Here is a 57671-nt window from a genome sequence, read left to right as displayed (position 1 = left end):
ATTGGTCTTTAACTATAGACTTTTGACTTTTGACTGAATGAACCACGAAGTCTATTCAGCAGCAGTTTCAGTGCTACTATCAGCTTCAGTCGCGGTTTCGGTGCTGCTATCTTGTACAGCAGCAGTTTCGGTGCTACCACCACTTTGCTCTTGGTCAGCCACAGCTTGCAAAGCACGAGCCAGTGAACCAGGAACTTCGTTGATACCCACAGCAATCTTGGTAGCCAAAGCGTTGATAGCCCCAGCAATTTGTGCAATGAGTTGTTCCTTAGATGGCAAGTCTCCCAGAGCTTTGACATCTGGTTCTTTGAGTAGGCGACCTTCCATAACACCGCCACGAAGTTCTGTCTTCTTGGTGGCTTTTTGGAAGTCTTGGTAAGCCTTAATTGCAGATGAAAAATCTTCTTTGACCAGCAAAAAGGCTGAAGAACCTTTGAGTAGTTCTGACAATGGCTGCCATTTTTCTTCACCTTCAATAGCAATGCCCATCAAAGTATTTTTAGTTACTTTGCAGACAGCACCACTCGGACGTAGCCGCCGCCGTAAATCGGTAATCTCAGCAACTGTTAATCCTTGATACTCTATTACCAGTGCCAGAGTTGACTCACTCAAAGTTTCTTTGAGGTCAGCTACTATCTCTTTTTTATTTTCTAGTGTTCTACCCATTCCAATCTCACCTCCTTAAAATAATCGGTGATTGCCCTACTTGTACGTTTTTTCTCAACCTGAACCAAACAAAACAACAAACCCCAGCTAACATAGCCGGGGTTGAGAGTAAGACTCGTGATGCCATAGTTATCACACCTTCGTGGGTGGTAATTCTGACAATTAGAGTTTTAACCTCGGCAGGATATTTAAGCTATTAGCACCTGCTGTCTCCGGCTTTGCCTATTTAATTTTGTCGTTTGTCCTTTGTCTTTTGTCTTTTGTCTTTTGTCTTTACAAATGACTAATGACTAAAAATTAACTTGCTCCGCTCAGTTTCAAATCTCGTAGGGCGCTGATATCAACTTTAATTGATGGCCCCATTGTGGCTGACACATAAAATGTGCGCCAATAACGACCTTTAGCTCCTGAAGGACGGTTACGGTCAATCGTCTCCTGCAATGCCTTCAGGTTGACTAACAAATCTTCAGGCGAGAAAGTTGTCTTACCAAACATAACATGGACAATACCAGTTCGATCAGCTCGGAATTCTAATTTACCAGCTTTGAATTCTGCGATCGCACCTGCTAAATCAAATGTCACGGTTCCACCCTTGGGCGATGGCATCAAACCACGCGGCCCAAGCAATTTACCCAGTTTCGCTACCTGTGGCATCACATCGGGTGTGGCAATCAGCTTGTCAAAATCCATTCTACCTTTCTGGATTTCGTCAATCAGTTCTTCTGATCCCACTAAATCAGCACCAGCGTTGCTTGCTTCATTTACCTTTTCGCCTCTGGCTATCACCGCCACTCGGACGATTTGTCCTGTACCTTTGGGCAGTGCTACCGTTGTCCGCAACTGTTGGTCTGTATACTTGGGGTCAATTCCCAGCCGGATATGAGCTTCAGCAGCTTCGGTAAATTTAGCTGTTGCTGTGTCTTTAAGAAGGGCTAAAGCCTCTAAAGGATGATAGTCCTTCTCTTCTACTTTTGCTTGCAATCCCTGCAAACGACGCGATATTTTTGGCATTTTGTTCTCCTGGGGTAATTCCGAAGCTTCGCCTCTCCCCCGATAATTTTTAGTTATTTGTCTTTTGTCCTTTGTCCTTCGTCAGTTACCAATGACTAATGACTAATGACCAATGACTAATCCGTGACTGTTATACCCATATTTTTAGCCGTTCCTGCCACAATCTTCATTGCCGCGTCGATGTCGTTGGCATTGAGGTCGGGAAGTTTGGTTTGGGCTATTTCTTGCAATTGTGCTTTGCTAATTGACCCAACCTTCTTTTTGTTGGGTTCATTCGAGCCTTTTTCTACTTTCGCCGCCTTCCGAATCAGTACTGATGCGGGTGGCGTTTTGAGTACGAATGTAAAACTCCGGTCTTCAAAAACCGAAATTTCTACAGGTATTACCATTCCAGCTTGGTCTGCTGTTTTGGCGTTGTACTCTTTACAAAACATCATGATGTTGACACCATGTTGACCCAAGGCGGGCCCCACTGGCGGTGCTGGGTTGGCTTTTCCAGCATTCAAGGCCAGTTTAATGACCGCCACTACTTTCTTCGCCATTTGTATTTAGCTCTGTTTCTCTACCTGATTAAATTCCAATTCAACTGGTGTATCTCTACCAAAAATTGAGAGCAAGGCTTTAAGCTTACTCCGCTCTGGAGAGACTTCAATCACCTCGCCTTCAAAGTCTTTAAATGGACCAGAAAGCACCATTATCTTATCACCAGTAGCCATGTCAATTTTGACAACAGCTTCTTGTTCGCTGGTTTGTTTGAATATACGTTCTACTTCTGAAGAACTCAGTGGTATGGGATGCACGTGACCGCGACCCTTACTACTACCACGTTTTTGTTCTGAACCGACAAAATTAATTACATGGGAGGTGTTTCGTACCACCTGCCAGGTATCATCATCCATCATCATCCGCACCAACACATAGCCAGGGAAAACTTTTTCCTCTGTATGCTGGCGACTGCCGTCTTTGCGGATTTTCACCGCTGGCGTCTGCGGAATTTCTACTTGGATAATTTTGTCAGCTACATCAAAAGTTTGAATGCGTTGTTCTAAGTTCGTCTTTACACGTTTTTCACAACCTGAGGCAACTTGCACTGCATACCAGCGTGCTTCTTTTGACGCTGTTTCTGCTGCTTCTGCTGTGTCCTCAGACTGGAAGGTTGAGTTGCGAGGTTCGTCTGTTGCAAAAGTCATCAGAATACCTGTTTGGCTGCCCAAGCAAACAATCCATCGACCAAGTATATCAAAGATGCGGAGAGTGCCACCATCAACAACACAGCGGCGGACTCGCTCACTATCTGTTTCCGACTGGGCCAAACTACTTTTTCAAGTTCTTCTTTGGTTCCCTGTATGAAGTTGCCAAAGCTAAACCCATTTGTGGTTTCTGGCAATTCTGCTTCATTTTTTTTGGCCACGACCGATTATCCCCCGTTTCTTACTCAATTTTGGATTTAAGATTTTAGATTTACCCCATGCTTTAAGGCAAAGGTACTCAACTTCAGATTTTGGGTTGTCCATTTATTTAAATTTTTTGTCAATCCCAAATCTAAAATTTAAAATCTAAAATTTGTTTGTCCAGTTTTGCAGTTTCGACTCTATTTCACTTGCTGAAAGCAAAACAACTACAAACACAATAAGTTTACCCGAAATTATTATCGCTAACTGCTATATTAACAGTTGCGTAATTATTTCGGGCTTAGTTTTTGCTCTTGAGCGCGCCCTGGAGGACTTGAACCCCCGACATCAGGTTTTGGAGACCTGCGTTCTACCAACTGAACTAAGAGCGCACAAGCTGTTTTTGATTCAGTGATTGCGCTGAACTAAATTCCAGTTTAACGCAATATGAGATTTATATCATACCTTAATTTTGTTGGGAAAACAAGTCAGCGGCAGATGCCGCTTGAGGCTTGAGATTTCTCCCATAATAATTGAGGGACGAATCACAATAATTGAGGGACGAATCACAAAGGGCGGTCAAACCGTTGCTTGATTCGGGTTGCCTTACCTACGCGATCGCGGAGATAATAAAGTTTAGCACGGCGTACCTTACCGCGACGTAATACTTTAATGCTGTCAATGCGGGGAGAATGCAGCAAAAATACCCGCTCAACGCCCACGCCTTGAAAAACCTTACGGACTGTAATCGTTTCGTTGATGCCACCATTACGCTTGGCAATTACTACTCCCTCGTAGGGTTGTACGCGATATTTTTCGCCTTCCTTGATTTTCACTCCCACTTTTACAGTGTCGCCCACGTAAATGTCGGGCAGATTCGATTTTATCTGTTCCGCTTCAATGGAGCGGATAATCTCTTGAGCATTCATAGTCTTTCTGTCTGCTTAAAAAAATCTCACGATCATCAATGATAAATCGATAATCCTATTTCAGTCTACTTGTTGGGATTGATAATTTTACTGATACAACGGTCTAAAGATCAAAGCTATATTGCAGAATGCTGTACCACAGGGGTAAAAATTATGAAATTTAGCGTCGTCATCAGTACCTATAATCGCTTGAATCTGCTGCAAAGAGCAATTGACTCGGCTCGGAACCAAACAATCGAGTGCGAGGTGGTTGTTGCCGATGATTGTTCATCTGATGACACCCAAACCTATCTCAAAAGCTTAGGGGACAAGATTGTTTACCATCGTAACGAAGTTAACCTTGGTCATGCGGCAACGGTAAATGCTGGAGTTGCCAAAGCTAGCGGCGACTGGATTAAGTTTTTAGATGATGACGACTATTTAGCGCCTAACTGCATAGAAGAAATGGCAAAGGCGATCGCACTTCGTCCCGATGCTGTAATCTGCTCTTGTGTGGCGGCTCAGGTGGATGGTAATGAAGTTGAACTCTCTCGCACTCCCCAAGTTGGCCCCGGTTTAGCTTTTTATATCCCACAAGCTGATATTCACTACGGTATGCTTTTAGAGCTTGTACCCTTTGGTACACCTGTACAAGTAGCTTGCCGACGTGATGCTTTCCTGCAAACTGGTGGTTGGGATTCTACACTCGATGCTAACTGTGATGACATCGATTCTTGGATTCGGATTGCTCAGTTTGGCGATGCTATTTTCTTCAACCATTGTCTTGCTTACCGCACTATCTGGCCCGGTGCGTATAATCAAAAGTTTTCTTTGTCTCGGCGGTTGGCGACAAATATTTTGATGAAAGAGAAAATTTACGCCTTAGTAAATGACCAACATCGCTCAAAGATTCCCGTCTTTCAGGATATAAAAAATTACCTGAAACTTCATTGGATTTTAGTAGCGCTGAAACAAAAAAATATCAAGAGTTTTCTTTCAATGATCGATCCGTCTATACTTTCTCCTCAGTCTTGGAAGTTTTTGCTAACTGCTGCCTCATCACGCCGCTCTCAGGGAAACAATTCTCAGGTTCGCAAACTTGTATTAATTGAATCCTAGCTTTTTAAGCGTTGGTAGTACTTTTTATTATTGCCTATACCAATTTTCTAAGAATCTGCACAGAATCAGCCTTGGTGAGACAAGTTGCTCAGAACAGCTGCTTCTATAGCAACCTCACAGGTAATTGGTATTAGCAACTATGCATTAGTCACACCTTTCTTAAAAAGGTCAAAACCCTTGTTGCAAATCTGTTTTATGACTTTACAAAAGAGGCATTATATCAATAATCAATTCATAGTTATTGATATAATGCCTATATTATTGACATTGAATCACAAATTCATTTCCTGTAAGCGATCGCACTGGCAAAAAGTAATGGATAGCCTTAACAAAGGGAAGGTGATCTTGTGAATGCTAGACAAAGACGTTTGTACCAACTACCAGATTTGTAGCAGTGAAATTATTCAAAGTCACAAAGGTGCTAAAACTTTCAATACCACCAAAACCATCGGGGTCAATCTGAACTTGCGTAGAAGTACCCGATTGTACAAACTGCAAGTATTGGTTGATGCCAGGAATTCTACTGTCGTCTAGACTTCTGAATAGATCACTTAAATCTAACTGATCTTCGCTCTGATTAAAATCAGTGATCGTATCACCGATGTCACTCAAGGCTTGGTAAACGAACTGGTCATTACCGCTACCGCCAGTGAGGATGTCATTACCAGCACCACCAATGAGGATATCATTGCCACTACCACCAATGAGGGTATCATCCCCCGCACCGCCACGTAGCAGATCGTTTCCACTCTTGCCATCAATGCGGTCATTACCCCCCTGACCGTTGATCACATCGTTGGAGTTGTCAAGACCGTTGACATTATTGTTCAGGTCGTTAACAAAGGTGACTCTATTTTTACCAAAGACGGTGCTTTGGGTAGAGTTTGCATCGAAGACATCAAAGCTGTCTTCAATGCTGGTTTGCCCATCAAAGAGGATATTACCCAAATCTACGCTGGCTCCAGTAGATTTGCGGAGATTATCGAGTTTTTCTAGATCAAAGTTTTGCAGGATGACGTTTGGACTGTTCGCCAAGTTTTCAAAGGAGACTACCAGATTGCTACTATTCTGGGTGAGCAGCAGATTTCGGGCAGTTAAGCCAGTACCCTCAAATTTGAGGTTATCAGCTTCGGCAATCACCGCATTTGTTGGGTTTGTTCCTTTACCCACACCACCAAAATTTGTGATAATCTGCGTTCCCTCGTTGAGGCCAATCACAAATTTGTTTTGACCGCCGTCGCCTGCAAAGGTTTGGACTTCATAGGCACCAATGTCAACTTTACTGCCAGATATCCGATCAAATCCAGCGCCACGTTGGTCAGTGGTGACACTAACAGGAATTAGGGCATTATTGCCAGCATTAATAGCAGGACTACCCACAAGTGGGGCATTAGTTAAGGTGACACCACCATTATTTTCTAGTGACCCTAGCTTGGGGTCGATGGGGTTGACGCTGTTACCGACAATGCTGTTGGTGGTAAAGCCAGTGCTACCCGTGTTGTCACCAATCAGGTTATTGCCGACATCAGTGAAGTTGCCAGAAACGTCGGGCTTGAGGATAGGGAATTCAGAAGAGTCATATAAATTTTTGTTGAAGTTGCCTGCAATGATGGTATTGCCAGCGATAACAGTACCATCTGAGTCATTAAAAATGCCTCCACCATCGGCATTACGAACGTAAAAGTCTTGTGCACTGTTATTGGTAATGGTGCTGTTGGCGAGGGTGAGAGTGCCTGAGTTAGAAATGCCACCGCCGTCGATGTACCCCCTATTGCCAGAGATAGTACTATTGCTCAGGTTGAAGATGCCTGAGTTATAGATGCCGCCACCGCTTTCGGCTGTACTATCAGAGATGGTGCTATAGTTCAGGTTTACGGTGCCTGAGTTATAGATGCTGCCACCGTAAGATGGCAAAGGGTTAGGACGGTTGCGCTCAAAACCACTGGCGAACACAATATTATTAGAGAAAGTACTTCCCGTTATGCTGAGGTTGCCTGTATTGAAGATGCCGCCGCCGTAAGCAAGGTCGTATTGGATCGAGGCAATGTTATTAGAGATGCTGCTGTTAATTAGGCTGAGATTGCCTGTGTTAAATATGCCGCCTCCTAGTGACGACCCCCTATTATCCGAAACAGTAGTGTTAGTCAGGCTAAGGCTACCTCTGTTAAAGATGCCACCTACAGACCCAGTACTGCCAGATACAGTGCTATTGGTCAAGTTTAGGCTGGCATTGCTATTGAGAAAAATACTACCAAAGTTATTACTAGCATTAGCAATTTTCAAGCCATTAATGCTAGTATCTGTCCCTATTCCTGATATCTCAAATACCCCTGATGAATTATTGCCGCTGATGCTGAGGTTTGATGCCCCAGTACCTAAGATTGTCAGATCATCGGTAATTGTTAATTTCCCAGATGTGAGGGTGATGATATCTGGGGTGTCATCGGTGAACACGCCCGCAAAAGTAATCGTATCCGCCCCAGCAGTAGCATTGGCATTGAGAATAGCCTGTCGCAACGATCCTGCCCCAGAATCATTGGTGTTAGTTACTACTGTGTCAGTATTAATAGGTGGTTGGCTAGTGAATTGGACTTCATAAGCACCAATATCAACCACACCGTTGGATATTCGGTCAAATCCAGGGCCTCTTTGGTCTGTGCTGGCACTAACTAGGGAATTATTGCCTGCATCAATGGCGGGACTACCCGCAAGTAAAGCTTGAGTTAATGTTGCACCACCATTATTTTGTAGAGGGCTGAGTTGGGGATTAATGGGGCTGGCGTTGGTGCCCACTAAGGTGCTGGTAGTCAAACCAGTACTACCAGTATTATTACCAACTAGGTTATTGCCAGAGTCGCTAAAACTACCAGCCACATCGGGCGTGATGTTGCTGGAGGTGGAGTTGTCGAAGTTACCGGCAATGATGCTGTTCCCAACGGTTATAGTCCCACCATCGTTGAAAACGCCGCCACCGTCGCCAGTCCCATCGGCGTTAGAGTCAGCTGTGTTATTAGTAATTGTGGTGTTGATGAGGGTGAGGGCGTCGTTGTTATAGATGCCGCCGCCCTCAGTAGTGTTTGTATTCCCAAATACAGTACTGTTTGTCAGGGTAACTGAACTGGAAAAAAAGATATACTCATCTTTGATAGATAAGTTAGAAATACCGCTTCCTGTATTGTTTGAGACAGTACTATTGTTAAGCCAGAGAATGCTGTCTCGGTTATAGATCCCAGTTTTCGTATTACCTGAGACAGTGCTATTTATAACCCTGATGTTACCAGCATTAAGTCTGTACGTAGGAATACCAGTGATGGTGTTGAAGATGCCGCTTTCAGTATTGCTAGAGACAATGCTATTAGTTAGACTGACTGTGCCTCCTTCGTTAAAGATGCCGCTTCCCGTATTTCCAGAAACATTGCTGTTAGATATACTTAGGCTACTATAGCCTCCGTTAAAGATGCCGCTTCCTGTATTGTCAGAAACGGTGCTGTTAGTTAGACTGACGTTGGTATAGGTTTCGTTAAAAATGCCGCTTCCTGTATTGTCAGAAACGGTGCTGTTAGTTAGGCTGAGAATGGTATTGTTGTTAGTTTTAATACCGCTATCATTACCATTAGCGATCGCCAAACCATCAATGCTAACATCTGTTACTAATCCTGATATCTCGAACACTCTGGAAGCATTATTTCCACTCACGGTAAGCAAAGATGACCCAGTGCCCAAGATGGTAAGATCATCAGTAATCGTCAGTTGCCCAGAGGTCAGGGTAATTACATCTGGGGTGTTATCCGTGAATACACCCCCAAAAGTGATCACATCATCCCCTGGAGTAGCATTCGCTAAGTTAATTGCTTCCCGAAGTGTGGTAATGCCATTGTTCGCATCACCATCATCTGCATCTCCGGTATCATTTACTGTGAACTTCGCCAGTATTCCTGCGTAAGCTTCTCGCGTCGTTTCTGCAAAAGCTAGAGTCACTTCCATCTCATCGGTGCGTACTTCTAGTTCCCAATTACCTCCTAATGCTGCATTGCCTATCTGCTGACGCGAAGCAGCAATATTTGCTCCTGTAAGTTGGTGCAGTTTAGCAATAAATTCTGCCCCCACATCACCGGAAGCTACGTTGCAACCATAGATGAGTAAGTTGGCTACAGATGTTGTAGCGGATGTAACTAATGGTTTATCGATTTTGGAAGAATCGGAAAATATCTTCTGCCATTGTTGCAGTTGCGGGCTATGGTGCTTGAGGGTATCGAGTCCCAAGTGAGTGTTGCCCAGTTGCAAACTACCGGGGGCACCGTGGCAAACAATATGAATGCTGCTAATATTTTGGTCAGCGCGAGTCGCCAAAATCTCCGTAATTTGCCCAACACCGTTCTGTGTCGAGTCAAGAACAAATACTTCGGTGTGGGGGATAACACCGTTAACCAAAGTCTGATAGTCTTCAACCGCCATATCGATGAAGACCAGGCTATGCGTATATGAGAGGGGAATTATGGAATTTAATTGAAAGTGGGGAGTATGTGGAGTTACCATTTTGTTACTTCAAGATAAGGTTATGAGGTCAACTCAAACTGACTGAAGCTTTATATTTACTAGGTTTTCACACAAATACTAACAGTAGTAACGAATTATTTATTACTATTTATTTCTTTTTTATCATCAGGCAAATTGCTGTTTTTGTAAAGTCAGAAAAGTATTTCAGTAGTGACCAAGAGAGGGAAATGGGGAATTCTAACAAGGACGATTTTGGAGTTTTACCCCGATTTATCGAGCCGTTACTGAATAAGTCTTTAAGCTAAGTAACTAGTTAGAAACGCTTTTAGTCAGTAGTAAGTGGTCATTTTTACGCACTACTGACTAATTTTGAGTTGTCACTGAAGAACTCAATAATTATGCAGATTCACACTCAGTTACTTATCTTTATTTTTTATACACATCTTAAAGATTATGCGAATCATACATATTTTGAACCACGTTCAAGAAATAGGTAACGGTATTGTGAATGTGGCTGTGGATCTAGCTTGTCTACAGGCAAAATCTGGTTATGAAGTAGCGGTTGTTTCTGCTGGTGGTGAGTACGAGACTTTACTAGATATTTTTGGTGTCAAACACTACCAACTAGACCAAAGCCGGAAACCGATAAGTATGATCAAAGCAGTTATGCGTTACCGAGCGATCGCAGCTGAATTTCAGCCGGATATTGTTCACGCCCACATGATGACGGGAGTGATATTAGCACGTATTTTTAAAGGAAACAAATATGCTTTAATTTCGACAGTACACAACGAATTTCAACGTGCAAGTCTGCTGATGGGTTTGGCTGACAGGGTAATTGCTGTCAGTAAGGCTGTGCAAGATTCTATGTTTAGGCGCGGTATTCCAGAAAACAAGTTGCGGGTGGTATGTAACGGAACTTTGGGCAGTCCCCGCACTCGACAAATACAAGATTATCAACCTCTACCATTACAGCATCCAGCGATCGCGACTGTAGCTGGGATGTATCAACGTAAGGGAATTGCTGAGTTAATCGCCGCCTTTGAACAAATTGCCTCAGATTTTCCCCAAGCGCATCTTTATCTGGTAGGAAATGGCCCTGATAAACAGCTATTTGAGGCACAGGCACAAGCAACTTCTGTAAAAGAACGCATTCATTTTGAAGGTTTCCAACCAGAACCTCAACGCTATCTGATATCTTGTGACATATTTGTGCTGGCTTCCCATCGTGACCCTTGCCCTCTGGTACTTTCAGAAGCGAGAGAAACTGGAATTGCGATCGTTGGTACTCAGGTAGATGGGATTCCTGAAGCTTTGGATAATGGGCAAGCAGGTCTTTTAGTGCCAGTAAAAGATAGTAATGCTTTGGCTGGGGTCTTAGTGCAATTACTGAGTAATGCCGAGATGCTGGACGAGTGGAAACAACGGGCAAATAAAAACCTAGAGCGTCTTAGTGTTGCCCGCGTCCATCAGGAAACACTAGCGGTGTATGGTGAGTTAATTACAAAATGAGGGCATGGGGAATGGGGCATTGCTGATTGTCAGTTATCACTAGTTCCCAGTCCCTAATCCCCAGTCCCCAGTAACAGCTTTAACAGTGTAGCGATCGCTTTAGTTTGAAAGCTAGTCCTAAAGCGCCAAAGACGAGTACACCCAAAACATTAGTTGATTCAGGAATGGCAGTGTAAGAAGCACCCACCCGGATCGGCCCATCTCTATCCTCTTGATCTTCTGGTATTGCTGGAATGATTCCACCACCTGGGGTTAAATCGGGCTTGGTAGAAAATAGATTGTAAAATATGCCTCCGTCTGGGATTACGCCACCACTATAAGTAAGAATGTTGCCTTCGACGGTAACGTTTGTAAAGATATCCTCTAGACCAGGAATACTAGAGAAACCAATCTTTCCATCTCCATCAACATCTCCCCACTCTACCGGCTCATTATCAAATGATGGATTAGAATCGGCATTAGTATAGAACAGCGTTTGTAAGTCAAAAATGAAGCTTCCTATATTATTGCCAGTGCCATTTATTAAGTTGTTAGCTCTATCTGGGACACCATATTCTATTCTTTGTCCTGGTAGAATATTTGGCCCAAGGGTTCTTGGTTCTCTCGTTTTGAATATGTCTTCATTCACAGTCGTCACGATGGGTTCTACAAAAATGACGGCTCTTGCTGGTGTCCAAGACAAAAGACTAATTCCTGCTGCTCCTAGAACAGATAAGGCTATTTTGGTTGCAATTGTAGTCATATTTGTGTCCTTTTCATATTGGTTAAGAGAATGCTATACCGCATGGGTTAAATCAAACAGCAAAAACTCACTTTTCAACTGCTATCTATCTGCTAGATAAATAGTGGTTAATGTGTGCTTGCTCACTGAGTTGATATCTACTCATAGGTTGATTTATAAAGCAATTCTTGTAATGCTTTATCACGATAACTAGTAATTTCACGCAATCTTTATAAAAAATCTAAATTAGAACTGATACGTTGACAGATTAGACAATATGTGAATCATAAAATTATCCTGACTTCTAATAAACCGTTGTTCATTGCTGTCTTAACGCGGCACTAAGTACCAGGCTTGATATGAAATGGTTATAAGATTTCGAGACTATAGCAAACGGCTTTCTGATTTTGAGCAAGAAATTTTAGTTCGTTGTCCCCAATGCGATCGCATTGCCAAGATATTGACTGTGAATTCTGAGCAATCAAGTCTTAGTTCCATCAAAAGAATTATCTGTCAGCACTGTAGCTATACAAAACAACAGTCAAATGTTGCCAAAGGAAAACTTGCACTGCGATTGTGGCAGAACAATTACATGGCTCCAAGAAATTCTAGCTATGGAATATTAGACCATTTTTTTGGCTTGCCCTTGTGGCTACAAACCTCTTGTTGCGGTCACGTGCTATGGGCGTATAATGAAGCACATTTGAACTTCCTGGAAAGTTATGTGCAATCAAAGTTGCGAGAACGTTTGCCAGATGAGACATTAGGCTGGCACAATGGCAGTCTTGCCAGTCGCCTACCCCGATGGATCAAACTGACGCAGCATCGGGAAAAAGTTTTACAGAAAATCCAACAGTTAAAGCACAGCTTGTAATGGGGGCTTTAACGAATTACGAATTATTCTAATCCTGTTGGTGAGCGAATTTATAACCACCCCACAAAGAAAGAGCGATCGCAATTACCAGCAAAATCGGTATGCTGTACCAAGGAAACTGGGACAAGGGTAAATGAGCTGCTGCACGCAGTCCGATGCTGGCGTAGGTCAACGGTAACAGGTAAACTACAACCTTAAGGGCAGCTGGTAATGTCGCAGGGTCAAAGAAAGTCGCTCCTAAGAATGACATAGGGATAATTATAAAATTGTTGTAGAGTCCAACTGATTCGAGCGATCGCACACTCAACCCCACAATCACACCTAAACCAGCAAATACCGAACAATTCAGCACTACCAACAGTAGAAATAGTGGGTTGAGAAAATTCCAGTTTCCAGTCAACAGCAGCGCTACCAAAATCACTGAACCGGAAGTCATCAACCCCCGCACGACTCCCGCCAGCATTTTACCTATGTGCAGCGCTAAGGGGTGTATAGGAGTTAACAACAATTCCTCGAAGGTTTTGCTAAATAGTCTGTCTCCACAAATTGAAAATGTCGTTCCCCCAAAGCTAATCGTCATGGATGATAGCGCCACCATTCCCGGTAATATGAATTCCAAATAGTTGTCATAATTACCACTAATCCCTGAGCCGGGTTTGATAGAACTACCCAAACCCAAGCCAAAAGCTAAAATATATATCAGTGGAGATATTAATCCTGATGCAGCAACTTGTACAATTCTCACACGTAAATCTAACCAATCTCCCCAAAAAATAGTCAGAGTATCAGCTAGGAAGATTTGAAGTTGCGAAGTTTTGAACCTCTTGCCCGAAAGTAGCGCTCTTTGAGATGTCACGTGCTTTCAATTACTTATCAAAATTTCATTAAGTGTTAATTTACATTGTTTTACACATCAATTACTAGGGGTAACAAAAATATCTCATCCTAAAAATTGAAAAGTAACAACAAAAGCTAGATAATCTCAGCATTCTGACTGTTTTAATAGTGAAAATTGAATTAAGCTCATCTGACAATCATCAAAAATGTGCTATAATAACCCATCAATACAAGAAGTAAAAAATTAACTAACAAGTCAAACAAAACAAAGGTCATAACTAACAACAATTGGTTAACGATCAGATCAAATAAATAAAAATACTCACCAATTATTCCAGATAGAAGCAATAAGACATAAAGTTGAACTTCTGTCCAGATATTATGTGAAGTCGGCAAGAATAAATTTAGCTATTTTAAACTAATGTAAAATTAATAATATTGGGAGGAAGCCCAAAGAGTGATATTTGGAATCTCCCACTGATTTAAAGTATTGAATACAGTGCTGGGAGGATATCAAGGCCACTAAGTTATCTAGATAAACTCATATTTTTCTCAGTTACCGTGAACGTAGCACAGAAAATCACAGACAATTGCATTAAAGACTAGGCATACTGAAAAGAGGGAGCAAACTTTAGACCACTCCCTGCCAAATAGGCGTGAAGGTGATTAAGCAACAATGAGACGTAAAACCACTGGTAGATCGGCTACTACTTCTAAACCCTCTATTTTCCAATCCCCTATGTTTAACCTCTTCACCATCGCCATTATGGGAGGGGTATTGATTTTGGGAATTGGGATTGGCATTGCTTTTAGCTCTACAACCACGTTGGCGCCATCAAATGTGGCTTCTCGTGAATTCATTGACACCAAAGCACCAAACCCTGAGATTTGTGTGCAGTACGGAGCTAGCGCGATGGTGATGGACGCTAGACTGTTCGTCACTCTCAACCCCTTCAACGTCTATGTTGCCCAACCCAGTATGCGTCCTGGATGCGTAATCCGGCAAAATAACTGGGCGCTTTTAGAGCAACGTAAGCTGGTGACTAACGATCAGGTAAGAGATTGCAAAAATCGCTTGAATACCTTTGGTTTCACAGGTAACTTGGACAGTGACAAACCTGATATTAGGTGTATATATCAGAATGAAGCTGCTCAGAACTTCTTCACGGCTCAACCAGGAGCAGTTGGAACACCTCAAGAAACGGACAGATTTTAGATTTGGCATTGGGCATGGGGCATTGGGCATTGAAAAGAGGCAGAGGGGCAGAGAGCAGAGGAGAAAGAGGTAATTTTTTATTCTCCCCCTTGCACCCTGCTCCCCTGCTCCCCTGGTTCTTCCTTGTCCCCCTCATCTCCCACTGCTTCCTATCTATTTTTAGGAAGGGGTTGACCAAACTCGATCACCTGGACATCGGGAACATTCGGGACTGTTGGAACTGGAAATTCCGACATACCAAAAGGAGGAATGCTATTCAAATTACCGGGTTGATTTGGGAAAGAAGGAGGGGGAAGAATCAAACCAGGTTGTTGAGAGGATGTATTCGGAGTTAGGGGAGGTACAGTTACAAAAGGCTGTCCTAAGTTATTAGTAATTGTTGAAGGCAGTTCATTGGATGGAGGTGGTACTGTCAGTAAGGGTGGTTGTGCGTTAGTAGTAGTTACGGGTAGGTTAGTAGGCGGTTGAGGTAGTTTCTTGGGTGAAGGTGGGGAGTTTGCTGGTTTGACTACAGCAGTTTTACCAGAAATAACTGGACGTAATACCCAGCGAGTGGAGTTTTTTGGGGAAACGGGTTGTAGTTTTACTTGTTTGGGATTAAAAGCTGTGCCTGGTGCTAAATCTAAGACAATGCGCGTGTCGTTCTCATTCAATTGAGAAACGCGAATGCTTTTGATTGATCCAGAATAATTTTGTTGTGTGGTAACGTTGCCCAACTTAGTATTTGGTAAATCTACAACAAGGCGAGGAGGCTGGGCTAAGTAGAAATAACGGGGAGTTGTGCCTGCTGAGAGGGTGATTTCGAGTTGCTGTGTTTTGGTAGAAAAACGCCATTTATTTAGCTTTGCCAGTGGTGTAGCAGCAGTAGTGAAAGTTTCAAGGGCGATCGCTGCACAAAAGCCTAATAGACTGATGCTAAATAGCTGCTTGCGCCATTGGCAAAATTGCCTAGTCTTTAGTCCCTGATCCATTCTTTTTATTTGCTCCATAAAACCCATACAATGCGCTCACATTGCTGTTTACTTCGCGCTTACGATTACTATCCCCAGCCCCCATTCTCCAGTTCAATGGCTGTTTAACTTATCAGATTTTTCCTCAGCTTTTTGGGGCATAGCGGTAAATGTTAGAGTTTGTGGGATGCCATCTATGGTTAATTGACCTGTTATGCTACCTTTTTCCACAAGTTGCATTTGAATTGTGACTGAGTTTAGAGGATCATTTTGGGGGCGAGGAATATTACAAAGGATTGATTTGCCAACTTTCCCAGATAAATTTAACTGTTGATTTCTAAAGATGCCTGCCAGAGAGTGCTTTTCGTCAGTATCGGCGTTAGCGTTTGCCGGTAATACAGAGGCATTTAAGTAAATACCCGACTGTTGAATGTTTAACGTCAGGGTATCCGATTTTTCACAGTTCGGCAAATTTTCAGCCAGCGTTAGACGATATCTGCCGTTAACTGGAGGAGGAGCCTTGAGATTTTTTTCCCCATAAACGCTGACAGTTTTAAACAACAGTAGCACCGAACTTATTGCTACTCCGTAAAAAGCTAAAGATTTGAAGTTGAAATGATTCATGTGTTGAACTGGGGAATGGGGAAGAAGCAGGAGAGCAGGGGAGCAAGGGAGAAGAGTTTATCCCCTCTGCCTCTTTTCAAGCCCTCTCTTGTGCCGACTGGGTTACCACAGCGCTGGCTCCTCTTGATTACTAATTTCAGGAAGCATGGAAGTTAGATGAGCGGTGACTTGACTGTAGCGGCGGGTAATTAGCAGAGAGGAACGGCATTGGATAGCTAGTTGATCTGTATATCTTCCCAAGGTTTGACGCTCAATACCCCAAGTGCGGCTGGTGCCAGCAATTGTCAGGTCTACACTTTTTGAGGCTTCGATTAAGGCTTGGATTGGCTCTGGGGACTGGACAATTTTGATTTCAATGCGATCGCGTACACTGCTCGGTAATTGCTCAATCATCATGTCTAGCTCGTAACTCAATTCATCCTTGAGACGATTTTCGGGTAAAACGTGTAAAACCTGCAACATACAAGTTTCATGATTGATGAGCAGTCTGAGCGCAAGTATCAGTGCCAAATCATCATGGATATTTGCAGAATAAGGCACTAACAAACTTTCTAAGCGATCGCTTCCCCGGTCTACAAATACTGCCACATCAACTGGTGCAGTGGTGAGAATTTGACCGACTTTTCCACCTAAGCGATTGCTACTAAAAGCTGGACGATGCCATCCCACTAGAATTAAATCAACTTGGTCTAGTGCGGCAATCTGTGATGTTTCCCGTGCGACATTGCTAGATGTGCGAACGATGGGGTGCACATAAGAGCGTGTCTCTAGCGGTTCGAGAGTATTAATCAATTCTTCTAGCTGGTGGCGGCGTTGGGCGATTAATCGGTCTACTTCAAGTGGGGTACTTTCAAAGGCATAATCTTCTTCAAATTCAATCAGACTAAGAGGGTTAACAATGGCGGGATGTCGGTAGTTGAGAGCGATACTTACTGCCAACTGTACCAACCCTTTTTGGGTACTCGGATTAGCTACTGGCACTAAAATTCGGTAGGGGCGAAGGTAAGTCACACTTTCAGCAGTGTCATCTGTATCTGTATCGTCTGTTTCTGCTTCCAACTCCGGTTCCATGACATCTAACCTGATCAGCTTCTTCGGGTATGTCCATTCCAGCAGTGGCGAAGTCATGAATGTAGTTACCAATGCCATAATTACCAGCATGGTAAATATTAAGGGGGAAATTACCCCTAACTCTAGACCAATGTTTAGCACTATTAGTTCGGTTAAGCCGCGAGTATTCATTAACCAACCAAGTGCCGAGGCTTCGCGTTTACTAATACCACTGACACGAGCCGCTACATAAGTGCCAAAATATTTGCCTGCGATCGCCACTCCTAAAACCAACGCACACAAAAACCACAATTCTGGACGGTTGAGCAAGCCAATCTGCGTCCGTAAGCCACTGTAGGCAAAAAATATTGGCAGCAAGAATATCAGGACAAAATCTTCGGTTTTTACTGCCAATTCCCGCACTAAATCTTCATTTTTGGGCATGGCTGCTCCCAGTAAAAATGCCCCAAAAATTAAGTGAATACCAATTAGTTCGGTGATGAGTGCCGACGCAACCACGCCCATATAAATCCCAGCTAGCAGCAATTGGCTGAGGCGTCCTGCACGAAGGTAGTGTTTGACAAGACCCTGGAGAAACCAACGTCCCAGCGTCAACATCAAGCCGATGTAAATTATGCTGGCGATAATTGTGGGTATGGCACCAGCAAAGTCACCAGTTCGAGCAACTGCGATCGCTACTGCCAAAAGACACCAAGCTGTCACATCATCCACCGCTGCACAAGTTAACGCCAAGGTTCCTAAACGCGTTCCTTGTAAATTGTTTTCAGTAATGATTCGCGCCAACACTGGAAAGGCAGTAATTGACATCGCCGCCCCCAAAAACAAGGCGAAGGCGGTAAAGGATACGCTTGCATTGGAAACTAGAGGATAAAGTACTACCGCTAGCAATGTTCCTAGAGAAAACGGCACCAAAATACTCACATGAGAAGTCAAAACAGCTACTTCTAGCTGACTATTGAGGTATTTAGGATTTAGTTCTAGCCCAATCAGAAACATGAAAAATATTAGTCCCACCTGAGACAAAACATTTAGAAAAGGAAAAGTTTCTGGTGGAAACAAGGTAACTGCTAGATGGGGAGCAATTAAACCAAATAAAGATGGGCCGAGCATAATTCCGGCGACAATCTCACCAATTACCAGCGGTTGCTTAATAGAACGGAATGCTAATCCTACTAGCCTTGAAAGTCCAATAACAATCAGCACCTCAACCAGAACGAGAATAACTATGTGCATGGTTTCCTCACAATTAATTATCTGGTTTCTATCAGATGATTCTTTAAAAGACAGAAAAATGTCAAGTTTGTTAGATCAAACCAAGAGTAATTTGTGCTTTGTTGTTATGTCAATTGCTGTTACGATGCATTAGCAGGCATGAAACATGAATTTTGATGATTTTAAGAGCTAAATCTCGAAGAAATTACGAATTACCGATATCAAAAAAATAGGTAATATAGGATTCATATTTGATTGCGGAGAAAAATTCAGCACACAGCTATTCCCTGTTAAGAGTTAAGATTTCTCTACCTATGCAAATAAGTTATCCGAATCAGATTTGATTCCTATAGGTATTCGGTTTGTAGGAGTGCTTAAACGCAGCTATAAACAAGTTAGCGCTTATAACCAGACTCAAAGTGGATATTATTACCCAATTGCTAGGTAATTAATTTTATATTTGAATTTGCTTAGGCGGAAGAATTATCATAAATTGTATTATGCAACAAAAAGGCAACCAGTGGTGATGCCATCAGGGTAGTAATGACTGCCATAATAACCATAATTGTGAATAAAGTTGGAGTAATTATACCTTGCTCCAGACCAATATTGAGGATGATTAACTCCATCAAACCACGAGCATTCATCAGAGCGCCGATAGTTGCTGATTCCCGCCAATTTTCGCCAGCCAATTTTGCAGCCAACATGCAAGCAATACCTTTACCGAGAATTGCGATCGCAATAATTAAGAACGTAATTCCCCACAAAGTCGGTGTATTTACCAGTCCAATTTGAGTGTTTAATCCAGAGAAGACAAAAAATATCGGTAACAGAAAAGAAGTAGTTATAAACTCTGTATATTGGCGAATTTGTTGGGCAAATTCTCCGCGTGGTGTCACTGCTCCGAGGACAAAAGCACCAAATATTGCATAGATGCCTGTGACATCGGTAAACCATGCACAAAACATTAAAATTATCAACATCAAGGTCAAGGTTTGTCTGTTCACACCTGCATCACGTTTTGTCATGCGTGTGAATGCTCTCAGTAGAGGTTGTCCGATAAAAATCGCAAATAGCACGTAGCAAATACCACCACCAATTGCTAATATGGCAATGCTCAGAGAATTTTTCACGCTAGCAAGGACGATCGCTAGTAAACACCAAGCAACTGCATCATCTACTGATGCTGCACCTAAAGCCAAAGTCCCAAAGCGGGTTTGTGCAAGACCGCGTTCGTAAAGAATACGAGCTAACATCGGAAAAGCCGTAATTGTCATCGACGCACCTAGATACAATGCGGCTGACCAAGGCGTGACTTTTGGTTGAAAGAAATTACCATTGTGATAAAACCAAAAAGATGCGATCGCTCCTAAAATAAAAGGAGTAATAATTCCGGCAGCAGATAGCAAGCTTGCACTTTTGATATGATGTTTTAAGAGTTTGGTGTTAAACTCTAAACCAATCAAAAACATATAAATTGCCAACCCAATTTGGCTGATAGCATATAAAATCGACATTGATGGATTGGGTATTTTGTCTCCTAAAGCTGTGATGATTGGAAGCTTAGGAAATAGCCATTGCTGAAAATCTGGTGCAATCAATCCTAAAAGAGATGGTCCTAGCATTACACCCGCAATCATTTCGCAAACAACATCGGTTTGACCAAGATAGCGGCGTCCTAAAATCGTAACAATGCGACAAGTGACTAAAATAACTGTGAGTTGCAGAAATAGCTGAATAACCAGATCAAAATTTGACATTGCATCTCCTTAATTTGCGTCTCTGCATTGAAGAATTGCTCCAGACTCCAAAACTTGTCCTGTTTTTCTCATTAATACATCAACACAAGTCCCAATTTTGAGAACAGAAGATAGCTGTTTTTAATTTGATGAGATACAAGAGGCAATGCGTTGCTTTGGTTTCCAAAGTTGTAGTAATCTGTTATGTTCTTCTTAAGAACGCACACAACTGTACGTCAATACAACATATTGCATCCAAAATCAAACCGCCATATATGATTTTTTATGATTTGTTAAATTGCGATTTATAAACTTTTTCATCTATTTGAACCACAATCTGCTGTAGAGAGATATATCTGCGTCCCTACACTATGGTTTAATTACCTGAAATTGCTGTAATTTATCGAACATAATTCAGGAGTCAGGAGTCAGAATTCAGTTGGGTATTCTGTATGACTGGCGGATAGCGCAGCGTTAGCGAGTCATCGATAGCGCAGCGGTAGCGAGTATTCGAGCGTCGCGTCTGAATAACCGGGTTTAAGAGGTTGTTTGAAAAGTCGCAAAGTATACTAGAAACCCCTCTCCAAACCTCTCTCCGTTTCGGAGAGAGGCTTTGAAACCCCCATTCCCTTGTAGGGAAGGGGGGCTAGAGGGGTTAGGTTTCCGAGACTTAGATGTTACCAAAAATACTTTTCGAACATCCTCTAAGACCCCGACCAAATCGTAGATTTGGTGTCAACAAGAAAGTCGCGGGTCTGAATCCCCGACTGATTTATTCTGACTCCTGAATTCTGACTTCTGAATTCTTCTTCAAGATTAAATTAGTTTCGAGTATCTAATGTATTACAACCATTCTCCACCCCGGAAACGCCAACGGGGGAAGATAATTCGCATTAAGCTTTGGGAAGTAATAAAAACTGCTAACCACACGATGCTATAGTGCAGTAAAAAAGCTCCTGGCGACAGTTCCTCTTTCCGTAAAGGTATTGGTAAAAAGCCAAACAGTTTAACTCCACAAAACACAAACACCAATTCCCATATACCAGCTAAGAGTTGATAAACTGCGGGCCAATCTCTATCCCAGCGTGATTTTTGCAGATAGTCATAAAGCACATCCCAACCTATGCCAAAGATGGCGACATAAGCAAGTATCCAAAAAGAAACTGAGTTAGCACCAGGACCAATCCAACCCATTACAAAAGGCAAAGATACGAGTACACCTACAGTTGCAAGTAATAATAATCGAGTTTGCCAGCGACCAAATAAAGTTGGTGTCATAGGAGTGCTGAGTTGGGAGTGCTGAGTGCTGAGTTAGGAGTTGGGAGTTAGGAGTTGGGAGTTAGGAGTTGGGAGTAATAAAGAAGAGAGAAGTTGGAGTTTTTATAAATGGATGTTAGATTCGCTTTCATTAAAAATTTAGGAAAATTGTGGTGCTTTTTACCACGATGGCAAATATGAGAATCTTGGCTAGCCTCAAAGCACCAACACATCTATATTAATTATTAGGATGGTTTAAGCCGATAATCAAATTGAGAATGGTGAACTGCGTTGGCAAAACCCACTTTTCGCGTAGCATCTCGTAGAGAAGGCGGCATAGCATCCCAATTGATTACATCCTCTAACAAAGCTTGATAACCTATTGTATTAGGATGAAGTCCATCTTCACTCAAGCGTTTGAGCCGCCAAGTTTCACCGCGTTCCATCCATTGCTCAAAAATATCTAAATAGGGAATCTGCCGTTTTGTGCAAGCAATTCGAGTTGCTTCTTTGTAGCGGTACTGGTCGGCATGATTATAGTAAAAACAATCTAAAAATGGCATCTTGGCTTCATTTACTGGCACCATGCCCACAAATAACACAGGACAGAGTTGCTGTGCTAAATCTAGCAGAGAAGCAATTTCCTTTTCAAACAATGTAAAGTCTGTGTAACTTCGACCATCGGGACGCGCCAACCGCGCTGAGTCATTCACGCCTACTGATAAAATAATCAAGTCGGGAACACGATTTCGCAGTTCACCCCGGTGGCGAAATTCAACTTCTAGCCTTTGTGCTACTTGTTGCGTGCGATCGCCTCTTACCCCTAAATTATAAAGAATATGACCATCACTATCCGGCAACATCCACCACCGCCTTAGTTGCTCAATCCAGCCTCCTTTTTCCGGATCACCGAATCCATAAATTAAGCTGTCCCCCAGTGCGACAATCTTCATAGGCTGCAAGTGATTTGGTGGTGCGGACAGCTGCATTGAGGAAGAAGCTAGAAATGTGTGCATTTAACAACTATATTTTATATTTTTACAAGTTTCTATACATTTCTATACCATAAATGGCTATCCTATAGGTTTTATCCCCTTTGCCAAAACTGCCGTAAAATCTCCCCTGGTTTTCTATCCCAAGTGTCTATATGCTCGTATATCAAATTGTCTTGGTTGAATTTATACGTTGAGTACCCATTAAAAAGCAAACCAGCTTTCCAAGGAACCCGCAACACTCCCCGCACTGTCCACTTTGCTAAAATCGTGTCTTCGGCTGACTGATAAACCTCATGGACATCAAAGTAAATTTGGGTAAAAAATAGCCGAGCGTGAAATCGCAAAGTCCAAAATATAATCCGATAGTTAAATTTGTATTTGAATGTATTCACCGGATCTTTAAAATAGATATCCTGTGTATAAATTTGATATGAAATATCTTTTTCAAAAAGTGTCGGTAAATCCTCTTTTAAAGTCTTAATTATCCGCTCCACTGGCAATTGAGATTCCACGCGCCTTTTCCCTTAAAAAATCTTTTTTAACACCCTTTTCACCCCTGACCAAATAGAAGATGTCCTCTTGTGACTCACACCACCCGCACTCAAATCTGACAGAGTGGGAAATGATGCAGATTTAGCATAAGGCCCATTTCGCAAAACTTTAGCTAGGGTATTATTATTTTCGCGCAAACCCTCGTAAAAAAAGAATACTTCTCCTTGAATGCCCAGTTGGCGATTGTATTCGATTGCCTGCACAAGATATTCTGGACTAATGCAGTAAGAGCCAAGTTTCATCAATATTCCCGGTGCTAACTTCGGCAGTGTTGCATCTGTGAACTGCTGGTTTACCAGTTTATCAGCGATCGCAGAATAACTCCCAAAGTCACGACGATAAATCTGCGGCTGAATCATATCAACTATTCCCCGCTTCAGCCATGCAGGCGAGTCTTGCAGATATTCCTGAAATGCCCAATCATAGATATTAGGTGCGATCGCTACTAGCAAGTTAGGATTCACCGCTTTCACCTCCCGGTAGAGACGCGCCAAGAAGTTAGTCAGAATATCTGCACGCCACTGTAACCATTGCCTATCCTTGGAATTTTGTGGCGGATTGCAATTAAATTGTTGACGATAGCGGGTGACAGTACCCTCATCATAGCCACCTTCAGAGGGAAATGCAGGAAAGCGATCGTCACCTTGAACACCATCCACATCATAATTCTTTACAACTTCCAGCACCAAGTTCAACAAAAATTCCTGCACCTGTGAGTCGAGTGCATTCAACCACTCAAAGCCATTTTTCTTCAGTAAGTTACCATTACAATCACGCGCAGACCATTCCGGTTTTTTCTGTAAAAGTAAACCACCATTCAAATTGTAAGAACTAGCAAAGCCGTATTCAAACCAAGGAATAACTTTCAACCCAACTAGCCGCGCCTCAACCACCACCTCTTCTAAAGGGTCACGACCTACAGATAGCGGGTCAATTTCGACTCCAAAAGTCTGCCGCATTGTTTGACTAGGATACAAAGTTACTGCCTTGTTCCAAACAACTGGAAACACCACATTAAATCCCGTCTCAGCCAGGAAATCCATCGCCTTGGCAATGCGTTCCTTTGACCTGAGAACTTTACTATCAGTAGTGGTCAGCCAGATACCACGAGTTTCGATTATTGCCATTTCTATAAATTAAAATTCTCGCTACTGCACCATCTAAACATTGACTACCCGACGATACCGCGCTTGTATTATTGTGTAAATTCCATAGGCAACCAAACCTAACGCCACAATACCCAAAAGCCATGCTCCATTCGGCTGTTGCGCTAACGTCTGTAATACTTCATCCAAACCTTCTGCTGTAGCGGCGTTCGACTGTCTTGCTGCTTCGATTAAAAACCAACCGATAATACAAAATACTATACCCCGTGCCGCTAAACCAAATCTGGAAATCCTCATTACCCATTGGGCTTCTTTGTTGCTTAACTCAGTTAAATTCAGTTCTTTACGAAATTTAGCGCTAAAAGCTTGATAAAACTGATAAAAACCTAGAGCAATTATCAATACCCCCACAGTTCCAACTAACCATTGACCAAAGGGTTGAGAAAGCAAACGTGCTGTCCAGTTTTCAGTAGAATCACTACTATTTTTAGCGCTGCCTGTACCCATAACGATTTGCACAGCACTTAAGGCTAAACTTGCATAAATCAAGCCATTAACTGCGTAACCAATTCGCACTGCCAAACCTTTGGCATCATTACCTTTATTTTCTGGGTCTTTAATTGCCTGTACAAAACGCCAGATTACGTATCCAATCAAGCCAATTGCAACTAAAGCCAGCAAAAATTTACCAAATGGCTGGTTGACGATTGTTTGGAGAGCGCCTTGGGTATCAGTTGTTTTACCACCCGTGCCAAAAGCCACCTGTGCCGCCAGTAGTCCAACTATACCGTAAACGACTCCCTTGGAAACATAGCCAAATCGTCCCAGTCGCTCAACCCACAATGAAGCATGGTTTGTCAACTGTTGTGTCATGGTAGTTGGGGAGAATTATAATGTCTACCTTTTACCAAAATTTACTCACGATTCACATCTATCTCAGGGCAAATTGTCTAACTTTTTGCAAAAAATCACTATCGTAATACTGTCTTTTAATAGATGTGAGTCTGCTTAAAATCATATTACACTTATTAAGTACAGTATTCTTATTTAGTATTTTTTAATGCTTAATTTGGATTAATTATGTCTCTAATAGAAAGTTCTTGTAAACACGAATATATAACTAGCAATGGGGTAAAACTACACTACGTTACCCAAGGTGAAGGCCCTTTAATGTTGATGCTGCACGGGTTTCCTGAATTTTGGTACTCTTGGCGGCATCAAATACCAGAGTTTGCCCAAGATTTTAAAGTCGTCGCCATTGATTTGCGTGGCTACAACGATAGTGATAAACCAAATGAGCAATCAGCTTATGTAATGGATGAATTTATCAAAGATGTTGAGGGAGTAATTAAAGGATTAGGATACCAAAAATGTGTTTTAGTTGGACATGATTGGGGTGGTGCGATCGCTTGGAATTTTGCATACACTCACCCCGAAATGGTAGAGCGATTAATTATTCTTAACCTTCCTCATCCTGCCAAATTTAGTCAAGGCTTACGCACTCTTCAACAGTTGCAGCGTAGTTACTATATCTTCCTCTTCCAACTACCGTGGATACCAGAAGTATTCTTACAATCTTCAGACTACCAAGCAATTGAAACAATTTTTAAAGGTACAGCAGTTAACAAGAGTGCTTTCACTAAAGCGGATATTGACGCATATAAAGATGCTGCTGCCAAACGCGGTGCCCTTACAGCAATGTTGAACTACTACCGCAATGTTTTTCAACAGAGAATTCTAAATCCAAACTGGGGTATTTTGGAAGTGCCAACACTGATGATTTGGGGAGAAGATGACACTGCACTTGGCAAGGAACTAACCTACGACACCGCAGCCTATGTCAGAGATTTTCAACTTAAGTATATTCCTAATTGTGGCCATTGGGTACAGCAAGAACAGCCTGAATTGGTTAATCAGTATATGCGAGAATTTCTTTATGAAGACTTAAGCTAAATTAGATAATTTAAGAAGTATAAATACTTATAAAATCAGCATTATGACGAATTGTACAAGCTTTCAAAAAGATTTAATAGTGATTTAATATTGGCAATTTTTGCCGAATTATCGTCTAAAAATCGCCAAAATCAGAATCAATAGCATTTGTGACATTATTTTTATTCTTGTTTCATATCACAACTAAGTTATCAGGAGATAGATTGACCTTACGAAATTTAGTGAGATAATAGAATCGTGAGGGACAGAACGGACGCAACTTGATTATTTAAGGGGGAAAATTATGAAACTCCAGCTATTAGCGGCCATGGCCTTAGCAACTCCCCTATTTTTCACTAGCTCGGTTAGAGCCGAGAATCCGCAGGACTTACAAAAGCTGCTTTCAACTGGGGAATGTATCCAGTGTGATCTGTCAGGAGCTAACCTCAGTGGCGCTCATCTAATTGGTGCTGACTTGAGAGGCTCGAAGCTCCAAGGAGCCAACCTTGTAGGAGCTAACCTCGAAGGTGCTGATTTAACTGGTGCAAACTTGGCAGGTGCTAATCTAACATCCGCTTATGTAACCAATGTGAATTTGAAGCAAACAAATCTTAACGGAGTAAATTTTACTCGCGCTACGATTCACGATTCTAATGTGTATAAAGCATCAATGAATGATCTCAATCTCACTGATGCCGAAATATTTAACACTGGAATCGGTATTGGTGGAGAAGATGCCGAAATTCCCGATTGGGACTAGGCTGAACTAAGTTGGCAGGTTAAAATAAACACAACATAGGTTTTTGCGGGTTTTAAATCAGAGAAACTGGTTTTTTTGCCAGCATTATCCCTAATATCTGCCTCTAAAAAAATATTAAGATCAATGAAACCCCTCTGCCTTGTAATTATTTTGCTATAACGAAGGCGGAGGGGGTTTCTTATTGGGATTTGGGATTGAGCCGATATCCACTTAATAAAAGTACAATATATTCTGAAAAGCTCTCTTAAAACTCAATACGGTTTATTTAAGGCTAAAAACTAAACCTGGCGTAGGTTGGGTTGAGGAACGTAGACCCTTTCGCAGAGCGTCTCGTAGAGAAAGGGCTTCTCGTTCGCGTAGCGTCTTCGACAGGAAAAGAGTAACCCAACATTATCAAGGCTTTGTTGGGTTTCGCTATTGCTTAACCCAAGCGTATTGTCCTAAAACTAGCTTTCAGGATTCTTGTTGGAAGAATTGGCTTTGTGAAAGACCCGAAACGCAGATGAATATTCAGACGAATTGCAAAAATGAGGATATTGGTAACTTATCAAGTTGCCTATACCCTCACGTAGATAAATTAAGTTTTTGTAGTAGCGTATAAGTCTAGGTTAGTGCCTGAGCAACTGCTGCCGAAAGTGATTCATTTGCTGCTTGCTTCAACAATTCGGCTTTATCGGTCTGTTCCCAAGGCAAGTCTAAATCAGCCCGCCCAAAATGACCGTAAGCCGCGACGTCCTGATAAAAACGTCCGCCTCGTTCACTTGGTAAGTTGCGTAAGTTGAAGGTATGGATAATCCCCGCCGGACGCAGTTCAAAGTGCTGATTGATTAATTCTAGTAAGGTTTCTTCATCCACTTTGCCGGTGCCAAAGGTATCGACTAGGATACTTGTTGGTCGCGCTACGCCAATCGCATAAGATAGCTGGATTTCAACTTTTTCTGCCAACCCGGCAGCGACAATATTTTTCGCGACATAACGAGCCGCGTATGCAGCAGAACGGTCTACCTTTGTGGGGTCTTTGCCGGAAAAAGCGCCGCCACCATGTCGTGAATAACCACCGTAGGTATCAACGATTATTTTCCGTCCTGTCAGACCAGAATCTCCCTGAGGGCCACCAACGACAAATTTGCCAGTGGGGTTGACTAAAAAACGTGTTTCCTGATTAGGCTTAACGTCAATATCGCCAAAAACAGGTTCGACCACTGCTGACCAGAGGTCTTGTTTTATTTTGGCTTGTACAGCTGCCTCATCTGTTATTTCCCCAATACTAGCTGTATGCTGGGTGGAAATTAGAATAGTATCAATACCTACAGGGCGTCCATCTTCGTAAGCCACAGTCACTTGGGTTTTGCCGTCAGGACGCAGGTATGACAATTCACCTGTTTTGCGGACTGCTGCCAATCGGCGAGCAATGCGGTGAGCGAGACTGATGGGTAAGGGCATCAGTTCTGGTGTTTCGTTGCTGGCAAAACCAAACATTATACCTTGATCGCCCGCACCAATTTTGTCGAATAGTTCATCACTATCTTGCTGGCGGGTTTCTTGAGCGGTGTTAACGCCCTGGGCAATATCGGGTGATTGTTCGTCTAAAGCCAGTAGAACACTGGTGCTGTTAGCAGAAAAGCCATTGTCAGCATTGGTATAACCAATTTCGGCAATTTTTTTGCGGGCGAGATTGACGAAATTTACGTTGGCTTTGGTGGTTATTTCACCAGTGATTAGCACTAAACCAGTATTAACTACTACTTCAGCGGCAACACGGCTGCTGGGGTCTTGTGTCAGTAGGGCATCCAGAATGGTATCAGAAATCTGATCGCAGATTTTATCTGGATGACCTTCGGTGACTGACTCGGAGGTAAATAAATATCGACGAGACAAAGGAAATTCCTCCTGACTTGAGTTTTTTAGCTGACTAAATGTGGTATTTAGATCAACTAGCTAATTTATGAAATGATAACAATATTTATACTTCACTAGTTAGTATCTGATTGATATTGATAAAAACCGCTAATTATAAGGTAAGTATCTGTAAATAAGATAAATGTATGCTAATTATTTTGTGGAGAAAATGTATTTAATAACACAAAAAAATGGGGACACCCGGAAGCGCCCCCACAAGCTTTGACACAAACACTGCTGCTTTAAACCTGAACCGCTAACTTTGCTTCTGTAGCTGTCAACCGCTCATAGGCAGCACGCATCTTCAAACCTGTAAGCACTTGGAAGAAACCAGTACCATTGTTGGAACCTGGATACTCGCGGTGCTGGAGTAACAAGTGAGTCAATTCACCCTGATATTTGGTGGATGTATTGCTGAGATGGGTTTCGATATAAATGACTTCTTCCAAGTTGTCAAATTGACCATCCACCTCTAGTACTGAGACATAGCGTCCGTAGTAAACATCGGAACCATAGTATAGTTGCATACCAGGATAAGAACAGGTCAATTTGCGTCCACAGGGAGTCCAATTAATTGTTGACCCTTCATCAAATAGGTAGGTTGGATCAAAGCCTTCCTTACCTTCCCGCTGAAGCATACGTACCCTTAAGACTCTACGCTCCGTATCGTTTTTGATCAAGTTCGTGGGTAATACCTGAAGAACCACATCGGCAAATTCTCTTTGTGGTTCGATAAACTTTTCAAAGTCAGGTTTGCGGGAATTGATTTGCGCTAAAACATCTTCGTAGCGATGACCGCGTTCAGCCATATCTCGCTGGATTTTCCAGGCAATTTTGACCTCATCGCTAATGTCAAAATAAACACTGAAGTCGATTAGCGATCGCACCCGCTCATCATATAAAGGATGCAGCCCTTCAACAACTATAATGTGATTCGGCTCTACCCGCTCTGGCGGGTCAATCAAGCCAGTTTCATGGTTGTAAATCGGCTTATCAATCGCTTGACCACTTTTGAGCGCTTTAATTTGCTCATACATCAGATCAAAATTGTTCGCCCTGGGGTCTAATGCCGTTATCCCAGTTTCTTTACGTTGTTTGCGATCCAGGGAATGATAGTCATCCAAACAGATAACTGTCATTAAATCTTCACCAAACAAATCTATCAAACGACGCAAAAACGTAGATTTCCCGCACCCAGAGTCTCCGGCTACTCCAATCAGTACCACGCGTTCCGGCTTACTTGTCATAAATCTCCTCTAAAATACTAAAATTGTGTCAATATTTTTTCACACAGCAGATTCTGAAGCCAGGAGTTTACCCCTTTGGTTTATCCTGCGTTCTTGCTACCTAGCACAGCTATAAGACACCAAGCGAGCGTGTAGGCAACAAAGTAATTAAGTTGCTACTCGTCGGACTAGGCTGAATGTTGGTGCCGGTAAGTATTTAATCCTAGTGGTATATTTGATTTTAACAGAAGGGGGTATCCCATACAAGATTGCTGTCAAGAAGAATTAGCATGGTTCATCAATCATTTTTTTGTTAATTTAGTTGTTAATTTAAAAATGGGGATCAACACCGCTCATGAGTGTTGCGCTTCTCTGATTCTGCTACTTGTGACTCTATATAATCAAGTCTATAAGGTATAATTTGTTGTTGTAGCGAATTTTTTGACCTTCCTAAATTGTAATTCCGGTTCGACAATGCTTATATATATTCAAAGCAAAAATCTATCCAAGGAATGAGCCAACAACTTGCATTGGTCAAATTATTCGCTGTAAATTTATGAATATGCTCAAATAGAAGCGTTGGCGTTATGGCAAAGCACTGAATAGAGGTTGACAGATTTTTCACATCAAGTGAAACTAATTACAGTTGCTTAAATCACGGTTCTCTCTGTCGTTATGTTTGTAGCTGAATTTGTCAGAGTCATGTAATTCCCATAGACAGGTCATAAATATAGCTAACAAAATTTCGGGAGGGCAGTAAATTTTGAGAAGTAAAACCAATCGGAAGAAAACTTTCCGAGATTGGCATTCTCTGATTTAAGTCCTTGGAGTAGACAAGCACAACGGCAACTTTTGGAGGTAAACTAAGCGGTAGCTTCTACCAATCAAGTTAGTATTCCTATCAATATCTGCTATTGTTCATTTGCTTGTTGAGTAGTAAGGTAAAAAGCTATCTCTCTAATCCAGGTGGTAGTTAACAAAAAAAAGATTAAATTGACTCATTATTAACATTCTCCCAAGAACTTATCCTTTACCTTAGAAGGTGAACAGGTGTGTTTTTTGCTATGCCTGCATGTCTTTGGTGAGTGTACTTAGCAAGGCATTAATTTAATGATGCCTTTTTCTCAGAGAGCCAGTTTTGTGAAACGAAAATCCGGTAAACTAAAGCTGGCATGGGATGGGAATAGTTTTTTTTTGAAAAACGGTTAAGTAAATTATCGGAGTGGTAGAACGAATGTACAATCAAGGTGCTGTTGAGGGTGCTGCCAACACAGAATTAGGTAGCCGCATCTTCCTTTATGAAGTGGTGGGTTTGCGTCAGAGCGAAGAAACTGATCAAACTAACTACCCAATTCGGAAAAGTGGCAGTGTGTTCATCAGAGTGCCTTACAACCGCATGAATCAAGAAATGCGACGTATCACTCGTCTAGGCGGCACAATTGTTAGCATCCAGCCAGTAACTGGTCTAGAGCCAGTTAATGGTAAAGCCTCACTTGAGAATGCTACAAGCGTTGTCAGCGAGTTAGCGACATCTGAGGAAACTGCTGACAGTGAAGGGAATGGTAAAGCCACACCTGTAAAAGCTGATAGTGAAACCAAAGGTTTCGCTAAAACACCTGCTGAAGAACAGCTCAAGAACAAGGACAAGAAAGGCAACACCATGACTCAAGCGAAAGCCAAAAAAGACCACGGTGACGTTCCTGTTAACACTTACCGGCCCAATGCTCCGTTTATTGGTAAGGTAGTATCTAATGAACCACTAGTCAAAAAAGGTGGTATTGGTATTGTTCAACACCTCAAATTTGACATTTCCGCAGGTGATTTGAAGTATATAGAAGGTCAAAGTATTGGGATTATTCCCCCAGGATTAGACAAGAACGGCAAGCCGGAAAAACTTAGACTCTATTCCATCGCTTCAACTCGTCATGGCGATGATGTGGATGATAAGACAGTATCACTGTGCGTCCGCCAGTTGGAATACAAGCACCCAGAAACTGGTGAAACAGTCTACGGTGTTTGCTCTACCCACCTGTGTTTCTTAGAACCAGGGGCAGAGGTAAAAATTACCGGGCCTGTGGGTAAGGAAATGCTGTTACCCAATGATCCTGATGCTAATGTGATCATGATGGCAACCGGAACAGGTATTGCCCCTATGCGAGCTTACCTCTGGCGTCAGTTTAAAGATGCAGAAAGAGCAGCAAACCCAGATTACCAATTTAAAGGATTCTCTTGGCTAATATTTGGTGTGCCCACAACTCCAAACCTTTTATATAAGGAAGAACTGGAAGAAATTCAACAAAAATATCCTGAGAACTTCCGCCTCACTCCTGCCATCAGCCGCGAACAAAAAAATCCTCAAGGCGGTAGAATGTATATCCAAGACCGCGTAGCAGAACATGCTGATGAATTGTGGCAATTGATTAAAAATGAAAAAACCCACACCTACATCTGCGGTTTGCGAGGTATGGAAGAAGGTATTGATGCAGCCTTAACAACTGCTGCTGCGAAAGAAGGCGTAACCTGGAGTGTTTACCAGAAGGAACTCAAGAAAGCCCATCGCTGGCACGTAGAAACCTATTAAGTGCTGAGTGCTGAGTGCTGAGTGCTGAGTTTTGAGTTCTAAGTTATGAAGTAGAAACTTATTAAGTGCTGAGTGCTGAGTTCTAAGTTATCAATGAGTAGGGTGGGCAATGCTCACCCTACAATTGTTTTGTTATGAATATTGTAAATAGCTGAGGAAAGAGTTCTCAGTTCTGAAGGGTAAAGTACTAAATAATACTTGTTACTACTCAGCACTCAGCACTCAGCACTCAGCACTAAAAAATAAATTGGGTGCAAAATTTGTGGGTGTGAAACTAGGAATACTGGGATTAGGCACCGTGGGAACGGGAACAGTGCAGTTGTTGCAAGATAGCGCTGGGCGTCACCCATTGTTGCAAGAGATAGAAATCTATCGGGTGGGAGTGCGATCGCTCGATAAACCCCGTGCAGTAGAATTGTCTACGGAAATGTTAACCACAGATTTAGATTCTATTGTCAACGATCCAGCAGTAGATATAGTTGTCGAGGTGATGGGCGGACTAGAGCCGGCGCGATCGCTAATTCTCAAAGCTTTAAGTAATGGCAAGCATGTAGTCACCGCCAATAAAGCAGCGATCGCCCGCTTTGGGGCGGAAATTTTCACAACTGCCAATCAAGCAGGCGTCTACGTCATGCTAGAAGCGGCTGTGGGTGGTGGGATTCCGGTGATTCAACCCTTGAAGCAGTCTTTAAGTGTTAACCGCATTCATACTGTAACGGGCATCGTGAACGGTACAACAAACTACATTCTGACGCGGATGCAAACAGAAGGTAGTAACTTCAATGATGTCTTAGCTGATGCCCAGCGTTTAGGTTATGCTGAGGCTGACCCCACAGCTGATGTCGATGGCTTAGACGCAGGCGATAAAATTGCTATCCTCGCATCATTAGGCTTTGGTGGACGGATCAACCTAGAAGATGTTTATACCGAGGGGATTCGGCAAGTCAGCAAGACAGATATTGCCTACGCCGAAAAATTGGGATTTGTGATTAAATTGTTAGCGATCGCTAAACGTGATACTCCCTCATCTCCCCTTTCCGTCAGAGTTCATCCTACCTTAGTACCGCAAGCCCATCCTTTGGCTAGCATCAACGGCGTTTACAATGCCATTCTTGTCGAAGGAGAACCAATTGGGCAAGTAATGTTTTTTGGTCCCGGTGCTGGTGCTGGTGCAACCGCCAGTGCTGTCACATCGGATATTTTGAATTTAGTTGCTGTCCTCAAAACCAATACAGCAGTTGCAAATCCCTTATTAACTTGTGGACATCAAGAATACTGCCAAATTGCGCCGATGGCAGAATTGATAACTCGGTTTTACGCCCGTTTCCTCACCAATGACCAGCCTGGAGTTATCGGTAAATTGGGTACTTGCTTTGGCAATTATGGCGTTAGCTTAGAGTCAATTGTCCAAACTGGCTTTCAAGGGGAACTTGCAGAGATTGTGGTTGTTACCCATGATGTGCGAGAAGGTAATTTTCGGCAAGCTTTGGCAGAAATTCGTGATTTGTCAGCAATTGAAAGCATTCCTAGCTTACTGCGTGTACTTTGAGATTAGTCGGGAGTGAAGCTCGTCAACTTGCTTTGCTCCAATTTTTAATTACCCCAAAGGATTCTTAGCTGCGAGTAAAACTTGGTTAAGTACGCAAGCTAAACTAAAAAATAAACTTCACCCCAGCGCGAGGCTAGACCTATGACCTCTGCAACCGACCCATCCACCGCCCTCACTCCTTTCCCCGATCATACGCAGCTACCAGAGTCAGACGGTACTTTCGTGAAAAATTGGCAAGAGCATCCCCAAAGCATCTTACTCACTGACTCGATTACACCTATCCTTAAACAATTACATCCTGAAGGTGAATATTGTATAGGTCAGGACTTAGGTATTTACTGGCGCTTGACAGATCCGCCAGAAAGAGGAGCAGAAGCACCAGATTGGTTTTATGTAGGAAATGTACCGCCCTTGCTCGATGGACAAACGCGGAGGTCTTATGTACTGTGGCAAGAATTTATTGCCCCCCTAATTGCCTTGGAATTTGTTTCTGGGGATGGTAGTGAAGAACGAGATAAAACTCCTTGGCAGGGGAAATTTTGGATTTATGAGCAAGTAATTCATCCGGCTTTTTATGGCATTTATGAAGTGAATAAAGCCAATGTAGAAGTTTATGAATTAATTGGTGGACAATATCAGTTATTAGCAGCAAATGAACGCGGACATTATCCGATTACGCGCTTGGGAGTTGAGTTAGGTATTTGGCAAGGAGTTTATCAAAATGCGGAATTACCTTGGCTGCGCTGGTGGGATTTGCAGGGTAATTTGTTGTTGACTGGTGATGAAAGAGCCGATCGCTTGACTGCTCAATTGCGATCGCTCGGAGTGGAACCAGAAGTCTAATATTTTTGGACTATAGAGGTGCTTAGACGCGCAGTAGTTTGTCGTTTGACATAGCTCTGACTTTACTGGGGGCGATCGCACCAATTTTTGATTTCGCTGGGAAAGGTAAATAAGTAATAGACTAGGTACGTAGAGACGCGAAATTTTGCGTCTCTGTCATTTTGCGAGATAGTAGGATTGAAATACGCCAGTTAAAAAGCCCCATTTGCTGATGTAGTAACACCAAGCATCACTAATAACTGAGTGAACAAACAAGTGTTAATACTAAGGAGTAAGCGCTGTGACAGATTTGAGTAACTACAATGCAGAATTAGCTGATGAAGAAACTTTAGAAGAACAAGATCAAGAGGAAAAAGTTACTTTCCAATATGATCCTGACAAAATTAACATTGTAACTAGGGAACCAACAATAGAGTTATTGCTTAAAAGAATCAATGAAGAAGCCCTTGATTTAGCACCTGATTTCCAACGTCATGCGGATATATGGAAAGAAGATGCCCAAAGCAGGCTTATAGAATCTATTATTATCCGCATCCCCATACCAGCATTTTATGTAGATGCTACTAATGAAGATAAATGGTTAGTAGTCGATGGTTTACAGCGTCTATTTGCACTGAAGCGCTTTATTCTCGACAAAAAACTCAAACTATCTGGATTAGAATATCTTACAAATTTAGAAGGTAAAACCTACGATCAAATTGATCGCAGATACCAACGCCGTCTTGAAGAAACTCAACTAACAGTATATCTGATCGAAAAAGGCACACCTCCAGAAATTAAATATAATATTTTCAAACGTATTAATACAGGAGGTGAAGCTTTATCACCTCAAGAATTACGCCATGCTCTTAATCCCGGTAAGGGAACAAAGTTTTTAACTAAACTTGCTGCATATCCAAAATTCCAAGAGGTAGTTAAACTTGGAGATGACAGGATAATGCGTATGGATGATCGGGAATTTATATTAGGTTTCTTAGCTTTTACTTTGACTCATTATAAAGATTATGCCGACAACAGAGATACTTTTTTAACGAAAGCGCTATCTAAGACAAATAAGCTCTCTGAAACTGAGCTACATAACATTGAAAATAATTTTAAAAGAACAATTCTAGCTAGCGAGAACATCTTTGGTAAAGATGCATTTCGGAAAATATCTAATTCTCAGAAAAGAAAGTTTCCTATAAATAAAGCTCTATTTGAATCTTGGTCAGTACTTCTGAGTAAATTGAGTGATGAACAAATACAAGTTTTAATAGATAGAAAACAAAAGTTGATTGATATATTTAAGACATATATAGACAATGACAAATACTTTTTAGAATCTATATCTCAGGCTGCTGAGAAAGTACAGTATAGATTTAGTACTATAGAAAAAATAATTCAGGAAGTACTTCTATGATTGATTCCTTGACACTCACAAATTTTAAGCCTTTTCAAAATCAACCCCTTACATTTAGGCCACTTACATTTTTATCTGGACTTAACAGTACTGGGAAGTCTTCTGTTTTACAAGCATTGTTATTATTAAGGCAATCTTATCAAAAAGGTTTACTATCGGAAAAAGGCTTAGTACTCAATGGAGATTTAATTAATATTGGTACAGCTAAAGATGCGATTTTTGAAGGTGCATCTAAACAAGAACAACTAGTATTTGAAATACTTTGGGAAAATGGTACTAAAAGTATATGGAAATTTAAAAATGAAGAAGAAGATGTAGGAGCTAATTTTTTATACTTGACTTCGGAGTATGTAGATGAACAAGTATATCACTTATCCAGTCTTTTTAACCAAAATTTTCATTACATTGAGGCAGAGCGTATAGGGCCAAGAGCATTTAATCAAATGTCATAGTACTCGCTTCAGAACCTGATACACTAATTCTAGTTGAAAACCCAGAGGCTCATCTTCATCCTAGAGGGCAGACAAAAATGGGTGAATTGTTAGCACTGGCTGCTAGTTGTGGTGTTCAAGTGGTGATAGAAACTCATAGCGATCATGTTTTAAACGGAATTCGGCTTGCAGTTCATAGCGGAAAACTTGAGCCAGAAGATGTCCAGTTGCACTATTTCCAGCGCCAAGAAAAACAAGGACAGATTTTTACTGAAGTAGTTTCACCACGCATTGATCGGAATGGCAGAATTGATCGATGGCCTGATGGATTCTTTGATGAGTGGGAAAAGAATTTAATCACCTTACTAAAACCAAGGGATGTTTAACACATGGACTTGGAGCTGACTTTTCACGGGATGTGGAAAAGGGGATTGGTTCGCGACAATCTATCGCGAACCAATCCTTTAAACTTAAGACGATTTGCGTCCTCTAATATAAGGTGCTTGTAGTGTAGTATTTTGGGGTGCAAATGAAACTATTAGAAGCGAACCCGTACCGCAATTGTGATTTTGGTGACAAACGTCTAACCAACAGAGCAGTGATAATTGCGGAGGCTTTAAAAGTAAAATATGGTGAGCCTCTATCGCAAATATTTCAAAGCGCTAGTGACCTAAAACGTGGTTACGAATTCTTTTCTAACCCCAAAACAACCTTTGATAAATTGACCCAGCCATCTTTTAAACAGACTTCTAAGCAGATTTATGGCATACCAATAGTATTAGCTGTAGGTGATACAACTTATCTTGATTACAAAAAAATATTAGAAAAAAGAGATGATTATGGGCCTACAGGTAATGGTGGGAACGGGCTAATTTTACATAGTTCTTTAGCACTAGACCCAGACTTTGGTCAGCCACTAGGACTATTATGGGAGAAATTGTGGCATCGACAACACAAAGCATCTCCATCACCAGGGGAAACATCTACGGCAAAAAAGAAGCGGTTAAAAAAAGAACGTTTAATCGCCAAGAATAGAGCTTTTAAGGAGAAAGAATCTTATCGATGGGTTGAAGCTTTTCAAAAAGTCAACAAATTATTTAATGGTTTAGAAATGCCTGATGGTGGACTACTCACGAGAGTGATTCATGTCTTTGACCGTGAAGGAGATATTGCAGAAGTATTCGCACTTCAACGTAAAAATAAAAATACAGGTGTAGTTGTCAGAGCCGCTCACAATCGTTGCTTAGAAGGAGAAAACTCTTATTTATGGGAGTATGTAACATCCCAAAAAGTGCAGTTTGTAAAAGAGGTTGAATTACCTGAAACTAAAAAGCGAAAAGAAAGAACTGCAACTTTAGAAATCAGGTATTGTCCAGTATCAATAAATCCTCCTTCTCGATTAAAAAAGTCAGGTAATTTTAACGTTTACGCACTCTTTGCGACAGAGATTAATGTGCCAGACGGATGCGAACCAGTTATGTGGATGCTACTGACAAGCGAGTTAGTAACAACACAGGCAGAAGCATCTCAAATCCTTCGGTGGTATACGTATCGCTGGCGGATAGAAGAGTATCACAAAATACTAAAATCTGGCTGTAAAGCGGAAAGTTACCGCTTGGCAGGGGAGAGTATGTCAACAATGTTAGGTTTTTTTAACAGTGATTGCGGCACAATTACTGCGAATGACTTATTTACACCGGAATTCCCCGCACAGTTCAGCAGAATTGGTGTTAACAAAAATACAAATGGACGTGCTACTTGCTAGTACTCCACCCAAACAAAAAAAGCTCCTAGAGCTTACAGTTGACTGGGCAATTAGAGCAATTGCACGTCTCGGCGGATACCTAGAACATAGGAAGAGTAGCCCTATTGGGATACAAGTTTTGTGGCGAGGTTGGTTGGAATTAGAAACCTTGTGCCAAGGTTGGTTGCTACATGAAAATCTAAAATGAGTATATTGATTTTAGTTACTCAACAAAGTTATAGAGGAATATGGTTCGCGACAAGCAGTCGCGAATCGCGGAATGTTGATTTTATGCCGAAAGACCGGAAAACTATAGCCCAAGAGGATTTACAATCGCGCATAGACAAAGTTATCGACATGTTGGAGCGTCTTGAAAAAGAAGTCGCTGCCATACACAATTCAATGCCTGTTGCGCCACCACGTTGTAGAATAGCTCGTTAACAAGCATTGGGGCGCAAAGAATTTTATTGGTACTATAAACTACATGCTACAACAGCAATATTTCCGACTCGGAGTGATGGCAAGCTTTCCAAGTACAAGCATTTAGGTAAGGCTGGTAGTCAAACTTACATAGATGCCATTGAACAAATTACTGCCAGGACTAGAATCGAAGCTTTAGATCGTTCAATTGAGGCTCTCAGACAGGGTTTAAAAGATTTAGTTGAAGAAACTTCCAAATATAATAAAGAATAGGAAGTGGTTCGCGATAATTTATCGCGAACCAATCTTTCTTTTCCACATCCCGTGAAAAGTCAGGTCCTGATAATGTGCATCGTATCTTTAGTTTCCACCTAAGAATGACTGGTGCAGGGGCTTGGCGGCTTCATTTTTCTGAAGAATTAGGGCCAGCTAAAATTCTCATTGGGTACATTGGGCCAAAAATCCAATAATCTTAAAGCTAATTAGAAAAAGCGATCGCCTACGCTTGCTAAACTAAAAAACAACCCCTACTCCTGCAAAGGTAGTCTTATGACCTCTGCAACCGACCCATCCACCGCGCTGACCCCGTTTCCTGACCATACACAGCTTCCTGAGTCTGACGGTACATTCGTGAAAAACTTTCAGGAACATCCCCAAAGCATCCTCCTAACAGACTCGATTAAACCGATATTGCAAAAACGTCATCCTGATGGACAATACTGTATTGGTCAAGATAGCGGTATCTACTGGCGAATAACTGACCCCCCAGAAAAAGGCGCAGAAGCACCCGACTGGTTTTATGTAGGGAACGTACCACCTACTTTGGATGGGCAAACGCGCAGGTCTTATGTATTATGGCGAGAGTTTATTGCCCCATTGATTGCATTGGAATTTGTTTCTGGGGATGGTAGTCAGGAGCGAGATAAAACTCCGTGGAAGGGGAAATTTTGGATTTATGAACAGGTGATTCGTCCTCCCTTCTACGGCATTTATGAAGTGAATAAAGCCAGTGTAGAAGTTTATGAATTAATTGGTGGACAATATCAGTTATTGACAGCAAATGAACGCGGACATTATCTCATACATCCTTTAGGGGTTGAGTTAGGGATTTGGCAGGGACAATATCAAAATATGGAATTACCTTGGCTACGCTGGTGGGATTTGCAAGGTAATTTGTTGTTGACTGGTGAGGAGAGAGCCGATCGCTTGACTGCTCAATTGCGATCGCTTGGCGTTGAACCAGAAGCCTAATATTTTTGGATTGTGCCATACACACAAAAAGCACTATATGAGCCACACAATTGATTGCAAGGCTCAGATAGTCGAGGTTTTAGTTATCGAACAGAATTCAGGAGTCAGGAGTCAGAATTCAGAAATGTTTTCTGTATGACTGGCGTCTGAATAATCGGCGTTTTTGCACCCCACCAAATTTTCAAGTTGGTGGTGCAACAAGAAAGTCGCGGGTCTGAATCCCCGACTTATTTATTCTGACTCCTGAATTCTGACTTCTGAATTCTTCTTCAATTCATTTTTTCAAAACTACATGGAAAGAATTTAAATACCCAGTAATGGTTTTAGCTAATGTCTTCTGCTGTTTTTTTGTAGTTATTGCCATTACTTGATATAATCTTCCTTCAGCAACATACATTCTACTTTTAGTGATTTTCCCTCCAGAATTGATGTACTCAATTTCTTTGCCAGGATGATTATTGGAACTACGAATGTTTCGTTGACTAATTAAATTACTTTTCGTAGTTTTTAAAGCCATATCCCGCGCATTATTCAGTACAGCTTGGGGGTCAGCCATTTCACCGTAACTATAAGGAAAATCATTGTAAGCAACTATGTATGCTACTTGCTGTTTTGGTGGTTCAGCGACAAATATTTCTAAGGTAATTTCCCCCATATAAGTTTTTTGGTATTCGGTGTTTCTGTTGGGACTTCCTGGCATCAAAATAGTAAAACGCCCATCTGGAGGGGTATATAACTTCCATTGTGGCTGCACAGGTTTAGAGACGGTTGGTTTGACAACAGCCACCGGGGTTTTGGGTTGACGCGCTTCCACGAGAATAGAACCACCACAGACAAAGGTGGCGGCGATTAATGGCAACAGACTTTTAATTGTCATATTTTTTGCCTTTTGAGATGCTGATCTTACTGATGATGCCAGCTGTTATAACCTAGCAGCACATAAAGCAGCACCTATTAGCCCCACTTGCGGGTTGAGGATAATATACACGGGTATCTCTTCAAGGAGGCGGCGCATCCTGCCTTTTTGAGTGAAGTTTAATAAGAAACCGCTGTTTTCAATTAACGGTAGGATTTTGGGTGCAATTCCACCAGCGATGTATAAGCCACCATAAGGTAAGAGTTTCAGGGCAAGATTGCCGGCTTCTGCACCATAAGCGTCTATAAATAATTGCAAGGTTTGTTCCGAAAGGCGATCGCGTTTTTGTAGTGCAGCTGTACCAATAGCAGCACCAGGATCGACACTTTTCTCTTCTTGTCCCGCTTCTTGTTCCCAAGTTCTCACAACTTGGGCAATATCTGGAGATTCGGCGGCAAATTTGCGATCGCGCAAAAATTGGTAAATTGCCACAATTCCCATTCCAGAAACCACGCGTTCCACAGAAATGCGCTGGATATCATGTTTATCCAGTAGGTATTTTAACAGTTGAAACTCGATCTCGTTTCGAGGGGCGAAGTCAGCGTGTCCACCTTCTGAGGGAAAGACTTGATAGTAGTTTCCCTGTCTAATTAAAAATCCTTGTCCTAAGCCAGTACCAGCACCAATAATTGCAATGGGGGTTTCGGGTTGAGATTTGCCAACTTGCAACGTCAGTAAGTCTTGTTTTTGTAAACCTAAAATGCCATAGCCAACGGCAGCGAAGTCGTTAATTAAAGAAATTTGCGGGATACCCAATTCTTGTTGTAGACGTTCGGTATCCAAGAACCAGACTAAATTGGTCAGTTTGGCAGTATTTTTGACAATGGGCCCTGCGATCGCAAAACAAGCCTTTTCTGGTATGGGTGTATTAGCTTTGACCAAAAACTGCTGCACTATGGGCACTAAATCGGGAAAATCAGCACTGTGATAACTTTCCTGATAAATAGTATGTAAAGCTGGTGAATCTGATGTTTCAACCAATCGCAGAATAGTTTTCGTACCGCCAATGTCTCCTGCTAGTAACAATGTCATAGAAATTATTCGCGAAATTACTTTATTTGTAGGATATACCCAACCTAGCAGAAGCTATGAACACAAATCCCGATCAGAGATTTAAGCAAATCGAATCACTTCTTCTATGTGGGTTAAATGGGAAGTATCTCCCTTTAGTTCTAATAACCATTCTGGATCTTCGCGTACCACTTTTACCAGGGAACATAGAGAAGCTTTAACTTCTGTTTTGGCAATTTCCCCCACTAGTCCCATTGCCCCGCCCAACACAGATGCGCCATGTGCCACTAGCAGGATATCCTGCGGGAAGAACTCAGTAGCTAAACATCTGGCAGTTTGCCCAGAACGTTCTCGCACTTTTTCGTGAGTTTCAGGATATTTGGCGGCGATGCGCGAAGTATAGCTAGTGTCAATTCTGGGGAATAATTTTGCTAACGCTGGAGTTGAGAGTTTTTCGGGTTCTTCTGTCATCCAAACTGGGTTTAGCCATTCACTCAAACCTGTTTCGAGTTTGATCGGCAAATTGAGTATTTCTGCAACTGCGTTTGCTGTTTGTACGGTTCTCAGGAAAGGAGAAGCGAAAATATGGCCAATATTTTCTTTTTTCAAACGTTTAGCTAATTGCTGTGCCTGCACCATACCATCATCAGACAATGGCGGATCATAGCGTCGTTCGGCGGTGAGAAACCAATCGGGGTTTACGAAATCGAGGCGGTTAGCGTGTCTTGCTATCCAGACTATTTGACTCATAGGTTTAATTATTCCGGTGAATAGAATTCGCCGCTAAACAAATATATAGATATCTGCAAGGAGGGCTGCAAATATTAATATATGACAAAAATCGTAATAATATTTAATAATATTAATGATTAGGAAAAGTTATAAATGCTGTCAATGTAGTTTTTATTAAAGCCTTTTTAGCCAACTCTCTAAAGCAATATCGACTATAGTAATCTGCCGAAATGTTTAAGATTGCAATAGTTATACTTTGCTTATAGCCTTTTTAGCCATTTTTCTAAAGCTACATCAACTAATCCATTTAGAGAATCATAGCGATCAAATTTATATGTATTAAGTCTTCCACCCCCGATAACATGGCTAAATTCATTTACATCAATTTCTAGTAATTTCCTTTCCTCGTATGCTAAAGGTTCCGAGTTATTAAGTTTCCTAGCTATTCTGTTTCTATCTTTAGAATGTTGGATCATGTCTTTATATCCTTTATGATCCTTATAACCTTTATTTGCTGCTATTTCATTCATTATTTTTAATCGATTTGAAAGTGTCTTTTTGGATAAATTCATCTTTGCACCAATTCCACTTGGTACATATCCCTCTAACAAAGCATTGTCTTGCCAATCTGTCCAAATCCTTGCTCTACTTATGCGATCGCTACTATTATTTTTTAAACCTAACCATAAAAATATAATTGGTATTCCTTTACTATCAAAGTAAAACTCAGCGCAGAATTTACTTGTTTTACTATTACCATTTCCATATCGTAAACTAACAGCAGAAGAAATTTCTTCCATCCGTTTATCAAAGCTAAGAACCTTTTGACGAATTTTTAATATTCCTTCTTGTTGTTCAGAAGAGCATTTAGCTAGACGGATAATCAGACCTCTAGAAGGTGGAGGTATATCTTCATTTCTCTCTCTGTTCTCATGAGGAATTTCTATTTTTGAAACCTTATCTAAATCTAAATCTTTTATTTGGAAATAGTAGTTAAACTCGTCTGCTAAAATAGTGAATTCAAAAAACATGATAGCTAAATGATGATATTTTTTGTCTATAAAATTATCTCTATGAAAATTAGGCTTAATTGCTATTAATTTAATAGGTTGTTGATAGTCTATTTCGTCTTCTAAAGGTTTTACTTCCTGTAAAGCGTCATAATATCGAGTTAGCTGCTGAACAATATATCTATCTTCAGCATTTTTCAATTCCAACACCACTAACTGTTTATTTTCCCTCAATGCTAAAATATCGCAAATTTGACCATTAACATAATATTGTCGCTTTAGCGGAATTAATCCGAAAAGTTCCTTTAAATTAGCCCACACAAAATCTTCTAAATCAGCTTCAGTCGCAAATTTACAACTATTTCCCGTTTTTATTAAATTCACGAAATCCATTATCTCGCTCTGACTTTAGTAAATTACTATCTTTAGTATTCCCAAAGCTAGAGAAGAACTTATACAATTGTTTACAACTTCAACCATCCAATTAGTTGTCCTACGGTTAATTGAAAACCGTTAACTAACTTATAATATTCTCTGGCAATGGTTCATCAAAATCATCGGGTACAATAAACTCTCCTGCACAGAGTCCGAATGGTCTAGATAGATCAGGTGCTTTTACCGTCGGTTTAATTTCAGCAATTGGCTTTACACCACGTATAATTATAAGAGTTTCTCCAGCTTCAACGCGCTGAAGGTAGCCTAATAAGTCACGTTTTATTTCATCGACACTAATCCAGTTCATAAGAATTTTATTGGATTATTACTCTACTATAATCATCACCCTAAATAAGCTTTTTTAACTCGTTCATCACTAATTAATTCTGATGCTGCACCTGTTAAAGTTATAGAACCAGCTTCTAAAACATAACCGCGATCAGCAATTTGCAGCGCCAGATTCGCGTTTTGTTCAACTAACAAAATAGTCACGCCTGTAGCCCGGAGATTTTCAATAATTGAGAAGATTTCCCGGACGATCGCAGGTGCTAAACCTAAGCTAGGCTCATCTAAAAGTAATAGTTGTGGTTTACTCATGACAGCCCGTGCGATCGCTAACATTTGTTGTTCGCCACCGCTAAGGGTTCCTGCTAGTTGATTACGTCTTTGCGATAAACGTGGAAATAACTCAAATTGGCGCTGAATATCTGCTTTTATCTCAGCTTGATTGGAGCGAATATAAGCACCCAAAAGTAAGTTATCAAATACTGTTTGCCGCGTTAATACTCTGCGTCCTTCAGGACAATGAGCGATACCAAGTTGTACAACTTCGTGAGTTTGGCGGCGGGTAATATTATGTCCATTATAAATAATTACGCCACTCTTAGGATTAACTATTTTAGATATAGCTCGGAGTGTAGTAGTTTTACCAGCACCATTAGCACCAATTAAAGTAACTACTTCGCCTTTTTGAATAATTAAATTAATCTTTTTCAGAGCTTGGATGCCGCCATAATTAACATCAAGTTCTTGAACTTCTAAAATTGTATAGTTTGGTCTACTATCGGATTTCATCGGCGGTTTACATCCAGAAATGTTGATTCAAAACCTAACATACATCAATCCTACATTTCTTAAAACAGTGCGTAGGCTTACCCCATCGTAGACATTGCTTCATCTTAAAAACCAACGCCAGAATACTGCAATGTTTATGATGCACCATTAATTACTGATAAAGATTTGAACCTCACACGACTCAAAGTCGCGTGATTCCTGCTTCAACGATCTGTGCCTGAATTGCTCCAGGTCTTACAAGTTCTCCACAGGCGTTTAGAACCTCCGGGATACCCACGGCGGCTACGCCAGGTGCTTTATGCCGGGAGACCCGTCCACCGCACTGGCTCATTAATCTCAATCCCTCGCCCAATATGTTCCGCGCGGCGTTTACGTCTCTCAAGTTGTAACTACTACATTGTGGACAAGACCATTCCCGCAGCTTTAAATCTTTAACTAATGGGTTAACAAAACCACAACAGTTACAAGTCTGAGATGAGGGATAAAATGTACCAACTTTCTGCACGATTCTGTCATGCCACAAAGCTTTGTATTCAAGCATAGCAACAAACTTTGACCAGCTAGCGTCTGAAATACTCAGGGCTAACTTATGGTTTTTCACCATGTTGGCAACTTGCAAATCTTCAATACAGATAACGCTGTTTTTCTTGATTAAACGAGTAGACAGTTTGTGCAGAAAATCATCTCTTAAATTCGTAATCCGTTCGCAGATACGAGCCAGCTTGATTTTCGCTTTGACTCGATTACTACTACCTTTTACACTACGAGATAGTTTTTTGTGGCATGAGCGTAACTTACGAGTTTGAGTTCTGTAATACTTCGGATTATCTACAACTTCACCATCTCTGGTAACAAGATATGACTTAATTCCCAAATCTAAGCCAATATTTTTTGTGACTTGGGAGTATTTTTCTATCTCTGTTTCACACAGAATACTAGCAATATATTTACCAGATGAAGTGCGACTAATGGTAACATTTACAAGCTTTCCGATAATGTCCTGAGATTTATGAAACCTTACCCAACCTAGTTTCGGAAGCTTTAAACGATTCTCTATTACCTGAATGTTGCCGTTGGTCAAGTTGGTTTTGTAAGACTGTTTGCACCCATACTTCTTTTTAAACTTAGGAAAACCTACACCTTTCTTCCCTTTCACTTTTTTGAAGTCAGCAAAAAAGTTTTTGTATGCTGTCTCTAAATTCTTGAGCGAGTTTTGGAGAGCAAACTTATCTACCTCTTGGAGCCATTCAATTTCTTTCTTTAGTACAGTTAGTTGCTGACTGCAAGTATTATAGTTTAAGGTTTTTTGCTCAGTATTATATACCTCTTTCTTGAGTGCCAAAAAGCGGTTGTACACATATCTGGCACAACCAATAGTCTTATTAATTAAGACTTCTTGATTGTGATTAGGAATTAGTGTAACTTGAAACGCTTTTTGCATTTCTCTAACAGATATTTTGCTCTGATAATCTTACCATAAGACGCACCCATCTCCTATTCTAAAAGAAATATGGAACGCCTAACTCATGACTTGAAGTCACGAGTGTGCGGCTTGCAGAAATCAAGCGTCTTGTGGCAAAAGCAGCAGATATTGGTAGCAAAAGACTAATTAATTTAGCTCCCGATGCATGGGTACAGTGGGTAACACAGCGTCCTGAAGTTGTGGCGAAAGAAATTCTCGGTTCTGAGTTTCAGTGGATTAGCCGGGAAACACATGTTTTGGTGAAGGCATACAGTCCCACTCATGGAGATTTTTTAGTATTAAATGAACTACAGTTGCGTTACACGGCACAGATGCCTCTACGGATGAGAGCATATACTGCCTTGGCACAAGAACGCTATCGACTGCCAACTTACCCAGTACTGGTTAACATTTTACCGCCCCCATCCACTTTAACGATTGTCAGTAGTTATGAGCAGGAATTTTTGGGATTACGTGCCATCCAAGATTATCGCGTGATTAATTTGTGGGAAATCGATGCTGAAATAGTCTTTCAGCAACCACTACCATCGTTGTTACCCTTTGTGCCAATCCTGCGAGGAGGGGGAGAGTTATCAGTTGTGCAACGGGCATTACAGGCGCTACGAGCAGATGTACAGTTAAACCAATTAGAATCATTGCTGGCATTTTTTGCTAGCTTTGTGTTAGATACGCCTTTAGTGCAACAAATCATGAGGTGGGATATGGCAGTATTGCGAGAATCGCCTTGATATCAGGAAATTGAGCAAAGAGGTATTCAGCTAGGTATTCAGCAAGGCGTTCAACAGGGGGCGCGACAGCAGTTAATCCGAGTATTGCGACGACGCTTTGGCGAAATTCCTCAAGAGGTAGAAGCAAGGCTTGAGAGCGAAAGTGTGGAACAATTAGAAACTTTAATGGATAGCGCGTTAGCGGAGCTTACCGGAGGTATCGCTGTGAGTTCTTTAGACGAATTCGTGCAAGTTTTGTTTACATAAATTCAATCATTTCCCAAATAAGCTTCAATTACAGCCGGATCATTTCTGACAACTGCGGGTTCACCCAAAGCAATTAATTGACCAAAATCTAATACAGCAATGCGATCGCACAAACCCATAACTAAGGGTACATGGTGTTCTATAAGGATGATCGTCAAATTGAAGCGATCGCGCAAGCTGCGAATAAATTCACTCAATTGCTGCTTTTCGTTGGGGTTCATCCCCGCCGCCGGTTCATCGAGAAGTAAAATTTGTGGTTGTAATGCTAAAGCACGGGCAATTTCCAGCCGCCGCTGATCACCGTAAGCAAAGTTTTTGGCTTTTTCGTCAGCGCGATCGCTTAATCCCACCAAATCCAATAAATCTAAAGCTTTCTGCTTAGTCTTCAATTCTTCACGAGGCGCTGGTGGTAATCCCAAAACACCTGTAATCATATTACTTTTGGTGTGTAAATGTCGGGCGATTATCACATTTTCTAACGCTGATAACTCCCCAAACAAGCGGATATTTTGGAAGGTACGGGCGATACCTAAAGCAGCAATTTGATGGGGACGCAGTTGGGAAATTGCAGCACCTTGATAAATTAATTGGCCGCTAGAAGGTGGAATGAAGGCAGTAATTAAATTAAACAGTGTTGTTTTGCCAGCACCATTAGGGCCAATCAGTCCAAAAATCTCATGTTTATTTACACTAAAAGATACATTATTTACCGCCACTAGACCACCAAAGCGGCGAGTCAATGCTCTTGCTTCTAAGACAATACTGCTGTTAGCTTCTGAAATAGTGTATGACATTTTTGCATATTTATTAATATATGAATAGTTCACTTTTGGCTTTTACGTCTTTGAAAAATATCTGGAGTAATTAGCCCTTGGGGGAAAAATATTGTACCTATTACTATTAGTAAGCCAAATATAATTAATCTCCCATCTCGCAAAAATTGTGCTAGCCAAGTAGGTAAACCACCAGTATCAGCGAGACTTCGCAGAATTTCTGGTAAGGCTGTAAATACCATACCTCCGACTACCGGCCCTAAAAAACTTCTTGAACCACCAATTAAAACAAAAGTTAAATATATAATACTGGCATCAAAAGTACCTTGACGAGCATTCCAGGTATTAAGGAAGTGGGCGCTAATTGCACCTACAATGCCTGCAAGCATAGCCCCTAATGTAAACGCCAAAACTTTGTAATAAGTGGGATTGATTCCCATTGCACCCGCAGCTAATTCATCTTCGCGGATAGCGATAAAAGCCCTTCCTACACGAATGCGTTCTAAACGATAAAGCAACACCATACTAATTAATAGTAATGGCAGAGCAATCCATAAATATTCAAGTTGTGTTTGGAAAGGTTGAGGAATACCAAAAATTCCGACAGCACCACCTGTAATATCTAGATTGAGGGAAATGACGCGCAGAACTTCCACAAAAGCGATAGTTGCGATCGCTAAATAAATTCCTCGCAATCTCAATGCTGGAATTCCCACCATTACGCCCAATAATCCAGAAATTACACCAGCAATTAACATCTCCAATAACAATAAGGGAATTGGAAATAAACTACTGCTAGATGTAAAAACTTTTGTGGATAAAATTGCTGCAATATACCCACCTAAAGCATAAAATCCTGGACTAGCTAAAGACAATTGTCCTGTCATTAGCGGTAAGTAAAGCGATAACCCTAGTAATGCCCCCAATACCATAGAGACAATCAAAGAAGCGTAAGTAGCGAAGAAATCAGCCATTTTATTTAATATATTTTGATTAAACTTAATCAAACTATCGCTTTTATCAACTCTTAAGCTGTTAATATTTGCTCTGCTGTCAGCGCCAGTTTAGGAAAAGTTCGCGATTCAATTCGTTCTGAACCTCTAAAGTGTGTGCATTGGTATTTTCCCTCAGCATCTAATAGAAAAACAAACACAGCCGGAACTTTTGGATTTCCTAAATACTCTCTTAGCCCAATTGCCAAATAATCTACAATCCAATATTCTGTAATACCTAAGCGTTGATATTCATCTAAATAGTCATCTTCCCAATTAGTTGATGTCACTTCTACAGCTAATTGGATAGGTTCTTCAAGTGCAGCATAAGCAGAACGATTTGAGCGCCATTTATCTTTATCTATGACACTTACATCAGGCTTGCGCCCTTGTTCTATTTCATTGGCAGTTATAGTTTTAAAGACTGCTGTGTTATTAACTACATAATTTAAGTTTTGCCGCCTAATTTCGTCATTGAAACCAAATAATAAAAAATTAGCGACATCATCATGATTTCTCGTTGCACGCACTTCTACAATTTCTCCATCTACAAGTTCATATAAACCTTCCTCTGGACACTGTTCTAAAAATTGATCAAAAGTTAATTTTTGTTTGGTGTATGTTTTCATAACGCTATGTCTCTTTAAACTTTCTGAATAAATCGCCGCCCTAGTAAACCTTGGGGTCTAACTAATAGCATGATAAACAAAATTCCAAAGGCTACTGCGTCTTTATAACCAGAGAATTCAGCAGGGACAAACGCCTCCACTAATCCAATTACTAAGCCTCCCACCACAGCACCGGGAATACTACCTAAACCACCTAAAACAATTACCGCTAAACCCCGTAAACCAAAAGCAATGCCGAAATATGGCCCTGCAATACTAACACTAGAGGCGACTAAAGTTCCTGCTAATCCTGCTAAAAAACTGCTGATGAAGAATGTTAGGATGATAAAGCGATCGCTATTAATTCCTAACAAACTAGCCGTAGTTGGATCTTCTGCGATCGCTTGCATTGCCTTACCATATTTAGTCCGATTGATAAAATAGGTAAGAATTGCCACAATCACCACTGATACACTAAAAATTACCACCTGAACACTACGAATCGGAATTGGGTTTTCTGGACTACCAAAGTTAATTGCAGGTGGCAAATTACCGTAAGTATTTGCGGGGTATGTGTAACTTTCTGCACCTACTAAATATTGGATTAAATTCACAATTACCACTGCTACCCCCAAGCTGGAAACAACAGTTAGCAAAGGATCAGATCCTTGACGGCGCAAAGGTTGAAAAGCAACCCGTTCCATGACTACCCCTACCAATCCCGCCAAGGTACTTCCTAATATCAAAGCTATAGCAAATGGTAATTGTATCGGTAGGGCTGCATTAGCTAACAAGCCATTAAATCCAAAACTACCACCCATGAGTGCATAAGTGAAATATGCACCCAATGTAAAAATCGCGCCATGAGCTAAATTAATGATGCCCAAAATAGAATAAACCAAGGTATATCCTAACGCAAAAATTGCATAGACGCTGCCGATGGATAACCCATTTAATAATTGCTGCAAAAACAGATTGATATTCATGTAGCAACTATTTTAGAAATGTGAATTTACCTTGGCTTCCATCTTTTTCCATCTTTATTTGGGCTACATAGAAATCTTTTTGTACAACTTCACCTATGGGAGTAAAACCAATTTCACCTAATGGTGTATTGTATATTCCGCTAAGTATCTGTTTGTTTAACTCTGTCCGCAATTCTGGTAGCTGTAATTTGTTAACTTTGCTTTTTTTATCTAAAGCTTGAAGTGCTTCGACATAAACTTGCACTGCTGCAAAAGCTTGGGCACTAAATTGGGGTGGCTCTTTTTTGTATTCGTCAGTATAAGCTTTACGAAATGCTGCGTTAATTTCACCTGGATGTTCTGGACTGTAGGCTTGAGCAATCAAAACGCCATCACAAAGTGCCTTGCAAACTGACAATATATTCGAGGTATTTAAACCATTTCCACCGACAATTAAGCCTTTGTAACCTAGTTCCCGCAATTGTCGGACTAAATTTCCACCATCAGCAGCCAGACCAGAAATAATCACCAAATCTGGTTTTAGATTAATTGCATTGGTAGCTTGACTTTGAAAATCTGTATCGCTGGTTTGGAACTTTTGTACTGTTACCAATTCCAGCCCTTGATCCTTAACTGTTTGTTGAAAAATTTCCGTTTCTGACTTGCTAAATGCATCATTTTGAGCATAGAAAACTGCAACCTTTTTAACTTGGGGATTTTGCTTAAGTGCAGCTTTCACCGAATTAGGCGCGACAACGGAAACTGGCGCAGAAACACGAGCAATGTAATCACCAATTTCGGGAATATTGTTAGCAGTATTTGATGGACCAATAACTGGTACTTTTGCACGTTCGGCAATAGGATCAGCACTAAAAGCTTGCTGTGATAAAGTTGGACCCACAATTCCAATAACTTTATCTTTGTTAATTAGAGTTTGAAAAGCGTTAATTGTCCCTGCTTCATCACCGCTAGTATCTTGAAACACCAATTTAATTGGTGTGCCATTAACACCACCTTTACTATTAAAATACTTCTCGGCAAGTTTGGCTCCAGCAACTTGCTCTTGACCTAGTAATGCTACATTGCTTGTTTGGGCAACAGCAATACCGATAGGAATAGCACCCGACAATGTACCCGTTGTCGCTGCGGTGTCGGTTGCAGTGTTATTTGTGGTACTATTTGGAGAATTTGTCACAGCCACAGGGTCACCGCCGCCACCACAGCCTGCCAATAGCAAAGCACAAGTTGATAATAATGCTGTTGTTCGAGCGATCGCTTTGTTCATCGTTAAATAGTCATGTAGTTATTAGATATTCGGCAAAAGCCAATACTAAAGTTGATAATCTGCAAACAAAATGACGCAGATTTCCACTTTTGCACGAATTATATTAAATCATTCTTATTTGAACATGCAAAGACAAATATTCAAAGTGTTTGTAAATACAAATTATTATAAATAGTGATAATATTATCATTCCCCGCTTCTATTTGGGAATGTGCTGTAAAGTTGCTTTGTCAGTTCAGTTAAGTACTAAGTAAGGACTTTTAAGCCCTTTTTTCACTATCAGCTAATCCTTTGGGTTCGTAGTGACGACAACCATTACAGGGGCCTTCGGGGTTGACAGCACAACGCATGTAGCCAGATCGGGCATTAAATTTACAGCTGATATCGCCAATCAGATAACCTACCCCTTCTAAATAATAGCGATCGCTCTCAATCTGTGTAAGGTTTTGCCGTCCCTGCACTGCTGGGAAATTCATGGCTGCTTGTCTGAGCCGTAGGCGCGATCGCAAATGGGTTTTGCGGATCACCCACAGGGAAATCAGGGACGGTAAAAAACCAACGGCAATCACTAAAAGTGTCTTTAACACCTTCTTTTTACCTCTTCTGTGCGCTGATTGATTGTCCCTGATGTTACACTCTGGTTTTACGGAAGTGCAAATCTTAGGGCAGTTTTGCCTCTTTGCAACCATATTTGGTGGCAAAGAGGCAATGGCAGTATAGTAGGCAATTTTGAGAAAGAAGTTCCTTCTGCCACTTCAATCAGCATAACTGCTACAACCTCAAGGGTGAAATGCCGTTGAATGTTGAGAATTTTAAGATTTGTTGACTAATACCTTTTGTACAAGCGTTTTGTGTGATTTCCACTCTTGTTTTTTCTGTGTCGCTGCGATGCTAATCTTTTTTTGGTTTGCTGACGAAGTTGCTGTGCTAGCAGTGCGGCTTCTCTTTCGGCTCGGAATAAATCAACTCTTCGCGTTGTCAGAATAAATGATTTGTCAGACTTTCGTTTCACCCAAGGGACGCTAACTGCGAAATACTGACAAAGATTTTTCCACGGCTCCTTCTTCAAGAATGGGGAACCTTTTTGAGTATTCAGTGTGTTAGCGATCGCTTTCAACTCCAATATCGCAGTTTCTAACTCTCCTGCCATTTGATTGATGCGTTCTACTTGTGCAATCAAACGCTCCTGTTCACTGATGATTTTTTCCTCTTGGAGTCGCAGTGGCACTATAGCAGTAGTTACAGATGTAGGCTGCAACAGCGAAACTTTCAGCAAAATGGGCTTTTTGTCGGTATCTTGGATTTTTTTCATACTACCTCAAGCAAGGCTAGCTGACTTGTAAGGCATTTTAGCAGCATTTTAGTACAAATGTACTAAGTAAAAATATATTTACCTTGAACATCAGTGGCCGCAAGGTGCTGTATCCTCTGAAATACCTTTAATCACATTCCTTATGAGATTGAGAAAATACGAAATAGCTGATACGGAAGAAATGATGAAATTGTTCTACGACACTGTTCATGAAGTAAATATTCACGATTACACAGCAGAACAAGTAGATGCTTGGGCACCAGTAAACATGGATATTGAAGTTTGGGTTAAAAGTTTAGAAAGTAACTTTACTTATGTAGCAGAAGAAAATGGCAAAATTATTGGTTTTGGAGAATTAGAGGCTAATGGTCATATTAACCGTTTCTATTGTCATAAAGATTTTCAAAGGAAAGGCGTTGGTAAGAAAATCTTAGAACAGATTGAATTAAAAGCGAAGTTTTTAGGGGTTGAAAAGTTATTTACAGAAGTCAGTATTACAGCGAAACCTTTTTTTGAAAAGCAGGGATTTATTGTTATAAAAAAGCAAGAGATTGAGCGTAGAGGACAAAAGTTTATAAACTTTGTCATGGAGAAAAATATCAAAGCAGGATAATAATTTGTTGAATGCTAGCGAAACAATCAATCTTAAACTCAAGACTAGTACCGCAAGGCGGAATTAAAAATTAAAAATTAAAAATTAAAAATGAAGACAACGTAAGGGTTTTGTTGATTGGGAATGGGTGGTTTATTTCCGCCGTGCTGTACTAGTTACAGCCCAATCCCAACAAGGTACAAGCACTACGCATCACGATGCTAGATACTAAGAAACTATACTCAAATCCCAAAGATTGAGCAGCCTTGACTTTTATCGGAATGTAATTAAAATCTTTTTTTATCTATTTATTCACATCCAGCAACCGCGAAGTTTCTAACCGACTCATCCACTTCTCTAAATAAACTCGATTACCTTTTGCTTCATCTGGATCTTTAGTATCCAAAGGATAAGGCATTAGCCCCAAAATCGTTGCTGTGGTCACACAAAACATCGACTTTTGGAAACTTATGCAAATTTGGACTAGCAAATCATCTTCACCCCGAAGACTGCGACGATAAATTTCGTGCAAATACTCTGGAAGATAATGACGCATATCTTGCATCAACAAGGTGGGAGGAATACCAGCGCCGCCGATGGGCAAAGGATCGGCATACAATGCGCCATATTGAAATCGAGTTTGATCTGGGGGAATTTGATATCCTTGGGCATTGTATGAAACTGTTCCGTGGAAAGGAGTTCCTCGGAAGAATACTGCTTCTACATAAGGTATTGCTGTATCTGCTAAGAAGGTCAAACCAACACTTTTGGGAATGATTTCATAGACCTTACCTCGAATTTTGACGGCGTAGGTAATTGGGTTTGATGCATTTGCCACTAACCCCGCTTTAATATGTTCTACAACTTCGGGAATCGATTTGATTTTGCCTTGGTCGTAAAGGTCTGATAGGCTGAGGAAGATATCAGCCATTACTCGCCAGAATTGGCCTAAACCTGTGTAGTAAGCAGAGACGCGCAAATGTTCTGTTAAGAAATCTGGAAATAGTTGGTTGATACCCGGAATGAAGGGATTATTTTGAAATTTTGCGGCAATAACAGCTTGCGCTCTTTCTTTAAATTCATTTGTATCTAGATATGTATCTAGTCCACCGCCACCGTGCCACATCATACCTTTCATGCAATACTCGGCATATTCAAAGTTAATTCGATCATGCCACCAGTGACGGAGTAATTTCTGAAAAGAAACCTCTCCATTAAAGTATTTAAAAAATGGGAAAAATATTAAAAACTGATGCTCGGCAATATAGTTAAGATTTTTTGAGTAGGCATCTAAAACTACGCCATAGCTTTTAAGAATACCAACAACTTCGAGCACATTTTCTGGACTATCAGGGAGTAATGCTTCTCCTTTTTGCAGACGTTCAATATACTCAGCTAAGGGATTGTGAGGAGCTTTCTTTTTAGTAATTACCATTGCTATCTATCCAAAAAGTTTAGGGATTGGGTACTGGGGACTGGGGATTGGGTATTGGGTATTGGGTACTGGGTATTGGGTATTATGTATTCAAAAAAATCTTCCCTAGTCGCTAATTCCTAGTCCCCAGTCCCCAATCCTTAATCCCCAGTCCCCATTACTTTATCCAAGGACACTGCTACTACTACGTTTTGGGTATTTACCATTGCTGTAATCGTTGGTTCAGTCCAGCGGACTAACCAACCAGGTTGAATCCCGAAAATCACGATCAATATAGCTAAAATTGCAGGTGGGATGCGATCGCTCCAATACACACGTGGTAAGTTGATAACCTGTGCAGACAGGCGGCCAAAAAAGGCGCGGTTGACAAGAATTAAGAAGTAAACTGCTGTTAAACCAGTACCAAGCATACATAGCAATGTTTGCACTGGGAAAACTGGAAAACTTCCCCGATAAACTATAAATTCGGAGATGAAGCCTAGCATTCCCGGTATACCAGCGCTGGCCATGACTCCGACAATCATCAAGCTACCGATTACTGGCATACCCCGTTCTGGGTTCAGCAATCCTTGAATGACTTCTAAATCTCGACTTCCGGCTTTTTTATACACAACCCCTACTAGCAAAAACAGCATTGCAGAAATCAAGCCGTGGCTAATCATTTGCATTACAGCACCCAACACACTTAAAGGTGTAGCCGCTGCCGCCGCTAAAAGCACATAACCCATGTGTCCAATGGAACTGTATGCTACCATTTTTTTCATATCGGTTTGAGCGATCGCGCAGGATGAACCATACAGCACACTTACCACTGCCCAAGTCGCCAACCAAGGAGCTAGATAATTCCAAGCTTCTGGCAATAAGTTCATCCCAAATCGCAGTAAGCCGTAAGTTCCCAACTTCAATAGCACCCCAGCCAATAGCACTGAAATCGGTGTAGAAGCTTCAACGTGAGCATCTGGCAACCAAGTATGGAAGGGAACTAAGGGAATTTTAATCCCAAAACCTATCAAAATTCCCGCTAGCAGTAAAAGCTGTGTCCCTAGAGGTAAAGTTGTCGCGTTCAAGGTTGCTAGTGCAAAGTTAGAGGAACCACTCAGCCAAACCATGCCGAGGAAACTTGCTAAAATCAGGATTCCTGAAACGGCTGTATAAATGAGAAATTTGGTAGCAGCATAACCCCGCTTTGCACCACCCCAAATAGCTATCAATAGATACAGCGGAATCAGTTCTAATTCGTAAAATAGGAAAAATAGCAGTAAATCCTGTGCCAGAAAGGCTCCAGTCACCCCAGCGCTTAATAATAGTATCAAAGAGTAATAAAATTTAGGACGCTGTAGGGATTCATCACTGCTGTAAATGGCAATGGAAGTTAACAATCCATTTAAAGCCAGCAACGGTAAAGATAAACCATCTATCCCAAGGTTATAATTCAAACCTAAAGCATCTACCCAAGGGATAGATTCAGCAAACTGTTGAGTAATTTCCCCTGGATGAAACTGAATTGCTAGTACGATTGTCCATAAGAAAGCGATACTGGCAAAGACTAAAGCCACCCCACGGGCAAATTTCCCATTGATGCCAGAGGGCGAGAAACCAATTAAAGCTGCACCGATTAACGGCACTAGAATTAAAACACTAAGCATAAGTAGGTATGGAATGGGGGATTGGGGACTGGGGACTGGGGATAAGGGGTAATGGGGACTGGGGATTGGGGACTGGGAAAAAACTCTTACCCAATCACAAATGACCAATGACCAATGACAATATCTTTAAAAAGG

General features: G+C 41.3%; 55 protein-coding genes, 1 tRNA gene, 1 pseudogene and 1 other annotated feature (1 of these 58 running past the window's edge). Of the genes and pseudogenes, 19 read left to right on the top strand and 38 right to left on the bottom strand.

Annotated elements, in window-relative coordinates:
- Positions 1 to 51: 51 nt before the first annotated feature.
- The 7 genes from rplJ to rplS form a co-directional block, all read right to left on the bottom strand.
- On the bottom strand, positions 52 to 666 hold the full coding sequence (gene rplJ / locus HUN01_RS17080) for a 50S ribosomal protein L10 (RefSeq protein ID WP_181932254.1): 615 nt from the start codon (positions 664 to 666) through the stop codon (positions 52 to 54).
- Positions 667 to 732: 66 nt separating this feature from the next.
- Positions 733 to 900 (bottom strand) — a sequence feature (ribosomal protein L10 leader region).
- A gap of 63 nt (positions 901 to 963) precedes the next feature.
- Entirely contained in the window at positions 964 to 1677 is a 714-nt protein-coding gene (gene rplA, locus HUN01_RS17075; RefSeq protein ID WP_181932253.1) for a 50S ribosomal protein L1, read from the bottom strand.
- A gap of 116 nt (positions 1678 to 1793) precedes the next feature.
- Positions 1794 to 2219, bottom strand: a complete 426-nt coding sequence (gene rplK, locus HUN01_RS17070) for a 50S ribosomal protein L11 (protein ID WP_094331821.1) — start codon at positions 2217 to 2219, stop codon at positions 1794 to 1796.
- A 6-nt stretch (positions 2220 to 2225) separates the two neighbouring features.
- Complete coding sequence (nusG, locus tag HUN01_RS17065; RefSeq protein WP_069071557.1) at positions 2226 to 2867, bottom strand: transcription termination/antitermination protein NusG; 642 nt, start codon at positions 2865 to 2867, stop codon at positions 2226 to 2228.
- The gene (gene secE / locus HUN01_RS17060; protein ID WP_069071556.1) at positions 2867 to 3088 is read right to left on the bottom strand and encodes a preprotein translocase subunit SecE; all 222 of its coding nucleotides are present in this window, start codon (positions 3086 to 3088) and stop codon (positions 2867 to 2869) included. The genes nusG and secE overlap by 1 nt, the downstream gene beginning before the upstream one ends.
- A gap of 299 nt (positions 3089 to 3387) precedes the next feature.
- Positions 3388 to 3460: transfer RNA gene (locus tag HUN01_RS17055), tRNA-Trp, on the bottom strand.
- Between the two features lie 174 nt (positions 3461 to 3634).
- A complete protein-coding gene (rplS, locus tag HUN01_RS17050) occupies positions 3635 to 3997 on the bottom strand; it encodes a 50S ribosomal protein L19 (protein WP_094348921.1) in 363 nt (120 codons plus the stop codon).
- A 153-nt stretch (positions 3998 to 4150) separates the two neighbouring features.
- Between rplS and HUN01_RS17045 the strand changes: the two genes are divergently transcribed.
- Entirely contained in the window at positions 4151 to 5095 is a 945-nt protein-coding gene (locus HUN01_RS17045) for a glycosyltransferase family 2 protein (protein ID WP_181932252.1), read from the top strand.
- 354 nt (positions 5096 to 5449) lie between these two features.
- Here HUN01_RS17045 and HUN01_RS17040 read toward each other — a convergent pair whose 3' ends face one another.
- Complete coding sequence (locus tag HUN01_RS17040; protein ID WP_181932251.1) at positions 5450 to 9631, bottom strand: DUF4347 domain-containing protein; 4182 nt, start codon at positions 9629 to 9631, stop codon at positions 5450 to 5452.
- 414 nt (positions 9632 to 10045) lie between these two features.
- Here HUN01_RS17040 and HUN01_RS17035 point away from each other — a divergent pair, with 414 nt between their 5' ends.
- Positions 10046 to 11104 carry a glycosyltransferase family 4 protein gene (locus HUN01_RS17035; protein ID WP_181932250.1) on the top strand — a complete coding sequence of 353 codons (1059 nt, stop codon included), beginning with the start codon at positions 10046 to 10048 and terminating at the stop codon, positions 11102 to 11104.
- Between the two features lie 79 nt (positions 11105 to 11183).
- On the opposite strand, the gene HUN01_RS17030 is transcribed toward HUN01_RS17035, so the two are convergent.
- The gene (locus tag HUN01_RS17030) at positions 11184 to 11846 is read right to left on the bottom strand and encodes a hypothetical protein (RefSeq protein ID WP_181932249.1); all 663 of its coding nucleotides are present in this window, start codon (positions 11844 to 11846) and stop codon (positions 11184 to 11186) included.
- Positions 11847 to 12189: 343 nt separating this feature from the next.
- Between HUN01_RS17030 and HUN01_RS17025 the strand changes: the two genes are divergently transcribed.
- Positions 12190 to 12699, top strand: a complete 510-nt coding sequence (locus tag HUN01_RS17025) for a hypothetical protein (RefSeq protein WP_181932248.1) — start codon at positions 12190 to 12192, stop codon at positions 12697 to 12699.
- Positions 12700 to 12727: 28 nt separating this feature from the next.
- On the opposite strand, the gene HUN01_RS17020 is transcribed toward HUN01_RS17025, so the two are convergent.
- Positions 12728 to 13555, bottom strand: a complete 828-nt coding sequence (locus HUN01_RS17020; protein WP_181932247.1) for an ABC transporter permease — start codon at positions 13553 to 13555, stop codon at positions 12728 to 12730.
- A 657-nt stretch (positions 13556 to 14212) separates the two neighbouring features.
- Here HUN01_RS17020 and HUN01_RS17015 point away from each other — a divergent pair.
- Positions 14213 to 14752, top strand: coding sequence for a DUF3172 domain-containing protein (locus tag HUN01_RS17015; protein ID WP_181932246.1), 540 nt, complete (start codon positions 14213 to 14215; stop codon positions 14750 to 14752).
- A gap of 149 nt (positions 14753 to 14901) precedes the next feature.
- On the opposite strand, the gene HUN01_RS17010 is transcribed toward HUN01_RS17015, so the two are convergent.
- The 9 genes from HUN01_RS17010 to HUN01_RS16970 form a co-directional block, all read right to left on the bottom strand.
- On the bottom strand, positions 14902 to 15723 hold the full coding sequence (locus HUN01_RS17010) for an AMIN domain-containing protein (protein ID WP_181932245.1): 822 nt from the start codon (positions 15721 to 15723) through the stop codon (positions 14902 to 14904).
- Positions 15724 to 15816: 93 nt separating this feature from the next.
- The gene (locus HUN01_RS17005; protein ID WP_181932244.1) at positions 15817 to 16326 is read right to left on the bottom strand and encodes a hypothetical protein; all 510 of its coding nucleotides are present in this window, start codon (positions 16324 to 16326) and stop codon (positions 15817 to 15819) included.
- A gap of 102 nt (positions 16327 to 16428) precedes the next feature.
- The gene (locus HUN01_RS17000; protein ID WP_181932243.1) at positions 16429 to 18630 is read right to left on the bottom strand and encodes a cation:proton antiporter; all 2202 of its coding nucleotides are present in this window, start codon (positions 18628 to 18630) and stop codon (positions 16429 to 16431) included.
- A 449-nt stretch (positions 18631 to 19079) separates the two neighbouring features.
- Positions 19080 to 20369, bottom strand: coding sequence for a cation:proton antiporter (locus HUN01_RS16995; protein WP_181932242.1), 1290 nt, complete (start codon positions 20367 to 20369; stop codon positions 19080 to 19082).
- Between the two features lie 822 nt (positions 20370 to 21191).
- A complete protein-coding gene (locus HUN01_RS16990; protein ID WP_181932241.1) occupies positions 21192 to 21626 on the bottom strand; it encodes a hypothetical protein in 435 nt (144 codons plus the stop codon).
- A gap of 224 nt (positions 21627 to 21850) precedes the next feature.
- Positions 21851 to 22621 (bottom strand): GDSL-type esterase/lipase family protein, encoded by a 771-nt coding sequence (locus HUN01_RS16985; RefSeq protein WP_181932240.1) that lies wholly within the window; start codon positions 22619 to 22621, stop codon positions 21851 to 21853.
- A gap of 71 nt (positions 22622 to 22692) precedes the next feature.
- A complete protein-coding gene (locus HUN01_RS16980; RefSeq protein WP_181932239.1) occupies positions 22693 to 23112 on the bottom strand; it encodes a C6orf136 family protein in 420 nt (139 codons plus the stop codon).
- A 12-nt stretch (positions 23113 to 23124) separates the two neighbouring features.
- Positions 23125 to 24279, bottom strand: a complete 1155-nt coding sequence (locus HUN01_RS16975; RefSeq protein ID WP_181932238.1) for a glycoside hydrolase family 10-like protein — start codon at positions 24277 to 24279, stop codon at positions 23125 to 23127.
- Between the two features lie 33 nt (positions 24280 to 24312).
- Positions 24313 to 25131: a DUF1206 domain-containing protein gene (locus HUN01_RS16970; RefSeq protein WP_181932237.1), complete on the bottom strand. Its 819-nt coding sequence runs from the start codon at positions 25129 to 25131 to the stop codon at positions 24313 to 24315.
- A 207-nt stretch (positions 25132 to 25338) separates the two neighbouring features.
- Here HUN01_RS16970 and HUN01_RS16965 point away from each other — a divergent pair, with 207 nt between their 5' ends.
- Both HUN01_RS16965 and HUN01_RS16960 read left to right on the top strand, forming a co-directional pair.
- Positions 25339 to 26211, top strand: a complete 873-nt coding sequence (locus HUN01_RS16965; protein ID WP_181932236.1) for an alpha/beta fold hydrolase — start codon at positions 25339 to 25341, stop codon at positions 26209 to 26211.
- A 283-nt stretch (positions 26212 to 26494) separates the two neighbouring features.
- Positions 26495 to 26950 (top strand): pentapeptide repeat-containing protein, encoded by a 456-nt coding sequence (locus HUN01_RS16960; protein ID WP_069071538.1) that lies wholly within the window; start codon positions 26495 to 26497, stop codon positions 26948 to 26950.
- A gap of 603 nt (positions 26951 to 27553) precedes the next feature.
- On the opposite strand, the gene metK is transcribed toward HUN01_RS16960, so the two are convergent.
- Together metK and HUN01_RS16950 are read right to left on the bottom strand one after the other, a co-directional pair.
- Positions 27554 to 28828: a methionine adenosyltransferase gene (metK, locus tag HUN01_RS16955; protein WP_181932235.1), complete on the bottom strand. Its 1275-nt coding sequence runs from the start codon at positions 28826 to 28828 to the stop codon at positions 27554 to 27556.
- Between the two features lie 263 nt (positions 28829 to 29091).
- The gene (locus HUN01_RS16950; RefSeq protein ID WP_181932234.1) at positions 29092 to 30096 is read right to left on the bottom strand and encodes a phosphoribulokinase; all 1005 of its coding nucleotides are present in this window, start codon (positions 30094 to 30096) and stop codon (positions 29092 to 29094) included.
- Positions 30097 to 31309: 1213 nt separating this feature from the next.
- Here HUN01_RS16950 and petH point away from each other — a divergent pair.
- The 11 genes from petH (at position 31310) to HUN01_RS16910 (ending at position 40293) form a co-directional block, all read left to right on the top strand.
- Complete coding sequence (gene petH / locus HUN01_RS16945; RefSeq protein WP_181932233.1) at positions 31310 to 32656, top strand: ferredoxin--NADP reductase; 1347 nt, start codon at positions 31310 to 31312, stop codon at positions 32654 to 32656.
- Positions 32657 to 32918: 262 nt separating this feature from the next.
- Complete coding sequence (locus tag HUN01_RS16940; RefSeq protein ID WP_181932232.1) at positions 32919 to 34205, top strand: homoserine dehydrogenase; 1287 nt, start codon at positions 32919 to 32921, stop codon at positions 34203 to 34205.
- A 141-nt stretch (positions 34206 to 34346) separates the two neighbouring features.
- Positions 34347 to 35048 (top strand): Uma2 family endonuclease, encoded by a 702-nt coding sequence (locus tag HUN01_RS16935; protein WP_181932231.1) that lies wholly within the window; start codon positions 34347 to 34349, stop codon positions 35046 to 35048.
- Between the two features lie 280 nt (positions 35049 to 35328).
- Complete coding sequence (locus tag HUN01_RS16930; protein ID WP_181932230.1) at positions 35329 to 36447, top strand: DUF262 domain-containing protein; 1119 nt, start codon at positions 35329 to 35331, stop codon at positions 36445 to 36447.
- Complete coding sequence (locus HUN01_RS36380) at positions 36444 to 36899, top strand: AAA family ATPase (RefSeq protein ID WP_338044547.1); 456 nt, start codon at positions 36444 to 36446, stop codon at positions 36897 to 36899. The genes HUN01_RS16930 and HUN01_RS36380 overlap by 4 nt, the downstream gene beginning before the upstream one ends.
- On the top strand, positions 36896 to 37264 hold the full coding sequence (locus HUN01_RS36375; RefSeq protein WP_338044553.1) for an AAA family ATPase: 369 nt from the start codon (positions 36896 to 36898) through the stop codon (positions 37262 to 37264). The genes HUN01_RS36380 and HUN01_RS36375 overlap by 4 nt, the downstream gene beginning before the upstream one ends.
- A gap of 143 nt (positions 37265 to 37407) precedes the next feature.
- Positions 37408 to 38643: an IS4 family transposase gene (locus HUN01_RS16920; protein ID WP_203219539.1), complete on the top strand. Its 1236-nt coding sequence runs from the start codon at positions 37408 to 37410 to the stop codon at positions 38641 to 38643.
- A complete protein-coding gene (locus tag HUN01_RS36745; RefSeq protein WP_203219538.1) occupies positions 38624 to 38830 on the top strand; it encodes a hypothetical protein in 207 nt (68 codons plus the stop codon). The genes HUN01_RS16920 and HUN01_RS36745 overlap by 20 nt, the downstream gene beginning before the upstream one ends.
- Positions 38831 to 38913: 83 nt before the next feature.
- On the top strand, positions 38914 to 39063 hold the full coding sequence (locus HUN01_RS35440) for a hypothetical protein (RefSeq protein ID WP_238845351.1): 150 nt from the start codon (positions 38914 to 38916) through the stop codon (positions 39061 to 39063).
- Between the two features lie 6 nt (positions 39064 to 39069).
- A complete protein-coding gene (locus HUN01_RS35435) occupies positions 39070 to 39315 on the top strand; it encodes a hypothetical protein (protein WP_238845348.1) in 246 nt (81 codons plus the stop codon).
- A 276-nt stretch (positions 39316 to 39591) separates the two neighbouring features.
- Complete coding sequence (locus tag HUN01_RS16910) at positions 39592 to 40293, top strand: Uma2 family endonuclease (RefSeq protein WP_181932229.1); 702 nt, start codon at positions 39592 to 39594, stop codon at positions 40291 to 40293.
- 274 nt (positions 40294 to 40567) lie between these two features.
- Here HUN01_RS16910 and HUN01_RS16905 read toward each other — a convergent pair whose 3' ends face one another.
- The 7 genes from HUN01_RS16905 to tnpB all read right to left on the bottom strand — a co-directional run bounded on the left by HUN01_RS16905 (position 40568) and on the right by tnpB (position 46912).
- Positions 40568 to 41170 carry a hypothetical protein gene (locus HUN01_RS16905; protein ID WP_181932228.1) on the bottom strand — a complete coding sequence of 201 codons (603 nt, stop codon included), beginning with the start codon at positions 41168 to 41170 and terminating at the stop codon, positions 40568 to 40570.
- Between the two features lie 45 nt (positions 41171 to 41215).
- Positions 41216 to 42241 (bottom strand): glucokinase, encoded by a 1026-nt coding sequence (locus HUN01_RS16900; RefSeq protein WP_181932227.1) that lies wholly within the window; start codon positions 42239 to 42241, stop codon positions 41216 to 41218.
- An 81-nt stretch (positions 42242 to 42322) separates the two neighbouring features.
- On the bottom strand, positions 42323 to 42970 hold the full coding sequence (locus tag HUN01_RS16895) for a histidine phosphatase family protein (RefSeq protein WP_181932226.1): 648 nt from the start codon (positions 42968 to 42970) through the stop codon (positions 42323 to 42325).
- A gap of 242 nt (positions 42971 to 43212) precedes the next feature.
- Entirely contained in the window at positions 43213 to 44346 is a 1134-nt protein-coding gene (locus tag HUN01_RS16890) for an endonuclease NucS domain-containing protein (protein ID WP_181932225.1), read from the bottom strand.
- Between the two features lie 133 nt (positions 44347 to 44479).
- A complete protein-coding gene (locus tag HUN01_RS16885) occupies positions 44480 to 44704 on the bottom strand; it encodes a type II toxin-antitoxin system Phd/YefM family antitoxin (protein WP_181932224.1) in 225 nt (74 codons plus the stop codon).
- Positions 44705 to 44739: 35 nt separating this feature from the next.
- Entirely contained in the window at positions 44740 to 45471 is a 732-nt protein-coding gene (locus HUN01_RS16880; RefSeq protein ID WP_181932223.1) for an ABC transporter ATP-binding protein, read from the bottom strand.
- A gap of 181 nt (positions 45472 to 45652) precedes the next feature.
- Entirely contained in the window at positions 45653 to 46912 is a 1260-nt protein-coding gene (gene tnpB, locus HUN01_RS16875; RefSeq protein ID WP_181932222.1) for an IS200/IS605 family element RNA-guided endonuclease TnpB, read from the bottom strand.
- 131 nt (positions 46913 to 47043) lie between these two features.
- On the opposite strand from tnpB, the pseudogene HUN01_RS16870 reads away from it, so the two are divergent.
- Positions 47044 to 47928, top strand: a pseudogene (locus tag HUN01_RS16870) (Rpn family recombination-promoting nuclease/putative transposase).
- A gap of 2 nt (positions 47929 to 47930) precedes the next feature.
- Here the strand turns inward: HUN01_RS16870 and HUN01_RS16865 are convergent.
- From HUN01_RS16865 to HUN01_RS16835, 7 genes are all read right to left on the bottom strand, one after another.
- Positions 47931 to 48722: an ABC transporter ATP-binding protein gene (locus HUN01_RS16865; protein WP_181932221.1), complete on the bottom strand. Its 792-nt coding sequence runs from the start codon at positions 48720 to 48722 to the stop codon at positions 47931 to 47933.
- A gap of 29 nt (positions 48723 to 48751) precedes the next feature.
- A complete protein-coding gene (locus HUN01_RS16860) occupies positions 48752 to 49675 on the bottom strand; it encodes a branched-chain amino acid ABC transporter permease (RefSeq protein ID WP_181932220.1) in 924 nt (307 codons plus the stop codon).
- Positions 49676 to 49728: 53 nt separating this feature from the next.
- Positions 49729 to 50322 carry a Uma2 family endonuclease gene (locus HUN01_RS16855; RefSeq protein WP_181932219.1) on the bottom strand — a complete coding sequence of 198 codons (594 nt, stop codon included), beginning with the start codon at positions 50320 to 50322 and terminating at the stop codon, positions 49729 to 49731.
- Between the two features lie 14 nt (positions 50323 to 50336).
- Positions 50337 to 51287, bottom strand: a complete 951-nt coding sequence (locus tag HUN01_RS16850; RefSeq protein WP_181932218.1) for a branched-chain amino acid ABC transporter permease — start codon at positions 51285 to 51287, stop codon at positions 50337 to 50339.
- Positions 51288 to 51294: 7 nt separating this feature from the next.
- Positions 51295 to 52551: an ABC transporter substrate-binding protein gene (locus HUN01_RS16845; RefSeq protein WP_181932217.1), complete on the bottom strand. Its 1257-nt coding sequence runs from the start codon at positions 52549 to 52551 to the stop codon at positions 51295 to 51297.
- A 260-nt stretch (positions 52552 to 52811) separates the two neighbouring features.
- Entirely contained in the window at positions 52812 to 53138 is a 327-nt protein-coding gene (locus HUN01_RS16840) for a DUF6464 family protein (RefSeq protein WP_181932216.1), read from the bottom strand.
- Between the two features lie 239 nt (positions 53139 to 53377).
- Positions 53378 to 53863 (bottom strand): hypothetical protein, encoded by a 486-nt coding sequence (locus HUN01_RS16835; RefSeq protein ID WP_181932215.1) that lies wholly within the window; start codon positions 53861 to 53863, stop codon positions 53378 to 53380.
- A gap of 142 nt (positions 53864 to 54005) precedes the next feature.
- Between HUN01_RS16835 and HUN01_RS16830 the strand changes: the two genes are divergently transcribed.
- The gene (locus HUN01_RS16830; protein WP_181932214.1) at positions 54006 to 54476 is read left to right on the top strand and encodes a GNAT family N-acetyltransferase; all 471 of its coding nucleotides are present in this window, start codon (positions 54006 to 54008) and stop codon (positions 54474 to 54476) included.
- A 283-nt stretch (positions 54477 to 54759) separates the two neighbouring features.
- Here HUN01_RS16830 and HUN01_RS16825 read toward each other — a convergent pair whose 3' ends face one another.
- From HUN01_RS16825 to HUN01_RS16815, 3 genes are all read right to left on the bottom strand, one after another.
- Positions 54760 to 55890 (bottom strand): CO2 hydration protein, encoded by a 1131-nt coding sequence (locus HUN01_RS16825; protein ID WP_181932213.1) that lies wholly within the window; start codon positions 55888 to 55890, stop codon positions 54760 to 54762.
- Positions 55891 to 56030: 140 nt separating this feature from the next.
- Positions 56031 to 57536: an NADH-quinone oxidoreductase subunit M gene (locus tag HUN01_RS16820; RefSeq protein WP_181932212.1), complete on the bottom strand. Its 1506-nt coding sequence runs from the start codon at positions 57534 to 57536 to the stop codon at positions 56031 to 56033.
- Between the two features lie 126 nt (positions 57537 to 57662).
- Positions 57663 to 57671 carry the final stretch of an NAD(P)H-quinone oxidoreductase subunit F gene (locus HUN01_RS16815; RefSeq protein ID WP_181932211.1) on the bottom strand. 1848 nt of this gene lie beyond the right edge of the window, so 9 of the gene's 1857 nt are visible here — the last part of the coding sequence; the start codon falls outside the window, past its right edge — the gene reads right to left on this strand; the stop codon is at positions 57663 to 57665.

The organism is Nostoc edaphicum CCNP1411 (assembly GCF_014023275.1).
Taxonomy (GTDB): Bacteria; Cyanobacteriota; Cyanobacteriia; order Cyanobacteriales; family Nostocaceae; genus Nostoc; species Nostoc edaphicum_A.
The sequence above is the reverse complement of the archived record's forward strand: the minus strand, read 5'-3'. Positions and strand labels throughout refer to the sequence as shown.

What these genes read in the sequence shown, in the direction of transcription:
- rplJ (WP_181932254.1), bottom strand. Translation starts at nt 666, where the DNA reads ATGGGTAGAACACTAGAAAATAAAAAAGAGATAGTAGCTGACCTCAAA.
- rplA (WP_181932253.1), bottom strand. Translation starts at nt 1,677, where the DNA reads ATGCCAAAAATATCGCGTCGTTTGCAGGGATTGCAAGCAAAAGTAGAA.
- rplK (WP_094331821.1), bottom strand. Translation starts at nt 2,219, where the DNA reads ATGGCGAAGAAAGTAGTGGCGGTCATTAAACTGGCCTTGAATGCTGGA.
- nusG (WP_069071557.1), bottom strand. Translation starts at nt 2,867, where the DNA reads ATGACTTTTGCAACAGACGAACCTCGCAACTCAACCTTCCAGTCTGAG.
- rplS (WP_094348921.1), bottom strand. Translation starts at nt 3,997, where the DNA reads ATGAATGCTCAAGAGATTATCCGCTCCATTGAAGCGGAACAGATAAAA.
- HUN01_RS17045 (WP_181932252.1), top strand. Translation starts at nt 4,151, where the DNA reads ATGAAATTTAGCGTCGTCATCAGTACCTATAATCGCTTGAATCTGCTG.
- HUN01_RS17040 (WP_181932251.1), bottom strand. Translation starts at nt 9,631, where the DNA reads ATGGTAACTCCACATACTCCCCACTTTCAATTAAATTCCATAATTCCC.
- HUN01_RS17035 (WP_181932250.1), top strand. Translation starts at nt 10,046, where the DNA reads ATGCGAATCATACATATTTTGAACCACGTTCAAGAAATAGGTAACGGT.
- HUN01_RS17030 (WP_181932249.1), bottom strand. Translation starts at nt 11,846, where the DNA reads ATGACTACAATTGCAACCAAAATAGCCTTATCTGTTCTAGGAGCAGCA.
- HUN01_RS17025 (WP_181932248.1), top strand. Translation starts at nt 12,190, where the DNA reads ATGGTTATAAGATTTCGAGACTATAGCAAACGGCTTTCTGATTTTGAG.
- HUN01_RS17015 (WP_181932246.1), top strand. Translation starts at nt 14,213, where the DNA reads ATGAGACGTAAAACCACTGGTAGATCGGCTACTACTTCTAAACCCTCT.
- HUN01_RS17010 (WP_181932245.1), bottom strand. Translation starts at nt 15,723, where the DNA reads ATGGATCAGGGACTAAAGACTAGGCAATTTTGCCAATGGCGCAAGCAG.
- HUN01_RS17005 (WP_181932244.1), bottom strand. Translation starts at nt 16,326, where the DNA reads ATGAATCATTTCAACTTCAAATCTTTAGCTTTTTACGGAGTAGCAATA.
- HUN01_RS17000 (WP_181932243.1), bottom strand. Translation starts at nt 18,630, where the DNA reads ATGCACATAGTTATTCTCGTTCTGGTTGAGGTGCTGATTGTTATTGGA.
- HUN01_RS16995 (WP_181932242.1), bottom strand. Translation starts at nt 20,369, where the DNA reads ATGTCAAATTTTGATCTGGTTATTCAGCTATTTCTGCAACTCACAGTT.
- HUN01_RS16990 (WP_181932241.1), bottom strand. Translation starts at nt 21,626, where the DNA reads ATGACACCAACTTTATTTGGTCGCTGGCAAACTCGATTATTATTACTT.
- HUN01_RS16985 (WP_181932240.1), bottom strand. Translation starts at nt 22,621, where the DNA reads ATGCACACATTTCTAGCTTCTTCCTCAATGCAGCTGTCCGCACCACCA.
- HUN01_RS16975 (WP_181932238.1), bottom strand. Translation starts at nt 24,279, where the DNA reads ATGGCAATAATCGAAACTCGTGGTATCTGGCTGACCACTACTGATAGT.
- HUN01_RS16970 (WP_181932237.1), bottom strand. Translation starts at nt 25,131, where the DNA reads ATGACACAACAGTTGACAAACCATGCTTCATTGTGGGTTGAGCGACTG.
- HUN01_RS16965 (WP_181932236.1), top strand. Translation starts at nt 25,339, where the DNA reads ATGTCTCTAATAGAAAGTTCTTGTAAACACGAATATATAACTAGCAAT.
- HUN01_RS16960 (WP_069071538.1), top strand. Translation starts at nt 26,495, where the DNA reads ATGAAACTCCAGCTATTAGCGGCCATGGCCTTAGCAACTCCCCTATTT.
- HUN01_RS16950 (WP_181932234.1), bottom strand. Translation starts at nt 30,096, where the DNA reads ATGACAAGTAAGCCGGAACGCGTGGTACTGATTGGAGTAGCCGGAGAC.
- petH (WP_181932233.1), top strand. Translation starts at nt 31,310, where the DNA reads ATGTACAATCAAGGTGCTGTTGAGGGTGCTGCCAACACAGAATTAGGT.
- HUN01_RS16935 (WP_181932231.1), top strand. Translation starts at nt 34,347, where the DNA reads ATGACCTCTGCAACCGACCCATCCACCGCCCTCACTCCTTTCCCCGAT.
- HUN01_RS36380 (WP_338044547.1), top strand. Translation starts at nt 36,444, where the DNA reads ATGATTGATTCCTTGACACTCACAAATTTTAAGCCTTTTCAAAATCAA.
- HUN01_RS16920 (WP_203219539.1), top strand. Translation starts at nt 37,408, where the DNA reads ATGAAACTATTAGAAGCGAACCCGTACCGCAATTGTGATTTTGGTGAC.
- HUN01_RS36745 (WP_203219538.1), top strand. Translation starts at nt 38,624, where the DNA reads ATGGACGTGCTACTTGCTAGTACTCCACCCAAACAAAAAAAGCTCCTA.
- HUN01_RS35440 (WP_238845351.1), top strand. Translation starts at nt 38,914, where the DNA reads ATGCCGAAAGACCGGAAAACTATAGCCCAAGAGGATTTACAATCGCGC.
- HUN01_RS16910 (WP_181932229.1), top strand. Translation starts at nt 39,592, where the DNA reads ATGACCTCTGCAACCGACCCATCCACCGCGCTGACCCCGTTTCCTGAC.
- HUN01_RS16905 (WP_181932228.1), bottom strand. Translation starts at nt 41,170, where the DNA reads ATGACAATTAAAAGTCTGTTGCCATTAATCGCCGCCACCTTTGTCTGT.
- HUN01_RS16900 (WP_181932227.1), bottom strand. Translation starts at nt 42,241, where the DNA reads ATGACATTGTTACTAGCAGGAGACATTGGCGGTACGAAAACTATTCTG.
- HUN01_RS16895 (WP_181932226.1), bottom strand. Translation starts at nt 42,970, where the DNA reads ATGAGTCAAATAGTCTGGATAGCAAGACACGCTAACCGCCTCGATTTC.
- HUN01_RS16885 (WP_181932224.1), bottom strand. Translation starts at nt 44,704, where the DNA reads ATGAACTGGATTAGTGTCGATGAAATAAAACGTGACTTATTAGGCTAC.
- HUN01_RS16880 (WP_181932223.1), bottom strand. Translation starts at nt 45,471, where the DNA reads ATGAAATCCGATAGTAGACCAAACTATACAATTTTAGAAGTTCAAGAA.
- tnpB (WP_181932222.1), bottom strand. Translation starts at nt 46,912, where the DNA reads ATGCAAAAAGCGTTTCAAGTTACACTAATTCCTAATCACAATCAAGAA.
- HUN01_RS16865 (WP_181932221.1), bottom strand. Translation starts at nt 48,722, where the DNA reads ATGTCATACACTATTTCAGAAGCTAACAGCAGTATTGTCTTAGAAGCA.
- HUN01_RS16860 (WP_181932220.1), bottom strand. Translation starts at nt 49,675, where the DNA reads ATGGCTGATTTCTTCGCTACTTACGCTTCTTTGATTGTCTCTATGGTA.
- HUN01_RS16855 (WP_181932219.1), bottom strand. Translation starts at nt 50,322, where the DNA reads ATGAAAACATACACCAAACAAAAATTAACTTTTGATCAATTTTTAGAA.
- HUN01_RS16850 (WP_181932218.1), bottom strand. Translation starts at nt 51,287, where the DNA reads ATGAATATCAATCTGTTTTTGCAGCAATTATTAAATGGGTTATCCATC.
- HUN01_RS16845 (WP_181932217.1), bottom strand. Translation starts at nt 52,551, where the DNA reads ATGAACAAAGCGATCGCTCGAACAACAGCATTATTATCAACTTGTGCT.
- HUN01_RS16835 (WP_181932215.1), bottom strand. Translation starts at nt 53,863, where the DNA reads ATGAAAAAAATCCAAGATACCGACAAAAAGCCCATTTTGCTGAAAGTT.
- HUN01_RS16830 (WP_181932214.1), top strand. Translation starts at nt 54,006, where the DNA reads ATGAGATTGAGAAAATACGAAATAGCTGATACGGAAGAAATGATGAAA.
- HUN01_RS16825 (WP_181932213.1), bottom strand. Translation starts at nt 55,890, where the DNA reads ATGGTAATTACTAAAAAGAAAGCTCCTCACAATCCCTTAGCTGAGTAT.
- HUN01_RS16820 (WP_181932212.1), bottom strand. Translation starts at nt 57,536, where the DNA reads ATGCTTAGTGTTTTAATTCTAGTGCCGTTAATCGGTGCAGCTTTAATT.